Source organism: Amycolatopsis sp. VC5-11 (genome assembly GCF_037034185.1).
Classification (GTDB): domain Bacteria; phylum Actinomycetota; class Actinomycetes; order Mycobacteriales; family Pseudonocardiaceae; genus Amycolatopsis; species Amycolatopsis nivea.
The window spans coordinates 171822-228472 of sequence record NZ_JBAGKF010000010.1; the positions used below are offsets into that span (position 1 = coordinate 171822).

General features: G+C 68.4%; 55 protein-coding genes (1 of these 55 only partly in view). 37 read left to right on the forward strand and 18 right to left on the reverse strand.

Translation table 11 applies throughout. The features are described 5' to 3' along the window. The first annotated feature begins 10 nt into the window (after nt 1-10). On the forward strand, nt 11-430 hold the full coding sequence (locus tag WA670_RS27805; RefSeq protein ID WP_037817880.1) for a MarR family winged helix-turn-helix transcriptional regulator: 420 nt from the start codon (nt 11-13) through the stop codon (nt 428-430). Here the strand turns inward: WA670_RS27805 and WA670_RS27810 are convergent. Beyond that, nucleotides 373-1371 (reverse strand): helix-turn-helix transcriptional regulator, encoded by a 999-nt coding sequence (locus WA670_RS27810; RefSeq protein WP_336159296.1) that lies wholly within the window; start codon nt 1369-1371, stop codon nt 373-375. The genes WA670_RS27805 and WA670_RS27810 overlap by 58 nt on opposite strands. Before the next feature lie 84 nt (nt 1372-1455). Here WA670_RS27810 and WA670_RS27815 point away from each other — a divergent pair, with 84 nt between their 5' ends. Both WA670_RS27815 and WA670_RS27820 read left to right on the forward strand, forming a co-directional pair. After that, nucleotides 1456-1854 (forward strand): VOC family protein, encoded by a 399-nt coding sequence (locus WA670_RS27815; protein ID WP_037817883.1) that lies wholly within the window; start codon nt 1456-1458, stop codon nt 1852-1854. Between the two features lie 48 nt (nt 1855-1902). Further along, complete coding sequence (locus WA670_RS27820) at nt 1903-2424, forward strand: phosphoribosyltransferase family protein (RefSeq protein ID WP_037817885.1); 522 nt, start codon at nt 1903-1905, stop codon at nt 2422-2424. On the opposite strand, the gene WA670_RS27825 is transcribed toward WA670_RS27820, so the two are convergent. Both WA670_RS27825 and WA670_RS27830 read right to left on the reverse strand, forming a co-directional pair. After that, a complete protein-coding gene (locus tag WA670_RS27825) occupies nt 2425-4119 on the reverse strand; it encodes a bifunctional diguanylate cyclase/phosphodiesterase (protein WP_037817888.1) in 1695 nt (564 codons plus the stop codon). A 220-nt stretch (nt 4120-4339) separates the two neighbouring features. After that, nucleotides 4340-5248 carry an SAM-dependent methyltransferase gene (locus WA670_RS27830; protein ID WP_037817890.1) on the reverse strand — a complete coding sequence of 303 codons (909 nt, stop codon included), beginning with the start codon at nt 5246-5248 and terminating at the stop codon, nt 4340-4342. Between the two features lie 107 nt (nt 5249-5355). Here WA670_RS27830 and WA670_RS27835 point away from each other — a divergent pair, with 107 nt between their 5' ends. The 10 genes from WA670_RS27835 to WA670_RS27880 all read left to right on the forward strand — a co-directional run bounded on the left by WA670_RS27835 (nt 5356) and on the right by WA670_RS27880 (nt 16734). Continuing rightward, nucleotides 5356-6966: a thiamine pyrophosphate-binding protein gene (locus WA670_RS27835; protein WP_336159297.1), complete on the forward strand. Its 1611-nt coding sequence runs from the start codon at nt 5356-5358 to the stop codon at nt 6964-6966. Nucleotides 6967-7090: 124 nt separating this feature from the next. Continuing rightward, nucleotides 7091-8539, forward strand: a complete 1449-nt coding sequence (locus WA670_RS27840) for an aldehyde dehydrogenase family protein (protein ID WP_336159298.1) — start codon at nt 7091-7093, stop codon at nt 8537-8539. Nucleotides 8540-8690: 151 nt separating this feature from the next. Then, on the forward strand, nt 8691-10145 hold the full coding sequence (locus tag WA670_RS27845) for a 4-hydroxyphenylacetate 3-hydroxylase family protein (RefSeq protein ID WP_238604709.1): 1455 nt from the start codon (nt 8691-8693) through the stop codon (nt 10143-10145). A 17-nt stretch (nt 10146-10162) separates the two neighbouring features. Beyond that, a complete protein-coding gene (locus WA670_RS27850; protein ID WP_037817896.1) occupies nt 10163-11164 on the forward strand; it encodes an amidohydrolase family protein in 1002 nt (333 codons plus the stop codon). 10 nt (nt 11165-11174) lie between these two features. Beyond that, on the forward strand, nt 11175-12191 hold the full coding sequence (locus WA670_RS27855) for a hypothetical protein (protein WP_336159299.1): 1017 nt from the start codon (nt 11175-11177) through the stop codon (nt 12189-12191). 2 nt (nt 12192-12193) lie between these two features. Beyond that, a complete protein-coding gene (locus tag WA670_RS27860) occupies nt 12194-12862 on the forward strand; it encodes an RraA family protein (RefSeq protein ID WP_336159300.1) in 669 nt (222 codons plus the stop codon). Beyond that, the gene (locus WA670_RS27865) at nt 12862-13509 is read left to right on the forward strand and encodes an RraA family protein (RefSeq protein ID WP_336159301.1); all 648 of its coding nucleotides are present in this window, start codon (nt 12862-12864) and stop codon (nt 13507-13509) included. Before WA670_RS27860 ends, WA670_RS27865 begins: the two co-directional genes overlap by 1 nt. After that, nucleotides 13506-14144 carry a 4-carboxy-4-hydroxy-2-oxoadipate aldolase/oxaloacetate decarboxylase gene (locus WA670_RS27870; RefSeq protein ID WP_336159302.1) on the forward strand — a complete coding sequence of 213 codons (639 nt, stop codon included), beginning with the start codon at nt 13506-13508 and terminating at the stop codon, nt 14142-14144. Before WA670_RS27865 ends, WA670_RS27870 begins: the two co-directional genes overlap by 4 nt. Before the next feature lie 5 nt (nt 14145-14149). Further along, nucleotides 14150-15112 (forward strand): flavin reductase, encoded by a 963-nt coding sequence (locus WA670_RS27875; RefSeq protein WP_134664813.1) that lies wholly within the window; start codon nt 14150-14152, stop codon nt 15110-15112. A gap of 11 nt (nt 15113-15123) precedes the next feature. After that, complete coding sequence (locus tag WA670_RS27880; protein ID WP_336159303.1) at nt 15124-16734, forward strand: FAD-dependent monooxygenase; 1611 nt, start codon at nt 15124-15126, stop codon at nt 16732-16734. Between the two features lie 59 nt (nt 16735-16793). On the opposite strand, the gene WA670_RS27885 is transcribed toward WA670_RS27880, so the two are convergent. Next, complete coding sequence (locus WA670_RS27885) at nt 16794-18170, reverse strand: aldehyde dehydrogenase family protein (protein WP_336159304.1); 1377 nt, start codon at nt 18168-18170, stop codon at nt 16794-16796. Between the two features lie 55 nt (nt 18171-18225). Beyond that, nucleotides 18226-19377, reverse strand: coding sequence for a PucR family transcriptional regulator (locus WA670_RS27890; RefSeq protein WP_336159305.1), 1152 nt, complete (start codon nt 19375-19377; stop codon nt 18226-18228). Between the two features lie 74 nt (nt 19378-19451). On the opposite strand from WA670_RS27890, the gene WA670_RS27895 reads away from it, so the two are divergent. Next, nucleotides 19452-21062 (forward strand): thiamine pyrophosphate-binding protein, encoded by a 1611-nt coding sequence (locus tag WA670_RS27895; RefSeq protein WP_336159306.1) that lies wholly within the window; start codon nt 19452-19454, stop codon nt 21060-21062. A gap of 207 nt (nt 21063-21269) precedes the next feature. On the opposite strand, the gene WA670_RS27900 is transcribed toward WA670_RS27895, so the two are convergent. Then, nucleotides 21270-22442 carry a M20 metallopeptidase family protein gene (locus WA670_RS27900; protein ID WP_336159307.1) on the reverse strand — a complete coding sequence of 391 codons (1173 nt, stop codon included), beginning with the start codon at nt 22440-22442 and terminating at the stop codon, nt 21270-21272. A gap of 166 nt (nt 22443-22608) precedes the next feature. Here WA670_RS27900 and WA670_RS27905 point away from each other — a divergent pair, with 166 nt between their 5' ends. From WA670_RS27905 to WA670_RS27940, 8 genes are all read left to right on the forward strand, one after another. After that, complete coding sequence (locus WA670_RS27905) at nt 22609-23289, forward strand: FadR/GntR family transcriptional regulator (RefSeq protein ID WP_037817913.1); 681 nt, start codon at nt 22609-22611, stop codon at nt 23287-23289. Between the two features lie 88 nt (nt 23290-23377). After that, nucleotides 23378-24427: a pyridoxal phosphate-dependent aminotransferase gene (locus tag WA670_RS27910; RefSeq protein ID WP_336159308.1), complete on the forward strand. Its 1050-nt coding sequence runs from the start codon at nt 23378-23380 to the stop codon at nt 24425-24427. A gap of 161 nt (nt 24428-24588) precedes the next feature. Continuing rightward, entirely contained in the window at nt 24589-26355 is a 1767-nt protein-coding gene (locus WA670_RS27915) for an ABC transporter permease (protein WP_336159309.1), read from the forward strand. 16 nt (nt 26356-26371) lie between these two features. After that, nucleotides 26372-27487, forward strand: coding sequence for an ABC transporter substrate-binding protein (locus WA670_RS27920; protein ID WP_336159310.1), 1116 nt, complete (start codon nt 26372-26374; stop codon nt 27485-27487). Between the two features lie 38 nt (nt 27488-27525). Continuing rightward, on the forward strand, nt 27526-28686 hold the full coding sequence (locus tag WA670_RS27925) for an ABC transporter ATP-binding protein (protein ID WP_037817919.1): 1161 nt from the start codon (nt 27526-27528) through the stop codon (nt 28684-28686). A 22-nt stretch (nt 28687-28708) separates the two neighbouring features. Beyond that, entirely contained in the window at nt 28709-29974 is a 1266-nt protein-coding gene (locus tag WA670_RS27930) for an amidohydrolase family protein (protein ID WP_037817920.1), read from the forward strand. After that, a complete protein-coding gene (locus WA670_RS27935) occupies nt 29974-30258 on the forward strand; it encodes a hypothetical protein (RefSeq protein ID WP_167756421.1) in 285 nt (94 codons plus the stop codon). Before WA670_RS27930 ends, WA670_RS27935 begins: the two co-directional genes overlap by 1 nt. After that, on the forward strand, nt 30255-30632 hold the full coding sequence (locus tag WA670_RS27940) for a Rieske (2Fe-2S) protein (protein ID WP_078870676.1): 378 nt from the start codon (nt 30255-30257) through the stop codon (nt 30630-30632). Before WA670_RS27935 ends, WA670_RS27940 begins: the two co-directional genes overlap by 4 nt. Before the next feature lie 280 nt (nt 30633-30912). Here WA670_RS27940 and WA670_RS27945 read toward each other — a convergent pair whose 3' ends face one another. Beyond that, entirely contained in the window at nt 30913-31494 is a 582-nt protein-coding gene (locus tag WA670_RS27945) for a TetR/AcrR family transcriptional regulator (protein ID WP_336159311.1), read from the reverse strand. Between the two features lie 79 nt (nt 31495-31573). Between WA670_RS27945 and WA670_RS27950 the strand changes: the two genes are divergently transcribed. Next, nucleotides 31574-32971 (forward strand): cytochrome P450, encoded by a 1398-nt coding sequence (locus WA670_RS27950; protein WP_205673131.1) that lies wholly within the window; start codon nt 31574-31576, stop codon nt 32969-32971. Here the strand turns inward: WA670_RS27950 and WA670_RS27955 are convergent. Beyond that, a complete protein-coding gene (locus WA670_RS27955) occupies nt 32954-34438 on the reverse strand; it encodes a SulP family inorganic anion transporter (RefSeq protein ID WP_336159312.1) in 1485 nt (494 codons plus the stop codon). The genes WA670_RS27950 and WA670_RS27955 overlap by 18 nt on opposite strands. A gap of 210 nt (nt 34439-34648) precedes the next feature. Here WA670_RS27955 and WA670_RS27960 point away from each other — a divergent pair, with 210 nt between their 5' ends. From WA670_RS27960 to WA670_RS27975, 4 genes are read left to right on the forward strand one after another with little or no spacing between them, the layout of a single operon-like run. After that, nucleotides 34649-35233 (forward strand): TetR/AcrR family transcriptional regulator, encoded by a 585-nt coding sequence (locus WA670_RS27960; RefSeq protein WP_037817925.1) that lies wholly within the window; start codon nt 34649-34651, stop codon nt 35231-35233. Further along, the gene (locus tag WA670_RS27965) at nt 35230-36429 is read left to right on the forward strand and encodes an FAD-dependent monooxygenase (RefSeq protein ID WP_336159313.1); all 1200 of its coding nucleotides are present in this window, start codon (nt 35230-35232) and stop codon (nt 36427-36429) included. The genes WA670_RS27960 and WA670_RS27965 overlap by 4 nt, the downstream gene beginning before the upstream one ends. Next, nucleotides 36426-36923: a nitroreductase family deazaflavin-dependent oxidoreductase gene (locus tag WA670_RS27970; RefSeq protein ID WP_235146654.1), complete on the forward strand. Its 498-nt coding sequence runs from the start codon at nt 36426-36428 to the stop codon at nt 36921-36923. Before WA670_RS27965 ends, WA670_RS27970 begins: the two co-directional genes overlap by 4 nt. After that, on the forward strand, nt 36923-37378 hold the full coding sequence (locus tag WA670_RS27975; protein ID WP_037817932.1) for an NUDIX hydrolase: 456 nt from the start codon (nt 36923-36925) through the stop codon (nt 37376-37378). Before WA670_RS27970 ends, WA670_RS27975 begins: the two co-directional genes overlap by 1 nt. 112 nt (nt 37379-37490) lie before the next feature. Here WA670_RS27975 and WA670_RS27980 read toward each other — a convergent pair whose 3' ends face one another. After that, nucleotides 37491-38060, reverse strand: coding sequence for a GlcG/HbpS family heme-binding protein (locus WA670_RS27980; protein ID WP_336159314.1), 570 nt, complete (start codon nt 38058-38060; stop codon nt 37491-37493). A gap of 185 nt (nt 38061-38245) precedes the next feature. Here WA670_RS27980 and WA670_RS27985 point away from each other — a divergent pair, with 185 nt between their 5' ends. From WA670_RS27985 to WA670_RS27995, 3 genes are all read left to right on the forward strand, one after another. Then, a complete protein-coding gene (locus WA670_RS27985) occupies nt 38246-39364 on the forward strand; it encodes a sensor histidine kinase (RefSeq protein ID WP_336159315.1) in 1119 nt (372 codons plus the stop codon). Continuing rightward, entirely contained in the window at nt 39357-39992 is a 636-nt protein-coding gene (locus WA670_RS27990; protein WP_134728770.1) for a response regulator, read from the forward strand. The genes WA670_RS27985 and WA670_RS27990 overlap by 8 nt, the downstream gene beginning before the upstream one ends. Nucleotides 39993-40554: 562 nt before the next feature. Next, entirely contained in the window at nt 40555-42744 is a 2190-nt protein-coding gene (locus WA670_RS27995; RefSeq protein ID WP_336159316.1) for a hypothetical protein, read from the forward strand. Here the strand turns inward: WA670_RS27995 and WA670_RS28000 are convergent. The 4 genes from WA670_RS28000 to WA670_RS28015 all read right to left on the reverse strand — a co-directional run bounded on the left by WA670_RS28000 (nt 42719) and on the right by WA670_RS28015 (nt 46652). Then, a complete protein-coding gene (locus WA670_RS28000; RefSeq protein WP_238604732.1) occupies nt 42719-44299 on the reverse strand; it encodes a hypothetical protein in 1581 nt (526 codons plus the stop codon). The genes WA670_RS27995 and WA670_RS28000 overlap by 26 nt on opposite strands. A 153-nt stretch (nt 44300-44452) precedes the next feature. Next, nucleotides 44453-45331 (reverse strand): SAM-dependent methyltransferase, encoded by an 879-nt coding sequence (locus WA670_RS28005; RefSeq protein WP_336159317.1) that lies wholly within the window; start codon nt 45329-45331, stop codon nt 44453-44455. Nucleotides 45332-45361: 30 nt separating this feature from the next. Further along, on the reverse strand, nt 45362-46264 hold the full coding sequence (locus tag WA670_RS28010; RefSeq protein WP_037817938.1) for a helix-turn-helix domain-containing protein: 903 nt from the start codon (nt 46262-46264) through the stop codon (nt 45362-45364). 157 nt (nt 46265-46421) lie between these two features. Continuing rightward, a complete protein-coding gene (locus WA670_RS28015; protein ID WP_009081852.1) occupies nt 46422-46652 on the reverse strand; it encodes a DUF397 domain-containing protein in 231 nt (76 codons plus the stop codon). Between the two features lie 939 nt (nt 46653-47591). Here WA670_RS28015 and WA670_RS28020 point away from each other — a divergent pair. Further along, the gene (locus WA670_RS28020; RefSeq protein WP_134664774.1) at nt 47592-47990 is read left to right on the forward strand and encodes a hypothetical protein; all 399 of its coding nucleotides are present in this window, start codon (nt 47592-47594) and stop codon (nt 47988-47990) included. Here the strand turns inward: WA670_RS28020 and WA670_RS28025 are convergent. Beyond that, entirely contained in the window at nt 47978-48853 is an 876-nt protein-coding gene (locus tag WA670_RS28025) for a helix-turn-helix domain-containing protein (protein ID WP_134664772.1), read from the reverse strand. The genes WA670_RS28020 and WA670_RS28025 overlap by 13 nt on opposite strands. 103 nt (nt 48854-48956) lie before the next feature. Here WA670_RS28025 and WA670_RS28030 point away from each other — a divergent pair, with 103 nt between their 5' ends. Both WA670_RS28030 and WA670_RS28035 read left to right on the forward strand, forming a co-directional pair. Then, nucleotides 48957-49862, forward strand: a complete 906-nt coding sequence (locus tag WA670_RS28030; protein ID WP_134728763.1) for an MBL fold metallo-hydrolase — start codon at nt 48957-48959, stop codon at nt 49860-49862. 10 nt (nt 49863-49872) lie between these two features. Continuing rightward, nucleotides 49873-51177 (forward strand): carboxylesterase/lipase family protein, encoded by a 1305-nt coding sequence (locus tag WA670_RS28035; protein WP_134728761.1) that lies wholly within the window; start codon nt 49873-49875, stop codon nt 51175-51177. Nucleotides 51178-51180: 3 nt separating this feature from the next. Here the strand turns inward: WA670_RS28035 and WA670_RS28040 are convergent, their stop codons facing one another. Beyond that, the gene (locus tag WA670_RS28040) at nt 51181-51963 is read right to left on the reverse strand and encodes an AraC family transcriptional regulator (protein ID WP_336159318.1); all 783 of its coding nucleotides are present in this window, start codon (nt 51961-51963) and stop codon (nt 51181-51183) included. A gap of 148 nt (nt 51964-52111) precedes the next feature. Between WA670_RS28040 and WA670_RS28045 the strand changes: the two genes are divergently transcribed. After that, nucleotides 52112-52702 (forward strand): nuclear transport factor 2 family protein, encoded by a 591-nt coding sequence (locus WA670_RS28045; RefSeq protein ID WP_336159319.1) that lies wholly within the window; start codon nt 52112-52114, stop codon nt 52700-52702. A gap of 72 nt (nt 52703-52774) precedes the next feature. Here the strand turns inward: WA670_RS28045 and WA670_RS28050 are convergent, their stop codons facing one another. After that, the gene (locus WA670_RS28050) at nt 52775-53404 is read right to left on the reverse strand and encodes a hypothetical protein (RefSeq protein ID WP_336159320.1); all 630 of its coding nucleotides are present in this window, start codon (nt 53402-53404) and stop codon (nt 52775-52777) included. A gap of 100 nt (nt 53405-53504) precedes the next feature. On the opposite strand from WA670_RS28050, the gene WA670_RS28055 reads away from it, so the two are divergent. Together WA670_RS28055 and WA670_RS28060 are read left to right on the forward strand one after the other, a co-directional pair. Further along, entirely contained in the window at nt 53505-54710 is a 1206-nt protein-coding gene (locus WA670_RS28055; RefSeq protein ID WP_336159321.1) for an MFS transporter, read from the forward strand. 195 nt (nt 54711-54905) lie between these two features. Further along, a complete protein-coding gene (locus WA670_RS28060) occupies nt 54906-55544 on the forward strand; it encodes a hypothetical protein (RefSeq protein WP_336159322.1) in 639 nt (212 codons plus the stop codon). Between the two features lie 6 nt (nt 55545-55550). On the opposite strand, the gene WA670_RS28065 is transcribed toward WA670_RS28060, so the two are convergent. After that, nucleotides 55551-55946, reverse strand: a complete 396-nt coding sequence (locus WA670_RS28065; RefSeq protein WP_336159323.1) for a PaaI family thioesterase — start codon at nt 55944-55946, stop codon at nt 55551-55553. 31 nt (nt 55947-55977) lie between these two features. Between WA670_RS28065 and WA670_RS28070 the strand changes: the two genes are divergently transcribed. Then, nucleotides 55978-56559: a TetR/AcrR family transcriptional regulator gene (locus tag WA670_RS28070; RefSeq protein ID WP_134728755.1), complete on the forward strand. Its 582-nt coding sequence runs from the start codon at nt 55978-55980 to the stop codon at nt 56557-56559. A gap of 4 nt (nt 56560-56563) precedes the next feature. On the opposite strand, the gene WA670_RS28075 is transcribed toward WA670_RS28070, so the two are convergent. Continuing rightward, nucleotides 56564-56651 carry the final stretch of a TetR/AcrR family transcriptional regulator gene (locus WA670_RS28075; RefSeq protein ID WP_051729444.1) on the reverse strand. 494 nt of this gene lie beyond the right edge of the window, so only the last 88 of its 582 coding nucleotides appear in the window; the start codon falls outside the window, past its right edge; its stop codon occupies nt 56564-56566.

The following is a 56651-nucleotide window of genomic DNA, read 5'->3' on the forward strand; positions in this document are numbered from 1 at the left end:
CTCCCCGGCCATGAGGTACCGCCACGCCGACGTCGCACTGGCCGTCAAGCGACTGCAGCACCGCCATCACCGCGCGCTGAGCCACGCGTTGCAGCCGCTCGGGCTGTCGCTCGTGCAGTGGGACACCTTGCGGCACTTGGCGAATCACCCGGAGGCGTCGCTGCACGACCTTGCCGTGCTGACCTTCCAGACCGACCAGTCCTTCGGCACGCTGGCCGCGCGGATGGTCGAGCGCGGCCTGATCGAGCGGGTGCCGGGTCCGGGTCGCGCGGTGCGGCATCGGCTTACGGAGAAGGGCGCGGAGCTGCGGGCGGCGGGGCAGGAACTGGCGGACGTCGTGGTGAAGAAGTCGTTCAGCCGGCTTTCGGCGGCTCAGCTCAACGAGCTGGGTGCACTGCTGGATGTCGCGCTGGAGGAGGATCCGGCGTAACCGGTCAGCCGGTCGGCGAGGGCGCGCATCTGGTCGCGGAGCGCGTCCGGCCGCTCGATGACGAACGGCCGGTCGAGTGCGGCGAGGCGCGGCGGGATCCAGTCGAGGCGTTCGGCCCGGATGCGCGCGCGGACCCACGGGTCGTCGGCTTCCAGGATGGCGATGGACGGCGGGAACATCGCGCGGATTTCTTCTGGGGTCGCGCGGATCCGCACTGCTACCTCGTGCTGGTGCGGTGCTTCGGCGATGCCGGTCAGCACCTGGTGGGCGGGGTCGAAATCCGTTGGGGCGCTGAAGGTTCCGTCCTGCGGTTCGGCCCGCTCGATGCGGTCGACGCGGAACGTGCGCACCTGTCCGGCACTTGAGTCGAAGCCGGTGAGATACCAACGGCCGGAATGTGCCACGACACCGTACGGCTCGACGACGCGTTCGCTGCTTCGGCCGTGCGCCGCGGTGTAGGCGAGTTTGACCGGACGCTGGTCGCGCGCTGCCTCGGCGACCGCGAGGAGGACCTCTGCCTCGGCGGTGAGCGCGGGGCGAGCGGGCGTGGTGAAGTCGGCGACCTCCAGCAACGCGTCGAGCCGGCGGCCGAGCGCCTCGGGCAGCACCCGGCGGACCTTCGCGACCGCGCTTTCCGCCGCCGCGACCGACGTGGTGACCAGCCCGGCGCGCCGTCCCGCGACCAGCCCCAGCAGCACCGCGAGCGCCTCCTCGTCGGTGAGCATCAGCGGCGGCATCCGGTAACCGGGCGCGAGCCGGTACCCGCCGTAGCGGCCGCGCACGGAGCGGACCGGGATGTCCAGGTCGAGCAGGTGCTCGACGTACCGGCGGACGGTGCGTTCGTCCACGTCCAGCCGCCCGGCGAGTTCGGCGACGGTCCGGGTGCCGCCGCCCTGGAGGATTTCCAGCAGCGCCAGCACGCGGGCGATCGGCCGGGTCATGCGGAGAATTCTCGCAATACCGGGCGGATCCTGTCCACTATTGCTTCTAGCGTGGCCACTGAGCAACCAGAAAGGAATGTGGCCGTGCAGTTGACTTCTGTCCGCATCATCACCGGTGACGTCGACCGTTTGACGTCCTTCTACGAGCAGGTGACCGGTCTCGTGGCGAGCCGTCCGGCGAAGCAGTTCGCCGAGTTCGTCGGCGCGACGGCGACGCTGGCGATCGGAGCCGCCGAGACGATGGCGCTGTTCAGCGCGGGTGCGGCGGTGCCGGAGGAGAACCGGACCGTCATCCTGGAGTTCCTGGTCGAGGACGTCGACCGGGAGTTCGCGCGGCTGCGGCCGCTGCTCGCCGAGGTCGTGCAGGAGCCGACGACGATGCCGTGGGGCAACCGTTCGCTGCTGTTCCGCGACCCGGACGGCAACCTCGTCAACCTGTTCGCGCCGCAGACCGAGGAGGCCCGCGCCCGGCTCGCCAGGTGACGGGAAATCGGCTCGCCTGACCGCCCGGCGACCGGCCAGGATCGCCGCATGACACGTGCGCTTCTGCTGGACCGCTTCCGCTGGGTCGACGGACATGCCGACCTCTGGCCGGTTTTCCGGGACGGCGCGGCGTTCGCCGAGGTGGTCAAGGCGCTGGCCGAGCCGTTCCGGGACGCGGGGGTGACCGCGGTGTGCGGGATCGAATCGCGCGGCTTCCTGCTCGGCGGGGCCGTCGCGCTGGAACTGGGCGTCGGGTTCGCCGCGGTCCGGAAGGCCGCCGGGCTGTTTCCCGGCGAGAAGCTGACCCGCGAAACGGACCCGGACTACCGGGGCTTCCGGCATGTCCTGCGGATGCAGCGGTCGGCGCTGTCGCCGGGCGATCGGCTGGTGCTGGTGGACGACTGGATCGAGACGGGCAGCCAGGCGTCGGCGGTGCGCGACCTGGTGCGCGAGGCGGGCGCGGAGCTGGTCGGCTGCGCGGTGCTGGTCGATCAGCTCGACCCGGCGCTGCGTTCGCGCTTCGGGCGGGTGCATGCGTTGCTGGCCAAGGACGAACTGCCGGACGAGTGACTACCGCTGGGGCAGCAGTTCCGGTGGCAGGCCGTTCGTTTCCTTGCTGCCGCGGAGGATCTGCGCCCGTCCGGCGCCGGGCCAGCTGTTGACCCAGCTCGATCCGAGGATGCCCTTGGCCTCCTTCTTCAACGGTGCCAGCAGCCGCGCGCTTTCGCGGTACGTGCCCGTTGAGGAGCCGGTCTGGACGAGGCTCGCGAGGGAGAGCGTGACCGGCACCCCGTCGGCGGACCAGTCGTGGCCGAGGACGGCGTCGGCGAGGGCCGTGATGTCCTCGATGCCGCACACGACAAGGAAATCGTCGCCGCCGACGTGGCCGACGGTGACGTCGCCGAGCCGCCGGGCGTGGTCGGTCAGCGCTCGGCCGATGGCGCGGATGAGGTCGTCGCCCGCGGCGAACCCGGCGGTGTCGTTGAGCCGTTTGAAGTGGTCGATGTCCAGCCAGGCCACGACGAACGGCCGTCCGGCTCCGGCCCGGCGGGCGACGTCCTGGGCGATCGCGTCGCTGCCGGGCAGCCGGGTGAGCGGGTTGAGCGCGACCGCGGCCTCGACCTTCACCGCGGCCATCCGGCGCATCACCTCGTTCGGCCGCACCACGCCCTGGTACCGGCCGGACGCGTCGGTCACGACGAGGTCGTCGCCGCTGTTCTCGGCCCCGCCGTCGGCGATGAGCTCCAGCAGTTCGCGGGTGCAGGTGTCGATCCGGACCAGCCGCGGCGGTCCGGCCAGTTTCGCGGCGGGTTTCCCGGAGTACAGCGCGTGCCCGTACCGGCCGGTCACCGCGAGCAGGAACCGCATCCGGTCGATCGTCCACTGTGGACGCGCTTGCTGGTCGAGCCCGACGATGGCCTTCGGCGCGTGTTCGGCGGACAGGATCGCGTGGACGTCGTCGCACGTCGCGTCGTCCGGCAGGGTTTTGGCCTGGCGGAGGAATTCGGGGATCCGCAGTCCGGCGGCGGGCGACACGGCCGCGGTGCCCGGCTGATCGCCGCGTTCGGCGGCGGGCAGTACGCGTTCGGGGGCGGCGGTGGCGAACAGATTCCCTTGCACCAGCCGGATTCCCGAGCGCCGGGCGAGGTCGAGTTCCGCGTCGTTCTCGATTCCCGTCGCGACGAGCCGCAGGTCGGTCTGCGCGGCGAACTGCACCAGGGCCTCGACGAGCGCGACGGTCGCCGCGTTCGCCGGGAGCCGGCGCAGCGTCGCGCGGTCCAGTTTGATCATCTCGATCGGCGCTTCGGCGAGCAGGTTCATCGGCAGGCCCGCCGCGCCGAGCCGGTCGAAGGCCAGCCGGAAGCCCAGGTCGCGCAGCCGGTGCAGGCCCCGCAGCAGGGTGCCCGGATTCGGGAGGGCGAGCGGGGCGGTGACTTCCAAGACGACGTCGGCGGGTCGGCGGCCGGTGCGTTCCAGGGTCTGGAGCAGCGGGATGAACCGCTCGGCGGGCGCGCCGGCGGCGCTGGCGCTCAGGTTGAGGTGCAGCGACACCCCGGCCGCGTTCGGCGGGACCACCGCGGCCGCGCGGGCGACGAGGTCGAGGTCGGCGTCGATCAGCTGCGCCTGGTCGCCCGCCGCGTCGAGAAGGTCCGGGACCCAGCCGGTGCCCGGATGCCCGACCGCTTCGACTGCGACCGCCGAGCCGCTGTAGAGGCTGTACAGCGGCTCGAAAGCGAAACGAACCTGGTCGGCGGGGGCGAGCACACGCAGATCCTCGCCTGGAACGCACGGATCTCCATGAAACCGTTATCTTCCGGTGACCTTCCCAGTCGGCGGCCGAACTGGAAAACTCTTCGGGATCGACTGCTGTGCTCGGGATTCGTGCGCGCCGGAGGCAAACCCTCGGTATGGCCCGTGATCACCATCACAAATCGGCTACGAACCACGTGTGACCAGGCGTGATGGCTCGACCACGAGCGATGTGCTAGCCGCGGGTGCCGGTGATGTACCGAAGGTCGCCCATGCGGAGATCGTCGTCCTGAAGCGGCGGCAGGCCGTTGGCCGCGAGCAGTTCCCGGACCGTGCTTCCGCGCACCGTCCAGCCGAGCCCGCTCAGGTACGGAGCCGCTTCGTTGCGCTCGCCGAAGTAGCGCAGCCGCGTCATGTCGGTGTCGAAACCCTCGCCGCGCCACTGTTCGGAGATGCGGTCGAGGCGTTCCTTCGTCTTGTCCTCGTCGCCGGGACGCGGGTTGGGCCGGTTTTCGGTGGCGACCCGGCTTCCCGGCGCGCTGAGTTCGGTGATGGTGTCCAGCAAGCGATCCTGCGCTTCGGGCGGCAGGTATCCCAGCAGGCCTTCGGCGCTCCACGCGGTCGGCTGGGCCGGGTCGAAACCGGCGGCGCGCAGGGCAGCGGGCCAGTCGTCGCGCAGGTCGACGGCGACCGGCCGCCGGTCTGCGGTGGGCTCGGCGCCGAGGCGGGCCAGGGTGCGGGCTTTGAACTCGACCACCGGTTCCTGGTCGAGTTCGTACACCACGGTTCCGTCGGGCCAGGGCAGCCGGTAGGAACGGGAGTCCAAACCGGACGCCAGGATCACCGCCTGCGCGATGCCCGCGGCGGACGCGTCGAGGAAGAACTCGTCGTAGAACTTGCCGCGGATCTTGGCCGCGTCGATCCAGATCTGCCCGACCAGCGCGCCCGACTCCGCCTCGCCGGACGCCAGTTTGGCCAGCAGGTCGACGCCGACCGCCTGTACGAGCGGTTCGGCGAAGCGGTCCGAGAACAGTGTGCTGTCCTCGCGGGTCGCGATCGCCCGCGCCGCCGCGGCCATCGTCGCGGTCGCGCCGACGCTGGACGCCAGGTCCCAGGTGTCTCCGTCGTGCCGGGAAGAAGTCATTGGCCGCAACCTACTCCGATCCCCGACACCGTGTCGCACAGTCCGCCGGGTTTCTTCCGTCGCCGCGTCGGAGCGCCCGGCCCGGCGTGCTGCGTAACGTGCCGGGCATGACGGCTGCGGCGCGGTTGCTGGAAACCTTGGCGCAGTGGGGAGTCGAGCACGTCTTCTGCTGCCCCGGCACCAGCGAGATACCAGTGCTCGACGCTCTTGCCGCCCGGCGAGGCGGACCCGAGTTCGTGCTGACCACCCACGAAGCGATCTCGGTATCCATGGCCGACGGCTACGCGCGCGCCTCTGGTCGGATCGGCGTCGCCTACCTGCACACGAACGTCGGGGTCGCGAATGGCTTGGCGCATCTGTACGCGGCGCAGGTCGCGCGCAGCAGCGTCGCGGTTCTCGCGGGGATCAAGGGCACGGCGACGCTCCCGCACCGCGCGTTGACGACTTCGCCCCGGTTGCTCGAAACGGCCGCGCCGTACGTGGGCCATGCCTGGCAGAACCTCCGCGCCGAGGACCTGCTTGAAGATGTCAGCCGGACGCTGTGGCATACCACGGTCGTTCCGGAGCAACCGGCGATCCTCACCATCCCGCAAGACCATCTGGCCGCTGAACCCGGTGTCGCGCCTCCGGTCCGCCGGGGTGCGCGACAGGGCCCGGCCGCGGAGGCGGTCCGGCACGCGAGCGCGCTGCTCGACGCGGCGCGACGACCGGTGATCGTCGCGGGATCGGACGTCGCGCGGCGCAGGGCCGAGACGGACTTGGCGCGGTTGGCGGAGCGGCTCGGCGCGCCGGTGTTCGTGGAGTCCCGGCGCGACCTCGAGCGATGGTCCTTCCGCACGGATCATCCGCTGTACGCCGGATTGTTCGAGCCTCGCGCGCCGATGCTGGCGGAAGCGGACCTACTGGTGCTGGCGGGCATGCCGACCCCGCTGGAGTTCTCGGCCGAGGTCGCGGCGCTGCCGTCCGGCGTCCCGATCCTGCATCTCTCCGAGGACGCTGCTGAGCCTGGCCGTCGGTATGTCCCAGCCGGGGCGGTGGTCGGCGATACCGCGGCCGCGTTGCGCGGATTGGCCGACGGAGTCCGCGCGCCTTCGCGGAGCGAATGGCCTGCCCGGGTGCTCCAGGACAGCGAAAACCGGCGCGCTCGCTGGGCCGCGGAAGTGCCGTTGGATGGGGAATTCAGCGCCGCGGTGGCGATGCGCACCCTCGCCGACGTCATCGGCGGGGAACGTCTGCTGGTCCTCGACGCGGTCACCTCGACGCTGCCGTTGCTGCGGTTTCTGCAGCGCACGCGGGCGGATTCGCTGTTCGCCACCGCGAGCGGTTCGCTCGGCTGGGGAATGGGTGCCGCGGCAGGTGTGGCGATGGCGCGATGCGAGCGCGTGCTCGCGGTGGTCGGCGACGGCGTGGTCCAGTTCGGCGTGCCCGCGTTCTGGACCGTGGCACGCTACCGGCTGCCGGTGACATATCTCGTGGTGAACAACGGAAAGTACCAAGCCGTGGTCGCCGGGATGCGGAAAAGCAGCGGTGAGCGAGAGGAGTACCCGCTCACCGACATCAGCGGGGTGGAGATCGCCGCGCTGGCGACGGCGTTCGGCATCAAAGCGACGACGGTCGACGGAGCCGCCGGGCTGCGTGCCGCGCTCGCCGAGGACCCGGGGCCGGAGGACGGACCCCGGTTGATCGAGGTCCGCGTGAACGACCTGCTGTGGCAGTAGTTTCCGACACCGTGTCCAGTCGCGCGCGCGGGATTTGCGTCGCCGAGGCGATGAAGCGAGAGCTCGCGCCGACCTAGCATCGCGGCGATCTCCGCACCCGCACCAGGATTGGCAGGCGACGCACATGGCCCGGTGGGATCTCAGCGAGGCAGACGGGCATATCTACTCCGGCGGCTGGCGTACCGGAGGCGGCGGCACGCAACCGGTGGTCTCGCCGGGCGACGGCGGGAAAGTGGGTCTGGCCGGCATTGCCGACCAGCACGACGTCGAGCGGGCCGGAGCACGTGCCGCGCAAGCGCAGGCGGAGTGGAGCCGCGCGTCGTACCGCGAGCGGGCCGACGCCCTCACCCGGGCCGCGGACGCGTTGCGCGACCTCCGCGCCGACGTCGAGGACGTGCTCGTGCGCGAAAGCGGCTCGCTGCCCGCGAAAGCGAAGCACGAGGTCGACAAAGCGATCGACGAGCTGATCGCCGCGGCCGGACTGGTCACGATGTCGCAGGGCGATCTTCTCCCGGTGGAGGACCCGGCGACGCTGGGGCTGGCCCGGCGGATCCCGGTCGGCGTCGTCGGGGTGATCGCGCCCTGGAACGCGCCGTTGATGCTCGCCATGCGCTCGGTCGCGCCGGCGATCGCGCTGGGCAATGCGGTGCTGGTCAAGCCGGACGTGAAGACCGCGTTCTCCGGCGGTGCGGTGCTCGCGCGCATCTTCGAACAAGCCGGTCTGCCCGACGGCGTGCTGCACGTCCTGCCCGGCGGTGCGGCGACCGGCGAGGCTGTGGTGCGTTCGCCGCACACGAACGCGATCTCGTTCACCGGATCGTCCGCCGCCGGCCGCCGGGTCGGCGAGATCGCGGGCGGTCTGCTGAAACGGGTGGTGCTCGAACTCGGCGGCAACAACGCGTTCATTGTGCTGGCGGACGCGGATCTCGACCGCGCGGTGGCCGGTGGCACCGGCGGGACTTTCCGGCACCAAGGCCAGATCTGCATGGCGACCGGACGTCATCTGGTCCACGAAAGCGTCGCCGACGAATACGTCGCACGGCTCAAAGCGGCGGCCGAGAAACTGCGGCTCGGCGACCCGAAGGCGCCCGGGACGACGCTCGGCCCGCTGATCACGACCGCGCAGGCCCAGCGGGTGCACGGCATCGTCGAGGCCGCGGTCGCCGACGGCGCACGAGTCGTGCACGGGGCCACGCACGACGGCGCGTTCTACCAGCCGACCGTGCTCGACGGCGTGACAGTTGACAATGCAGCTTTCCGAAGTGAGATCTTTGGCCCGGTGGCACCGATAACCCGCTTCTCGACCGAGGAGGAAGCGCTCGAACTGGCCAACGCCACCGAATACGGCCTGTCCGCGGCGATCCACAGCCGCGACGTCGCGCGCGCCCTCGGTTTCGCCTCTCGCTTGCGCGCCGGGATGGTCGCCCTCAACGGCCAGACCATCTACGACGCCGCGCACATCCCGATGGGCGGCCTCGGCGCGTCCGGCAACGGCGGACGGCACGGCGGGCATTGGAATCTGGACGAGTTCACCTACTGGCAATGGGTGACGGTTCCGACGATCCAGTCTTGAGCGGTTCCGACACCGCGTCGGACTTTCCGACACGGTGTCGGACGCCCTCGGCGGAGATTCCCGCAGCGGACCGATTCTTCGGCGTCGCGATTTCCGTAGCTTCGAATCGTCGCCCGGTGCGGGCCCGTCACAGACAAAGGAGTCGGAGTACATGGACATTTCCGGTGCCACCGGGGCGCTCACCGGCGAGCAGTACACAAAGAGCCTGAACGACGGCCGCGAGGTCTGGCTGGACGGCAAGCGCATCGAGAACGTCGCGGAACACCCTGCGCTCAAGCCGACCGTCGACGAGTTCGCCCGGCTGCTCGACCTGCGGTTCGCCACTCCCGAGGGGCGGGCGGCGACCCTGTTCAAGTCCGAGGAGACCGGCAACGAGGTCAGCTACGCGTTTTCGCTGCCGAAGACGCCGGAGGAATTGCGCGCCAAATTCGCCGCGTCGGAATGGTGGATGCGGGAAAGCCTCGGGCAGCTCGGCCGTTCGCCCGACTTTATGTCGAATGTCGCCGCCGGTCTCGCCGATTACGCCGACGAACTCGACCAGAACCGCGAAGGGTTCGGCCAGAACGCCCGGGATTACCGCCGGTTCGCGATGGAGCACGACCTCGTCCTGACCCACGCGCTCGGCGACCCGCAGATCGACCGCAGCGCCAGCCCGCTCGACGACCCGGACCTCGCGCTGCGCGTGGTGGAGGAGCGCGAGGACGGCGTAATCCTGCGTGGTGCTAAGCAACTCGCCACCCTCGCACCGTTCTCCCACGAGGTACTGGTGTACCTCAACGGCGTCACCGCAGCGCGCGGAGCGGAAGACTTCGTCATCTGGTTCGCGCTGCCGATGAACACGCCGGGCCTCAAGATCCTGCTGCGCGAACCGCTCGGCGCGGCCGACAGCGGGCACTCGCATCCGCTCGGGAACCGGTACGACGAGCAGGACGCGATGCTGTTCTTCGACGACGTCTTCCTGCCGCGCGAACGCATCTTCCTGCTCGGCGACTCCCTGCGCGCGCTCAAGGGCCTCGGCCGGATCAACGTGTGGAGCCTGCAGAGCACGCACATCCGCTTCCTCGCCCGGATGAAGTTCTTCACGTCGGTCGCGAAGAAACTCGCGCACTCCATCGGCGTGGACACCTTCCGCGGCATCCAGGAACAGTTGGGCGAACTCATCTCCTACGTCCAGACGCTCGAACTGGCGATCAAGGGCGCCGAGGCGGACGCCGTCGTGACGCCGGGCGGGCACCTCGCCCCCAGCAATACCAACGGCGTCGGCTTCTGGTCGGCTGACATCTCAGCGCGGATGGTTCAGATCTTGCGCCAGGTCGCCGCGTCCGGGCTCATCATGCAGCCGACCGAAGCCGACCTGGCGAACCCGGAACTGCGCCCGTTCCTGGACCTCTACATGCGCGGCCACGACATCGGCGCGGCGGAGAAGGCGCGCCTGTTCCGGCTCGGCTGGGAACTCGCCGGCTCGAGTTTCGGGATGCGCCAGGAACTGTACGAGTACCTGCACCGCGGCGACCCCGGCGCGGGCCGCACCCGCCTGCTGCGCTTCTACGACACGTCGGCGACGGACGCGCGCGTCGACGAACTCATCAGCAAGCCGCTCGTCTGAGACGCAAGGAGCATCCCGTGATCATCGACGTCCACGGCCACATGTCCGCGCCGGACGCCTACTACGCCTGGAAAGCCTCGCTGCTCTCGCACCGCGGCGCGCACGGCGGCAAACCCCCGGCCATCAGCGACGACGCGCTCGCCGCCGCGTATCACCACCCGCACCCGAGCTTCGGCGACATCTCGCATCTCGCGCACCTCGACGGCGCCGGGATCGACCTGCAGATGATCTCGCCCCGCCCGTTCCAGATGATGCACAGCGAACGGCCGGCGAAGCTCGTGCAGTGGTTCACCGAGGAGACCAACAACCTCATCCATCGCGCGACCGAGCTGTTCCCCGGCCGGTTCAAGGGCGTCGCCGGGCTGCCGCAAAGCCCGGATCTGACGCCGCGGGACTGGACCGCCGAGCTGCGCCGCACGGTGACCGAACTCGGTTTCGTCGGCGCGATGCTCAACACCGACCCGTATGAGGGCACGGAAACCCCGCTCGCGCTCGGCGACCGGTACTGGTACCCGGTGTACGAGGTGCTGTGCGAACTCGACGTCCCGGTGCTGCTGCACGCGGCCGGATGCAAGCCGCCCGCGCGCGAGCCGTACAGCCTGCACTTCATCCAGGAAGAAACCATCGCGGTGTGGAGCCTCGTGAACTCCACCGTGCTGAAGGATTTCCCCGACCTCAAGGTGATCGTCTCGCACGGCGGCGGCGCGATCCCGTACCAGGTAGGCCGGTTCCTGCCGTCGGTGGTGCGCACCGGAGTGTCCTATCTGGACAAATTGCGCCGGCTGCACTTCGATTCGTGCCTCTACACCCAGGACAGCCTGGAACTGCTGATGAAGGTCGTCGGTACCGACCGGGTGCTGTTCGGCTCGGAGAAACCGGGCACCGGTTCGCAGATCGACCCCGAGACCGGGCGCTGGTTTGACGACATCCACCTGCTGATCGACGACATCGCCTGGCTCGGCGAAAAGGAGCGCGCCGACGTCCTCGAGAACAACGCCCGCGCGCTCTTCCAGCTCTGAGGGGGAGATCATGACCGAGATCGTCGCCGGGATCGGCACCTCGCACGGACCGCAGCTGAAGGCGCCACCGCCGCACGCCTGGGATACCAGAGGCACGGCAGACCGCGCCAGCAAAGGCTTGAAGTTCCGCGGCGAGACCTACCGCTACGAGGACCTGCGCGAGCTGCGGGAGGACTTCTCGCACGAGATCACTCCCGAGGTGATGGCGCGTCGCTGGGAAAGCTGCCAGCGGTCGATGGACCGGCTCGCGGAGTTCATCCGCACCCAGGACGTCGACGTCCTCGTCATCGTTTCCAGCGACCACAAGGAAACCTACGGCGACGAGTGGCTCGCCCCGTTCTCGGTGTTCTGGGGAGACGAGGTCGCGCACGTGCCGTTCACCCAGGCCCAACTCGACGCGATGGCCCCCGGCCTGGCCGAGGCGGCGACCGGCGACGTCCCGGACCGCACGATCATGCGGCCCACGCACCGCGCGCTCGGCAAGCACATCATCCAGTCCACCCAGGCCGAGAATTTCGACACCGGCGCGACCGAGGTCATCCCGGCCGGACGGTACGAGAACCACACCATCCCGCACGGCTTCGGGTTCATCTACCAGCGATTCCTCGGGCAGGAGTCGACGCTGCCGATGGTGCCGATCTTCATCAACACCTTCTGGGAGCCGAATCCGCCGGGCGCCAAACGCTGCTACGACTTCGGGCGCGCGGTCGGGCGGGCGATCCGGTCGTTCCCCGGCGGCCTGCGCGTCGGCGTCGTCGCTTCGGGCGGGCTCAGCCACTTCGTGATCGACGAGAAGCTGGACCAGGAGTTTCTCGAGGCGCTGCGGAACCACGATGCCGACTACCTTTCGTCCGTCCCGGCTGCCGAGATGCGGTCCGGCGCGTCGGAGCTGCGCAACTGGATCGCGGTCGCCGGGATCGCCGACGAGGCCGGTCTCGCCGTGACGAGCGTGGACTACGAGCCGTGCTACCGGACAGAAGCCGGTACCGGCAACGCGATGGGTTTCCTTACCTGGGAACGGAAGTGAGCATGTCTCCCGAAGAGATCATCTCCGCGCTGCGCGGGCTCGACAGCTGCGCGGTCTCCGACGCACTGGACACGCTCGGCCTGCCCGGCGCGGTCACCGCATTGAAACCGATGTGGCCCGTCGGCACCGTTCTGGCTGGCCGCGTGCGCACGGTCACCGCCGCGCCCAAAGCGACTGCGGGACCGGCGACGCACATCGCTACCCCGCTGGTCGCGATCACCGAGCCGGGCGACGTCGTGGTGATCGACAACCACGGCCGCACGGACGTGTCCTGCTGGGGCGGTCTGCTCGCCGAGGCCGCGGTCCGGCGCGGCGTGGCTGGCGTCATCGTGGACGGTGCCTGCCGCGACGTCCAGGAGAGCGAAGCGCTGAAGCTCCCGGTCTTCGCGCGCACGGCCGTTCCGGTCAGCGCGCGGGGCCGCATCGTGCAGGCCGCGATGGACGAGCGGATCCAGATCGCTGGTATCTCAGTTGCCCCGCAAGACTTTGTGCTCGCGGACGTGAACGGCGTCGTCTTCGTCGCCGCGGGAGACGCCGAGCGCGTTGTCGAACTCGCGCAGCGGATCGCTGATCGGGAAGCCCGCATGGCGGAGGCGGTCCGGTCCGGCCGTGACGTGCAGGAAGTCATGCACGATTCCCAATTCCCCTCAGTCACAGTGGAGCAGCGCTGATGTCTCTCCTCGACCGCTTCTCCGCGCTCGGCACCGCGACGGTGTCCGACGCCCTCGACAAGCTCAAGCGTCCGGGCAGCCTGCTCGGGCTCGCCCCGCTCGCGGACGGACAGCGCATGGTCGGCCGCGCGTTCACCGTGCGCTACGTCAGCGCGCAGGTCCCGGCGGGCACCGTCGGCGATTTCATCGACCAGGTCGAACCGGGGCAGGTGATCGTGCTCGACAACGACGGCCGGGTCGATTGCACGGTGTGGGGCGACATCCTGACCGCAGTAGCGCACCAGCGTGGTATCTCAGGCACGGTCATTGAAGGCGTCTGCCGCGACACGCACCGTGCGCTTTCCATCGGCTACCCGATCTACAGCCGCGGTCGCTTCATGCGCACCGGCAAGGACCGGGTCGAGGTGGCCGAGGAACGCGGGCCGGTGACGATCGGCGGCGTGACGGTGCGCCACGGCGACATCCTGCTCGGCGACTCGGACGGAGTCGTGGCGATCCCGCGGGATTGCGAGGACGACGTGCTGGAGGTCGCCGAGATGATCCATGCGCGCGAGGAAGCGATCCTCACCGCTGCGCTCGGCGGCGCGACGATCGCCGAAGCCCGCGCGAAGTACGGCTACCACGACCTGCAGCGGGCGGACGCATGACCACGTTGGCGGAAGACACCAAGGAACTGCTGACGCTCGGTACAGCCACGCTGTACGAGGCTTCCGGCCTCGACTGCTTCCTGGACCCCGCGTTCCGGCCAGCCTGGGACGGCGCGCAGCTGGTCGGCCGTGCGGTCCCGGTGTCGGCGCAGCTCGGCGACAACCTCGCACTGCACCACGGCATCGAAGCCGCCGGACCGGGTGACGTGCTCGTCGTCGACGCCGGTGGCGCGCCGTTCGGGTACTGGGGCGAGGTGATGGCGGTCGCGGCGCAGGCACGCGGCATCAACGGCCTGGTGATCGACGGCGGCGTCCGCGACACCCAGCAGCTCGCGTCGCTCGGGTTCCCGGCGTTCAGCACGGCGATCTCGATTCGCGGCACGATCAAGAACTGGCCGGGAACCGTCGGCCGCCCGATCACCTTGCGCGGCCGGGTGGTGCGCCGAGGCGACGTCGTCGTGGCCGACCGGGACGGGATCGTCGTGTTCCCGGCGGACGAGTACGACCGGGTTCTCGCCGCGTCCCGGGCCCGCGCTGAGAAGGAAGCGTCCTATCTGGACCGTCTTCGCGCCGGAGAGACCACTTTGGACGTCTACGACTTCCGCCAGCTCGGCGTTCCGGACGAGACGAGGTGAATCCCATGACCTCCGACCAGCAACGGATCGACAGTTTCCGCCAGGCCGCCGGACGGTTCGCTTCCGGGGTCACAGTGGTGACGACCGCGCTCGACGGGCACCTTTACGGGATCACCGCGACCTCGTTCGTTTCCCTTTCGCTGAACCCGCTTTTGGTGACGGTCTCGATCAATTCGCACAGCCCGATCCTTGACGAGATCCGCGCGAGCGGGGTGTTCGCGATCAATGTGCTCGGCCGTCATCAGCAGGACGTCTCCGCGTGTTTCGCGCGACGTGGACGCGGCCGGAGCAAGGAACGGTTCGACGAGGTCGAGACGCACACCGAGGCCACCGGCGCGCCAGTCGTCACTGGTGCGCTGAGCTGGTTCGACTGCACGGTGCACACGATGCTCGGCGGCGGCGACCACATCATCCTCGTCGGCGAGGTCGTTTCCGCGGGGGGTGGAACTGGGCAGCCGTTGCTGTATTGGTCCGGCGAATACCGTGAACTCAACACGGCGGAAGAGGCCGAGGCGGACATCGGCCGGATCGCGGATTCGCTGTCCATTCAACTGCATTTGCACGGGATGCGAACCGAACAGCTGCTGGAAGCGCAGCACGCGGTCGAACCCGCTGCCGCCGCACTCGCTGCGCGTGCCGCGGCTGACGACCAGGTCGCGCAATTGCGAGCGCTGGTCGAGGAATCGGAGAAACACGTCCACGACGCCAGCCGCTACAACCCCCTGTCGCTGGAATTCCATGCCCGGCTCGGTTTGCTCAGCGGGAATCCGGCGATCGCCGCGTCGGTCGGTGCGTTGAACCGTCCCAGGGAAAGCGTGTATGCCGTGCACACCAACGCTGAACGGGCTTCCCGCGCCGTCGACGCGCACCGCCGCATCCTTCAGGCCATTGAGGACCGTGACGAGGATGCGGCCCGCCGGTTGATGACTGAGCATCTTGGCGTGGTGGCACAAGGAATGCCGTGCTGAACGGAGAAACCATGGACGCAGACGTCCTCATCGTCGGTGCGGGTCCGGTCGGGCTGGTCGCCGCACTCGATCTGAGCAGTCGCGGCGTGTCGGTGATCGTCGTCGAGGAACGGGAGTTCCTGGAACCGCCGAACGTCAAATGCAACCACGTCGCCTCGCGCACCATGGAGAGTTTCCGGCGGCTAGGCATCGCGGCGGAGGTGCGCGCGGCCGGGTTGCCGCGCGACTACCCGCAGGACGTCGCGTTCCGGACCTCGCTGACCGGACGGGAACTGTCGCGCATCCCGATCCCAGCGAGCGGGGAGCGGTACACCTCCCGCGTCGGCCCCGACACGAGCTGGGCGACACCGGAACCGCCGCACCGGATCAACCAGACGTTCCTGGAGCCGATCCTCGCCCGGAACGCCGCTGCCGCCCCCGGCGTGACCCTGCTCAACCGCACCCGGTTCCACTCGGTGAGCCAGGACGAATCGTCCGTCTCGGCAGTCGTGTCCGACGGTTCGGGCGAACGCACCCTGCGCGCTCGGTACTTCATCGGCGCGGACGGCGGCCGTTCAGCGGTGCGCAAGCAGATCGGCGTGAAGCTCAGCGGTGATCCGGTGCTCCAGCACGTGCAGTCCACGTGCATCCGCGCGCCGAAGCTGTACTCGCTGATGTCCGCCGACGAACCGCGGGCGTGGGGCTACTACACGTTCAACTCACGCCGCGTCGGGCACGTGTATGCGATCGACGGCACGGAAACGTTCCTCGTGCACACCTACCTTGCCTCGGAGGGCGAGGTGGTCGACCGAGACGAAGCGATCCGCGCGATCCTCGGCGTGGACGAGTCTTTCGAGTACGACGTGGTGTCCAAAGAGGACTGGGTCGCCCGGCGGCTGCTCGCCGACCGGTTCCGCGACCGGCGGGTGTTCCTCGCCGGGGACGCTTCACACCTGTGGGTGCCGTTCGCCGGATTCGGGATGAACGCGGGCATCGCGGACGTGCTCAACCTGACCTGGCTGCTCGGCGCGCGTCTCGCCGGCTGGGCGGAGGAAGGGATCCTGGCCGCCTACGAGGCCGAGCGACGGCCGATCACCGAACAGGTGTCGCACTTCGCGATGAACCACCAGCGGAAGCTCGCCCGCCCGGGGCTCCCCGCCGAACTCGAAGACGACACCCCCGCCGGTGCGGTCGCGCGCTCGTCGTTCGGTGCCGCGGTACGGGCGTTGAACGAGCCGCAGTTCGCCGCCGCAGGGCTGAATTACGGCTACGCGTATCACGATTCCCCGATCATCGCCTACGACGGCGAGGAAGCGCCGGGTTACACGATGGGCAGCTACACACCGTCCACTGTGCCCGGTTGCCGTGCCCCGCACTTCACGCTGGCGGACGGATCCTCGCTGTACGACCATTTCTCGCCCGGCTACACGGTAATTGCTGGGCGAGGGGTTGATATCTCAGTGCTGACCGGTGAAGCGGCACGGCGAGGTATCCCAATCGCGGCCGTTGAAGTGGACACGCTCCCGGACGAATATGTCTGTCCCCTCACGGTGGTGCGTCAGGATCAAACTGTGGTGTGGCGAGGTGCTCCGCCTGATCGGGCGGCTGCGGCCGAGTTGTGGGAAAAGCTTCGCGGCGCTTGACCCCCGGCCCACAGTGAAGGCCTCCTCGAGGAAATCCCTCAAGGAGGCCTTCACTGGTTTCACCGGCGGATGATTTTGCTGGCTGCCATGGCTTTCAGGCCTTCTACGCCGAACTCCAGCCCGTAGCCGGACGACTTCGTGCCGCCGAAGGGGATCGCCGGATCGACGCCGCCGTGCTGGTTGATCCAGACGGTGCCCGCCTCCAGTCGCTGCGCCACCGCGTCGACCTCGTTCGCGTCCGCACCCCACACCGAAGCGCCCAGCCCCTGGTCGGTGCCGTTGGCGCGGCGCACCGCGTCGTCCACTTCGGAGTACCGGATCACCGGCAGCACCGGTCCGAACTGCTCCTCGTCGACGACCGCGGCACCGTCCTCGACGTCCGCGATGATCGTCGGCCGGTAGAACAGCGGCCCCAGTTCCGTCGCCGGGGTGCCACCGGTGACGACGCGGGCACCGCGTGCCCGGGCCTCCTCGACCAGTCGGGAGACGATCTCGAACTGCGCGGGATTCTGCACCGGCCCGAGCCGGTTCGCCTTGTCCTGCCCCGGTCCCATCGGTGCCTTCTCGGCGCGTTCGGCCAGCGCGGAGACGACGTCGTCATAGATCGATTCGTGCACGTAAAGCCGTTTGAGCGCGGCGCACACCTGGCCGGTGTTCATGAAAGCCGCCCAGAACAGCTTGTCCGCGACGGCGTCGACGTCCGTGCCGGGCAGCACGATCGCCGCGTCGTTCCCGCCCAGTTCCAGGGTGAGCCGGGCGAGGTTGCCTGCCGAGCTTTCGACGATCCGGCGGCCGGTCGCGGTCGAACCGGTGAACACGATCTTGGCGATCCTCGGATGCGCGGCCAGCGCGGCACCGACCTCGCGATCGCCGGAAACCGCGGTCAGCACGTCCGCGGGGAGGTGACGGCGGAAGATCTCCGCCAGCGCGAGCACGCTCAACGGCGTGTTCTCGGAAGGTTTCAGCACCACCGTGTTTCCCATGCGCAGCGCCGGCGCGACGTGCCACACCGCGATCATCACCGGGAAGTTCCACGGGCCGATCGACGCGACGACGCCGAGCGGGACGTAATGCTGTTCCGCGCCGCCGGGCAGCGACTGCGGTTCGAGCACCGTGTCCGCCGCGGACCGGAGCCAGTGCGCGGCGCCGTGCGCCTCGCCGGCACCACCGGCTTTTCCTTGCTCCGCAGTGATGATCTCGCCGAGTTCTTCGGCGTGCGCGTCGATGTCGTCCGCGATGACGTGCAGGATGCGCGACCGTTCAGCGTGTCCCAGCGCCGCCCAGGACGGTTGTGCCTCGGCCGCGGCGGCGATCGCGGCGTTGAGCTGGTCGACCGTGTGCACCGGTGCGTGGCCGACGACTTCCCGGGTCGCGGCGTCCAGGATCGGCCGTCCGCGGTCGTCGGAGACCGAGACGGTGGTCAGCAGTGCGTTCATGCGGGACCCTTCCGTAAAAGTTCACATTGAATATAGTCAATTGGCAGCGGGGCGGCTAGCGAAGACCGGCCAGCGTCGCGATCCGCAGCCCGGCGTGGAGTTCGCGGCGCACCTTCCCGTCGGCGAGATCGACGTCGGCGACCGCGCGTACGCGATCCAGTCGGTAGTAGAGGGTGCTGCGGTGGACGTGCAGGGTCTGCGCGGTGCGCTGGGCGTCGCAGCCGCAGTCGAGGTAGGTCTCCAGGGTCTGCGCGAGGTCTGGTCCGGACTGCGCGTCGAGCAGCCGTCGTACGGCATCGGGGAGGTCTGAGATATCAAGGTCCTCGAGGGGGAGTTGCAGCAGCAGCCGGTCCAATCCCAACTCCGACCAGTGCGCCACGCAGCCGGCGTCGCCGCCGCGCAAGGCGATCCGGGCTTCCCGCAGGGACCGGTGCACGCCGGACAGCGGCGCGTGCGCACCGCCGACCCCGGCGTGGAGGTCGGAGAAGGCGGGCTGCGCAAGGAGAGCTGACAGTCGTGCGGTGTCGATTTCGTAGGGCACCAGCAAGACAGCTTCGCTGCCGAGCACCGCGCCGACGGCTTTCAAGGTGGGGAAGACTGGGATGCTCGACAATGCCCGGTCCAGGACCAGTCGGAGGGTTGCCGAACTGGGCTCGGCGCGCGGCGGGGTCGCGATCGAGATGACCGTGTAGTGCGGGACGGGGGAGAGCAAACCGCTGGCGAGCAGTTCGTCGGCGGCTCGGACGCGCTGGTCGTCGGTGCCTTCGAGGAGCGCGGCGAGCAGGCGTCGCGCGCGGTCCTCGTCTTCCCGGTTGCCGAGTGCCATCGCGGCCAGCAGCAATCCGATCTGCGCCCGGCGTTCGCGCAGCTCGTCGTCGTCCTCGTAAGCGGACTCGTCGTCCTCGGGGATCGTGGAGGAGAGGTAGCCGACGAGCCGCCCCTCGTGGCGGACCGGCGCGACGAGCCGGGACTGGCCGCCGTCGAGCGGCGGGATCCGGACCGGGTCCTGCGCCTGGCCCACCCGGTAGTCCCGGATGGACTCCCGGGCGCGCGAAGATCCTTTGTGGGACAGGATGATCGCCAGCCGGGCGTGGTCGACGTCCTGGTCGTGCACGCTGAACGCGATCACCGTGAAGTCGACGTCGAACACGATGATCGGCCGCCCGAGCCGGTCGGCGTAGGCCTGCACCTGTCCTTCGAGAGTCATGCTCGCCTCTTCCGTTGCCAGCTGCCCGAGATTTGATCTATATTCATTATAGACATTTGACGAGAGGGATCCGCATGGCACAGATGACAGGCGGTGACGCGCTCGCCAGCGCGCTCATCAGCGAGGGCGTCGACACGGTCTTCGGCATTCCCGGGGTCCAGCTGGACGGGCTCACCGACGGCATGTACCGCAAGCGCGACGAGCTGGAACTGGTCGTTCCGCGGCACGAGCAGGCGACCAGCTACATGGCGGACGGCTACTACCGCACTTCCGGCCGTCCCGGGGTGGCGATGGTCGTGCCGGGCCCTGGAGTGCTGAACGCCGGCGCTGGGATGGCAACGGCGTACGCCTGTTCGTCGCAGGTGATGCTGCTGGCGGGGACGATTCCGTCGCCGCTCGTGGGGTCCGGGCTCGGGGCGCTGCACGAGATTCCCCGCCAGACGGACACGGTTCAGGGGCTGACCAAGTGGTCGGCGCGGCCCAAGCGGGTCGAGGAGATTCCGGATCTGGTGCACGAGGGGTTCCGGCAGATGCGGACTGGACGGCCTCGTCCGGTCGCGCTGGAACTCGGGCCGGACTTGCTGCACGCGGTCGCGGATCTCAAGCCGGGGGAACCGTTCGGGGTGCGGGAGCCGGAGGCACCCGAGCGGGACGTTGTCGAGCTCGTGCGGCTGCTGGCGGCGTCCGAGCGGCCGGTGATCCATGTCGGCGGGGGGATGCGGGATCCGCGGGCGTTCAAGTTGCTGGCTCGGCTTGCTGAGCTGCTGGACGCGCCGGTGGTGATGAGCGAGAACGGGCGGGGGGCGATTGATGCTCGGGATCCGCATGCGTTGCCTGCCTTTGCTTTGTGGGAGCTGCGGGCTACGGCGGATCTTGTGGTTTCGTTCGGTAGCCGGTTTCTGACGCCGTTTGGGCAGCAGTTGAATATTGGGGATGCTCGGCTGGCGTTGGTGAATATTGACGCGGCTGATCTTCGTGCGCCGCGACGGCCGGATCTTGCGGTCAATGCTGATGCTGTTGCGGTGTTGGAGGCGTTGGTTGGGCGGCTGTCGCCTCGGGCTGGTTGGGGGGCTGAGCTGGTTCGGTTGCGGGAGAACTGTGCTGCGCGGATTCGGGCGCAGGCTGGGCCGCAGATGGAGTTCGTGGACGCTATTCGGGCTGCGTTGCCGGAGGACGGGGTTTTTGTCAATGAGTTGACGCAGATCGGGTATGTGTCTACGTACGGGTTTCCGGCGCAGGCGCCTCGGTCTTATGTGTGGCCTGGGTATCAGGGGACTCTTGGGTATGCGATGCCTACTGCGCTCGGGGCCGCGGTGGGGGCTGGGGGGCGGCCGGTGGTCGCGGTCACCGGGGATGGCGGAATCGGGTGGTCTTTGCAGGAGTTCGCTACTGCTAAGAAGTATGGGATTCCGTTGGTTACTGTGTTGTTTGAGGATTCTCGGTTTGGGAATGTTTGGCGGATTCAGCGGGATACTTACGGTGGGCGGTTTATTGGGTCTGAGTTGACTAATCCTGATTTTGAGCTGCTGACTCGGGCGTTTGGGCTGGATTTTGCGCTGGCTGAGGATGCTGGGGCGGTGGAGAAGCATGTCGGGGCGGCTATTGCGGCGGGGCGGCCTGCGGTGGTTAAGGTGCCGGTGGGGGTGTTTCCTTCTCCTTGGCCGTTGATTCACGAGAAGCATTGAGGGATGGTTCGGGCCTCGTCGCCTGGCGGCGACATTGGCCTCTTGGTTGCGTGGGGCACCCCGAAGGTTGATTGTGCTGACGGTCTGGGGGTGCTTGTCAAGGCGGGAAAGATGCCTTGACAAGCACCCCAGACCGCAGGGAGGCTTCGTATCGGGGTGCGGGGGAGGGGCTGGGTGCCTCGATGGGTGGGTGCACCGGTGCGGTTTTTAGGGCCGTAGGTGGCTTAGGGCTAGTGCTGTTAGTGCTGTTGCTTGGTCGCCGAGCACGCTGTCGTCGAAGATTGCGCGCGGCGAGTGGTTCATTTCTGCGGTGTCTGGGGCGATTCCTTCTGGTGTGGTGCCTAGGAAGATGAAGGCGCCGGGGACCTCGTTGAGTACCGCGGAGAAGCTTTCCGATGCCATGATCGGGTGTTCCAGTGGTACGGCTCGTTCTGTTCCGAACTGGTCGGCTAGCACGGTTAGCGCGTGTGTTGCTGCTTTCGGGTCGTTCGCGGTTACTGGGTAGACCGAGCGGAACTCCGTCTCTGCTTGGCAGCCGAAGGCTGATGCGATTCCGGTTGCTAGTGAAGGTAGTTCGCGGGCCAGGATTTCTACGCTCTCTGCGGACAGTGCGCGGATCGTCGCGGCTAGTGTTGCCTCGTCGGGGATGGCGTTGATGATATCGCTTGCCTGCATTTTGGTCACTGACAGCACAACTGGGTCGAAGACCGGGAACCGGCGGGTGACGTAGGTGTGCAGGGCCGAGATGATCTGGGCTGCGGCTGGGACTGGGTCCACCGCTTGGTGCGGTCGGGAGCCGTGGCCGCTGCGGCCTCGTATTCGTACCGTCAGGCTGCTGGCTCCGGCCATGATCGAGCCGGGGCGGGTGGTGAATACGCCGGAGCGGCCTGGCAGGACGTGAATGCCGTATGCGGCCTCGACGCCTGCGAGGATTCCCTCGTCGATCAGGCGTTGTGCGCCGCCGCCGGCTTCTTCGCCTGGTTCGAACATGAAGACAACCGAGCCGGCGATCTCGTCTCGATGGGCGCTCAGGAGTTTTGCTGCGCCAACTAGTGCGGCTGTGTGCAGGTCGTGGCCGCAGGCGTGCATCAACCCGGGCGTCTGAGATGCGAACGGCAGGTCGGTTTCCTCCGTGACGCGCAGGGCGTCCATGTCTGCGCGCAAGAGGACCGAGGGGCCGGGGCGGGCACCGCGCAGTACTGCCACGATTGAGGTGAAGTCGGGTGGGCCTGGGGTTACTTCGAGGTCCAGTGTCGACAGTGCGGACAGTACGGTTCGCTGGGTGTGCGGGAGGGCGAACCCGGCTTCGGGGTGGGTGTGGAGGGTGCGGCGGAGTGCGACCAGTTCTGAGTGAAGGGCAGCGGGGGCGGAAACCGGCATGGGGGCTCCTTAGGCAACGGTGCGTGCCGCGCTGGTGACGCATGCGTCTAATGTCTACAATCAATATAGACGATGCCGGGTGTTCGGGGTTCCGGTGCGCCTCTAATCTGTCACTACGCGTGACCCGCGTCGGCGACGTCACCGGACCGAGTACTTCGGAGGACCCTTGCCGCAGATCACGAACACCGCCGCTGCCGTCCAGGTCGCTCGCGCGCTCGAGGACGAGATCGTCTCGGAGGGCTGGAGTGCCGGGCACTTCGTCGGGCGCCGTCAGGAGTTGATGGCGCGCTTCGGGGTCGCTCCGGCGACGTTGAGCGAGGCGATCCAGCTGCTGCGCGCCCGCGGCATCGTCGATGCCAAGCCGGGGCCGGGCGGCGGGATCTTCGTCGCGACGCGTTCGCCCTTCACGCATCTGAGCGATCAGCTGCTCCAGTTGCGCGAGGGTAAGGCGACCGTGGAGAACTGCCTGCGCGTGCTGGACGCGCTCGACGGTTCGGTGCTGCACGACGCGGTCGAGAACGCGAGCGACGAGGACATCGCTGATATCTCAGCGTGCGCCGACACGTTGAAGGCGGCCTGGGATTCCGCCGAGGCTCCGACGGCGATCTGGGCGCTGCACGCGCGGATCGCGCAGGTGTCGCCGAACGAGCTTTTGCGCAGCCTGTATACGAATCTCGTCGACTACATCATCGCCGCGAAGCTCGAGGGCGTCACCGCGCCGACCACGAAGGAGCGGTTGCGGACGCACCTCGACTTCGCCGAGGCGGTCATGAAGCGCGACCACGAACTGGCGGAGTCGGCGATTTCGCGGCACCGCCGGCCTGCCGTGGCAGCTCGGCCTTCCTGAGATCTTGATCCGGGCGAACTGATGGATGTACACGCGCTCAGAATTATGTATATTCATTACAGTTAATCGTCCGGCTTGAGGAGGATGCATGCTGCTGGAGCTCCGCAGTGTGGTCGACCGCGTGCTCGCCGCCCCCGATCGCTCGTCCCGCGGTGCGCAGCCGCCGATCCGCTTGTCCCAGAACGAAATGCCGTGGGCGCCCGCGGACGTCATCGTCGCCGCGATGACCGAAGCGGCCCGGAATGCCCACCGCTATCCCGATTACCACCGTGCCGCGGCACGCGCCGCGGTCGCCGGGGCGATGGGTCTGGACGCGGGGCGCATCGCGATCGACAACGGATCCGGCACGCTGCTGCACGCGCTCGCCCGCCTGGTCTGCGAACCCGGCGTGCACGGCGTGCGCCCGGCGCCGTCCTTCGAGGCGTACGCGGCGGCGCTCTCGCTCGCCGGCGCGGAGTCCACAGAGGTCGGTCTCGACGCGAACGGCGCGATGGATCTCGACGCGATGCTCGCCGCGGTCGGCCCGGAAACCCGCATTGTCTACCTCTGCAATCCCAACAACCCGACGGGCGGGCTGCGCGGGGTCGAGGATATCCGCGACTTCCTGAAAAGCGTCCCGTCGCGCGTGCTGGTTGTTGTCGACGAGGCGTACCGCGAGTTCGTGTCTGCCGAACCGGTGGACGCGACTGTCGGATTGCTCGACGAGTTCGAGAATCTCGTGCTGCTGCGGACACTGTCCAAAGCACACGGTTTGGCGGGCATCCGCGTCGGTTATGCCGCTGCCGCACCGCGGATCGCGGAGGCACTGCGCCGCACGTCTGTCGGGTTCGCGCTCAACAGCGTGGCCGAGGCGGCGGTCATCGCGGCGTTGAGCGCGGAAGGATTGGCTGTGGCGAAGGAAAGAACCGCCGTCATCGTCTCGGAACGCGCCCGGGTCGAGGCCGCGCTGACCGCGGCGAACGTCGCGTTCGTGCCGAGCCAGGCGAATTTCCTTTTCCTGCCGGGAAACGCGGCCGACCTGCTGTCCCGTTTGGAGGCTCGCGGCGTGCTCGCCCGGCCGTTCCCGAAAGCGGGCGGGGCGCGCGTGACGATCGGGCTGCCCGAGGAAAACGACGCGGTGCTCGCCGCCCTGATCTGATCAGCGGTTTCCTCCGACACCGTGTCGGAGGAAACCGGAAGGACTTCGGAGAGCCGCTCGATGAGCCGCCGCACCCGAGTTCTTACGCTAACCGGCAGGACGGACGGAGCGGTTCGTCCCCGCGGCGGGCAACCGGCCGCTCGCAGGAAGGAACGACTGCAGTGACGGAGCGCCTTTTCGAGCACGACCGGCGAGCGTCGATGCGCCGCTCGGTGACCGGCGGTGTGCTCAAAGCAACCCTGCTCGCCGGGCTCACGCTGATTTTCGTCTATCCGGTCGCGATGATCGTGCTCGGCGCCTTCCGCGACGGGCTGCCCTCGGACAACATGCCGTTCACCATGGGCGGCCTGCTCGCCGCGTTCGAGGCCCCGGAAACGTGGCACACGCTGTGGAACTCGATCGTGCTGGTCGTCGTGTGCGGCACCATCTCGGTGGCCGGCGGCGGGCTGTTCGCCTGGATCGCGGCCAACACGAACGTGCCCGGCCGCAAGCTGCTCACGCCGATCATGGTGATCAACCTGTTCGTCCCGCCGCTGTTTCACACCCTCGGCTGGATCATGCTCGGCAACGCGCAGAACGGCCTGCTCAACCAGTTCGGCCGGGAACTCGGCACGCACGGTCCGCTGATCAACATCCAGGGCTGGGGCGGGCTGATCCTGCTGACGTCGCTCGGCTACATGCCGTTCGCGTACCTGCTGCTGCTGGGCGCGTTCAAGAACCGGGACCAGTCGCTCGACGAGGCCGCGGCGATCAGCGGCGCGGGCACGGTGCGGACCTTCTTCACCATCACGATCCCGTCGGTCGGCCCGGCGATCACCGGCGCGGCCCTGCTGATCGCGGTGCTGGTGTTCCAGTCGTTCGACGGACCGCAGCTGATCGGCCGCCAGGCGGGCATCTACGTCTTCTCGACGCAGATATATCACTACGTCCGGGATGAGGCGCCAGCCGAGTACACCAAGGCGTTCGCGCTGTCGCTCGTGCTGATCCTGCTGGTGCTGCTCTTGTTCCTGGCGCAGCGCTGGATGCTGCGCGGCCGCAGCTTCACCACGCTCACCGGCAAGACGTCGCGGCGCGATCCGCAGGAGCTGGGCCCGATCCGCTGGGTGCTGTCCGCGCTGATCGTCGTGGTGGTGCTGCTGAACTTCCTGCTGCCGCTGTTCGCGATGGTGCTCGGCAGCCTCCAGCCGATCTTCGGGGTGATGAGCACCGGGCTGACCCTGGACAACTACGTCACGATGCTCACTGACCCGCAGTTCAGCTCGAGCCTCGCGCTCACCGCGTGGCTCGCGATCATCGGCGGCTTCGGCTCGATCTCGATCGCGCTGCTCACGACGTACGTCACCGCGCGGCGCCGGGGATTCCTGCGCAGCTACACCTCGTTCGCCGTCTGGATTCCGTGGGCGCTGCCCGGCGTCGTGCTCGGCCTCGCCTACATGTTCGCCGTGCTCTACCTCCCGGCGTTCCGCGGGCTCTACGGTTCGGCGTTCCTGATGACGCTCGTGCTGGTCGTCGCCACGATCCCGGTGTCCAGCCGGATCGCCGAGGGCGCGCTCGCCCAGCTGTCGCCCGAACTGGAGGAGGCGGGCCGGATGTCCGGCGCGAGCGCGGGCCGGGTGCTGGTGACCATCGTGCTGCGCCTGGTCATCCCGAGCTTCCTGGCCGGCTGGTTCCTCTCCGCGCTGTTCATCTCGGGCAACCTCGCCGTGCCGATGCTGCTGGCTCCGCCCGGGCTGGAACCCGTTTCATTGACCGCCTTCCAGCAGTTCCTCACCGGCGAGATGTCCCGCGGCGCGGCGCTGTTCATGATCATTCTGCTCGCCGCGTTCGCCGTCCTCGCGCTCGCCGCGGTGTCCGTCAAGCTCGGCGGCCGGATCCTCGGCCGCCGCACCGACCAGTTGTCCGGCTCGTTCTCCCGCATCACCCACTGACCCGAGAGGAAGAACAATGAAGTTCTCCCGCACGAAACTGCGCGCGCCAGCGCTGGCGCTCACCGCCGGGCTGCTCGTCTCGCTCACCGCCTGCGCGTCGGCGGGCGCGACCAAGTCGAGCACCCCGGTCGAGGTCCCCGGCGCGTCCGCGGCGGCCAACAAGTACATGAACGAGCTGTACGACAAGGCGTTCGCGGCCAACCACACCCAGCTCGTGCTGTACGGGCCTGGGGTGACCGCGAACCAGGCGATGAACGACGTGTTCACCAAGCGCTTCCCCGGGATCAAGCTGCTCCCGCAGGACCAGGCGGACGCGCAGATCCTCACCAAGCTCGACACCGAGGCGCAGAGCGGGAACCGGATCGCGGACATCTACGTCGGCGGCGAATCCCCGCAGGCGGCGGCGAAACCGAACATCTGCACCACCGCGGACGTGCGCACCGCCGACCCCGGGTTCAAGATCCCGACCGACAACGACGGCCGGCTCACCTACTTCGCCCTGCGCTACTTCGGTTTCGTCTACAACACCGACCAGGTGCAGAAGCAGGACGCGCCGAAGAACTGGCACGACCTGCTCGACCCGAAGTGGAAGGGCAAGATCGCGGTCGGCGACATGACCGTGCCCGGCGGCATCCGGTACATCCTCGAATCGCTGATGCTGCCGGAGAACGAGAAGAAGTGGGGCCGCTCCTACCTGGAGAAGCTGGCCGCGCAGGACCTGCAGGTATCTCAATCCGAGCCGATGGTGCCCACAGACGTCGCCAGCGGCCGGTTCCCGGTCGGCATCGCCGTATACCAGGGCTACTTCGAGGCGCAGAAGAAGAAGGGCGCGCCGATCGACATGGTGTTCCCGCTGGAGGACGGCGGAAACTACATGGCCCGCTCGGCACTGTGCCTGATCAAGAACGCGCCGCACGCCGAGGCCGCGCAGCTGTATGTCAACTGGCTGTACTCGCCGGAAGGCCAGAAAGCGCTGGCGGAGAAGGACAATTCCTACGGCCGCACGCCGACCGCGCCCGGCCCGCCCGGACTGCCGTCGCTCGACAAGCTGCCGCGGCTGCCGTTCTCGAACCCCGACCCCGCGTTCAACAAGCCGTACTTCGACTTCATCACCCAGGCGTTCAAGAAGTAGCACCTCGCCTCCCGGCCGAAGAGAAAGCGCAGGTCACGATGACCGAGGTCCAGGTATCCGGACTCACCAAGAAGTACGGCGCGAAGGCGGCGCTGCACGAACTGGATCTGACGATCGAGTCGGGGCAGTTCGTGACGCTGCTCGGCCCCTCGGGCTGCGGCAAGACCACGACGTTGCGCTGCCTGGCCGGGCTGGAACGGCCGACCTCGGGCCGGATCGTCATGGGCGACCGGGTCGTGGTCGACACCGCGCGGCGCACGTTCGTGCCCGCGGACAAACGCCAGGTCGGCATGGTGTTCCAGAGCTATGCGCTGTGGCCGCACCTGAGCGTCACGGACAACGTCGCGTACCCGCTGAAGGTCGCGCGGATGCCCGGCCGGGAGCGGGCGCAACGGGTGCAGGAAATGCTCGACGCGGTCGGTCTGTCCGACCTCGGGAAGCGTTCGGTCACCGCTCTGTCGGGCGGTCAGCAGCAGCGCGTGGCCCTCGCCCGTGCGCTGGCCGCCCGGCCGGGGATCATCTTCTACGACGAGCCGCTGTCCAATTTGGACAGCAAACTGCGGTACCAGATGGGCCAGCAGGTGCGCTCGCTGCACAACCGGTTCGAGACGACATCGGTCTACGTGACGCACGACCAGGAGGAAGCGATCACGCTGTCCGACCGGATCATCGTGATGAGCGAGGGCGTGATCGTCCAGTCCGGTACGCCGAGCGACCTGTACGACCGCCCGAATTCCGCGTATGTCGCGGATTTCATGGGCTTTCAGAACATCCTGCCCGGGACGGTCACCGGCGTGCACGGGAAGACCGCCGACGTGCGGGTCGACGACACTTCGCTGGTCTTCTCCGGGATCGCGACCGGCGAGGTTTCGATCGGGGACCGGGCCGACATCGCGTTCCGCGCGGCGCATGCCCGGCTGTCTCCGCAGGGTTCCGGGCCCGGTGCGTTCGGCGGAACTGTCGAGCGCACCACCTATCTCGGCAGTGCCGTCAACCTTCTCGTCCGCGCGGACGGGCTCCCCATGCGCGTGCGCACCGAAACGGCCGAACTGTCCGCGGAATCGGTCCCGACCGCCGGCGAAGAACACACTTTCGCGGTCAGCCCCGACCGCGCCGTCGTCATCCCGCACGAGAACGCGGCCCCCGCCGACGACGATTACCTGACCACGATGACCGATGCCGCCGTCGCGCCCCGCTGACGCCGGACGAAGGGAAGAATCCGTGCCCGATTTCTCCAGTCCTCGCTCCGACGGGCCGCGGATCCGGGAACTCGCCGAGATCGGCGGGCGCACCGACACCCGCGACGTCCTCGCCCACGCGACCAAACAGGCCGAGCGGGAGTACGACGACTACTTCATCGTCGATATCGACGCGCACGTCTCGGAAGACCATTTCTGGGGCGAGGTGCTGGAACTCATCGACAACGACGTGTGGCGCCAGATCGGCATGGACCAGTTCGGCAAGTTCGCGGGCAATAACGCGCTGCTGAACATTCAGCCGGGGATGTCGCACCAGAGTGTCGGCGGGCGGATCGGGCATCAGGGCCGCAAGGAGCCGCTTGGCGGGGTGTCCGGGCATCCGTTCGTCGCCGCCGCCCGGCGCGGGATGGACGCGATGGGGCTGGACTACCAGGTGGTGTTCCCCAGCGCGATGTTGCTGCTGGGCATGCATCCGCAGGACGAGATCGAGGTCGTGCTCGGGCGGGCGTTCAACCGATGGCTGACCGAAGTCGTTCTGCCGCAGGACGATCGGCTCAAGGGGATGTTGTACCTGCCGTACAATACGCCGGAGGTCTGCGAGGAACTGGTTGAGAAGTATGCCGGTGATGACGGGATCATCGGGTACACGGTGTGTTCTACACGCAACAATCCGGTGCATTCGGATGTTTACACGCGGTTGTACAAGCTTATCGAGGACAGCGGGAAGCCGCTCGCGTTCCACTCCGGGTATCACTGGGGGGATCCGTCATTTGCCCAGCTGAACCGGTTCCTGTCGATGCATGCGTTGTCGTTCACGCATTACAACCAGATTCATGTGACCAACTGGATCATCAACGCGATGCCGGAGCGGTTTCCTCGGCTGAAGATGGTGTGGGTGGAGAGCGGGCTGGCCTGGATTCCGTTCCTCATGCAGCGGCTCGATCACGAGGTGCTGATGCGGCCCAGCGAGGCTCCAGGGTTAACTCGGTTGCCCAGTGAGTACATGAAGGAGATGTGGTATACGAGTCAGCCGATGGAGCGTACCAGTATGGAGTTGCTGGAGGCTGGGATGAAGGCGTTCAACGCGGAGACTCAGTTGTTGTATTCTTCGGACTGGCCGCATTGGGATTGGGACGCGCCGTCTACGATTACGCGATTGCCGTTTTTGTCTGAGCAGGCTAAGCGGAATATTCTGGGGTTGAATGCCGCTCGGGTGTTCAATCTTCCTACTGATCGGCGGAAGCCTGCTGCGAAGAGCGTGCTTCATGAGCGGCCTGGGGTTTCGTGATGACATCTGAACTTGCTTCGCTGGTATCTCGGCTGGGCTCGCTGACATCTGAGATCGCCTCGAGCGGCCAGGCCGCGGCGGTCGCCGATGAAGAGATCGCTGAGTTGTTGTACGCGGCGGCTCGGTTGTTCTCTGCCAAGACGGATCGGGTGGGGAAGATTTCCTGGCCGGTTCGTGAGGACGCGTTGACGGCTACCGAGACCGTGGTTTTGGTTACTGCGTTGCTGGATGCCGCGGATGTGAATCTTTTCGATATGGCGATCTGGTATCGGAGGGCCGAATGAGCTCGGTGCGGCGGGACGTTGTTGTTGCTGGGTTGGCGGATCTTCAGGTTCGGGGGCGGGTCGTGGTGGACGTCGACGGTCTGGAGGTGGGGGTTTACTTTCATGCTGGGGAGGTGCGGGCTTGGCATAATGTGTGTCCGCATCAGGGCGGGCCGGTTTGCCAGGGGAAGATGATGCCGCGGACTGTTCAGCCGGTTCGGGAGGATCGGAAGAGTGCGGGGCCTGCGTTTCATCCGGCTGATCGGAATATTGTTTGTCCTTGGCATGGGTTTGAGTTCGACGTTCTTACCGGGCGGCATCCGGCGGATGGTTCGGTGCGGTTGAGGGCGGTTCCGGTTCGGGTGGTGGGGGATGAGGTTGTGGTTCGTATTTGATGTCTGCTTGGTGGGCGGCTCGTCGCCTGGCGGCGACATTGCGCCCGCCGGGTGAGGCTTGGCACCCCGATTTTTTAGTGTGACTACGGCGCGGGGGTGCTTGTCAAGGCGGGAAAGATGCCTTGACAAGCACCCCCGCGCCGTGTTTTTGGCTTCGTATCGGGGGTGGGGGAGGTGTGGGTGCCTTGCTTTGGGTGCATCGGCTGCGGGGGCGAGGGGGCGTGAGGGGGGCCTGAGGGAATCTGGGGTCGTGAGGGTGCCCCTCACGCGCGTGCGTGCGTTAGATCGTGGTGGGGTCTACGTCTACTGCGGCGAAAAGGGTTCGCGCGCAAAGGTCTCGCAGCTCTTCGGTGCTGATCTTCGGTTCGTCCAGCCAGTCCAGGATTAGTGTTGCCACGAAAGAAAGCCATCCCCGCACCGCGAGTTGTGTCGTGGGGGTGACTGGGTGCAGTTGGCTCACGGCGGACAGGATGCGGTCTGCGTTCGCTGCCATTCCTGCTTCGCAGATTTCCCGGATTTCGCGGTCCGCGTCGCCTGCGCTGCGGTGCACGATGCGGTAGCCGTCTGGGTGGGTGCGGGCGAATTCCAGGTATACCTCCAGCCCGGCGCGCAACTGCTCGGCTACCGGCAGCGCTGGGTCGGGTTCGCTCATGGCCAGGAGCTGGTCTCGCTGGCCGCGCACGATTGCGGCGAAGAAGTCCTTTTTGGTGGGGAAGTAGTGGTACAGCAAACCGCGGGAGACGCCCGCGATTTCGGCTACCTCTTCGATCCACACCTCGTCGTACGGGCGGCCCGCGAACAGGCCTGCTCCGATGGTCAGCAGCTGTTCGCGGCGCTGTTCGGTGCTCAGGCGCGTCCGCATCTCCCCAGCTTACTTGACACCGGTTCAGTAGCGGGGGATGGTGACCCTATTGGATGTGGGTTCAGTAGGGAGCGAAACTGTGGACACCACCGCGATTCCGCATCGGCCGGGCCGGTTGCCGGTGCTCGGGGACCTGCTCGGGACCAATGTGCGCACGCCGTTGCAGAGCACCATGCGGGCCGGTGCGGGGCTCGGGCCGATTTTCACCCGGAAGTTCTTCGGTCTCGAGATCGTGTTCGCCTGCGGGATCGACCTGGTCACCGAGCTGAACGACGAGACAAGGTTCGGCAAGCACGTCGGGCTGGGCGTCGAACGGTTGCGCGGGGTCGTCGGCGACGGGCTGTTCACCGCGCACACGCGCGAGCCCAACTGGCGGCTGGCGCACGACATCCTGCAGCCCGCGTTCTCCGCCGAGGCGATGCGCCGCTACCACGCGATGATGCTCGACGTCGCCCGCGAGCTGACCGCGGCGTGGGACCGCGCGGACGGTCCGGTCGACGTCGCTGCCGACATGACCCGGCTGACGCTCGAGACGATCGGGCTCGCTGGGTTCGGTTACCGGTTCGGGTCGTTCGAGCGGGCCGAACCGCATCCGTTCGTCACCGCGATGATCCGTGCGTTGCGGTTCGCGCAGCTGGACAACGTCAAGCTTCCGTTCGTGCGGCGGGCGCTGGCCGGGTCGGCCGCGCAGAACCAGGCTGACATCGCGACCATGACGAACCTGGTCGACGAGGTCATCGAGAGCCGCCGCAGGGAAGGCGGCGAAGCACGTGACCTGCTCGGTCTGATGCTCACCGACGGGCACCCGATGACCGGGGAGCGGCTCGACCCGGTGAACATTCGCAACCAGGCCATCACTTTCGTCGTCGCGGGGCACGAGACGACGTCGGGCGCGCTGTCGTTCGCGCTCTACTACCTGACGCGCCATCCGGAACTGCTGGCGAAGGCGCGCGCTGAAGTCGACGCGGTGTGGGGTGGTCGCGAACCGGCCTTCGGGGACGTCGCGAAGCTTCGGTACGTCCGCCGCGTGCTCGACGAGGCGATGCGGCTGTGGCCGACCGCGCCCGGCTATACCCGGGAAGCCCGCGAAGATCTGGTGCTGGGCGGAAAATACCCGATGCGCAAGGGTGATTCAGTCATCGTGCCGCTGCCGATGCTCCACCGCGACCCGGCCGTGTGGGGGCCGGATCCGGAGAAGTTCGATCCGGACCGCTTCGAGCCGGCGGCGGTGCGGAAGCGTCCGGCTCAGGCGTACAAACCGTTCGGCACCGGGGAACGCGCGTGCATCGGCCGCCAGTTCGCGCTGCACGAAGCGGTGCTGGCGCTGGGGGTCATGCTGCAGCGCTACGACTTCGAGGCAGACCCGGCGTACGAGCTGAAGATCGTGGAATCGCTGACGCTGAAGCCGAGCGGATTCACCCTCCGGCCGCGGATCCGGGAGCGAGCGGTCGGGCTGACCTCAGCTGCTGCCCGCTAGTTCTCCGGACAGGGTCTCGTGCATCGCCGCGCTGTGTTTGTTCAGGCCGACGATCTCGACGGTTTTCCCGCGGGCCTCGTACTTCGTCGTGATGGCGTCGAGCGCGGCGACGGTCGAGGCGTCCCAGATGTGCGCGGCCGATAGGTCGACGACCACGCGTTCCGGGTCGTCGGCGTAGTCGAACTGGTAGACCAAGTCGTTGCTGGACGCGAAGAACAGCGCCCCGGTGACGGTGTACCGGACGCTGCCGGGCTCGCGCACCGCGGTCACCTCGACCAGGTGCGCGACCCGGCGCGCGAAGATCACCATCGCGGTGATCGACCCGACGACGACCCCGATCGCGAGGTTGCTGGTCGCCACCACGATGCCCACGGTCACCGCCATCACCGCGACCTCGCCGACCGGCATCCGCTTCAGCGTCTTGGGCGCGATCGAATGCCAGTCGAAGGTGCCGAACGCGACCAGCACCATCACCGCGACCAGCGCGGCCATCGGGATCCGCGACACGACCGGCCCGAACACCAGGCACAGCACCATCAGGAACGTCCCGGCGAGGAACGTCGACAGCCGGGTCCGACTGCCCGCGACCTTGACGTTGATCATGGTCTGGCCGATCATCGCGCAGCCGCCCATGCCGCCGAAAATCCCGGTGACGACGTTGGCGACGCCCTGACCGACCGCCTCGCGGGTCTTGTTCGAATGCGAGTCCGTGATGTCGTCGACCAGTTTGGCGGTCATCAGCGATTCCATCAGCCCGACCAGCGCGAACGCCAGCGCGTACGGCGCGATCAGGCCGAGCGTGCCGAAGGTGAACGGCACGTCCGGGATCCCCGGCACCGGCAGCGCCGAGGGCAGCGCACCCTTGTCGCCGACGGTCGGCACCGCGATTCCGGCCGCGATCGTCAGCGCGGTGAGCACCGCGATCGACACCAGCGGCGCGGGCACGGCCTTGGTGAGCCGCGGGAAGAACACCATGACCGCGAGACCGCCGGCGAACAGCGGATACACCGGCCACGGCACGTCGATCAGCTCCGGCACCTGCGCCAGGAAGATGAGGATCGCCAGCGCGTTCACGAAGCCGACCATCACGCTGCGCGGCACGAACCGCATCAGCCGCGCGACGCCGAGCGAGCCGAGCACGATCTGGAACAGCCCGCCCAGCACCACCGTCGCGACGAGGTAGCCGAACCCGTGTTCCCTCGCCAGCGGCGCGACCACCAGGGCGATCGCCCCGGTCGCCGCGGAGATCATCGCCGGACGGCCGCCGACGAACGAGATCACCACCGCCATGGTGAACGACGCGCACAGGCCCACGCGCGGATCGACCCCGGCGATCACCGAGAACGAGATCGCCTCCGGGATCAGCGCGAGCGCGACGACCAGCCCGCCGAGGATTTCGGTGCGCGCGACCCGCGGCGACAGCCATGCCGGACGTCGAATGGACACAGTGGACAGTGACGAGGGCACGGTGGATTACCTGTCGGTTTCGGGGGGCGGGCAGAAAGAGCCGTTTCCGACGGTAGCGGACCGATCGGACAGCGCCGCCGTCTCCCGCCTTCAGGTGAGTTGTGGGTCACCTCGCTTTCCCGTCGCGGGAGGCCGCGCTACGATCAGGGCAGTCGTACAGGACGATCGCCCTGAACGACTGCCCAGGACGATCGACCAGGAGAAATGCGGATGACTTCACCGGCAGCGGCACGGGGGCGTGACGTGCGGCAGCGGTTGCTGGCGGCGGCGACGGAGCTGGTGCCCGAACGCGGCTGGGCAGCGGTGAGCACCCGCGTGCTGGCGGACCGGGCGGGGGTGACGCCGAGCGTGGTGCATTACCACTTCCCGTCGCTGCAGGCGTTGCTCCGCGAGGCGGTCCTGGACGCGATGCGCGAGGTGCTGGAGAGCGTCGGACCGGCGCTGGCCGCGACGCAGAACCCGGCTGACCTGGTGTCCGCGCTGTTCGGGTCGGTCGAGCCGTACAGCGGGGTGGACCCGCTGTCGGTGCTGTTCATCGAGGCGTATCTGGCGGCGCGGCGCGACGACGAACTGCGGGACCAGATCGGGGGACTGCTCCTGGCGTTCCGCGCGCAGGTCAGCAGCTGGCTGGCCGAACGCGGCGTCCCCGATCCGGAGGCGACCACGGAGGTGCTGGTGGCGACCGTCGACGGCTTGCTGCTGCACCGCGGGCTCGCCCCCGGCGGGGATCCGGCGGCGGTCACCGCCGTCCTGCGCGGGCTGGTCACGCAACCTCAGGGAGGGGAAATGCGATGAGAATCCTGGTCTGCGGCGCCGGTATCACCGGGCTGGCCGCGGCGAACCGGCTGTCGGAGCTGGGCAACGAGGTCACGCTGGTGGAGCGGGCGCCCGGGCCGCGTCCGCAGGGCTACATGATCGACTTCTTCGGTCCCGGCTACGACGCGGCCGAAGCGATGGGAGCGTTGCCCGCCATCAAGGAGGCGGCGTATCCGATTTCCGAAGCGATTCTCCTTGACGCACACGGAAAGCGCCGGTCCGATATTCAATTCGGCCAGTTCGCGCGCACCGTCGGCGGCCGGTTGCTGAGCGTCCTGCGGCCGGACCTGGAACAGGCTTTGCGCACGTCGCTGCCCGCGGCGGTCGAGCTTCGGTACGACAGCGGGGTGGTCGCTGTCGAGGACGACGGCGACCGGGTCGCAGCGACGCTCTCGGACGGTTCCGTGCTCGAAGCCGACCTGCTGGTGGGTGCCGACGGGATCCATTCGACGGTCCGGCGGCTGGTGTTCGGCGAAGAATCGCGATTCCTGCGCTACCTCGGCTTTCACACCGCGGCGTTCCTGTTCAAGTCCCCCGAGATCCACACCGTGGCAAACGGGCGGTTCTGCCTCACCGACACGGTCGGCAGGCAGATGGGTTTCTACGGCTTGCGCGCGGGAACGGTCGCCGCCTTCGCGGTCCACCGCACGTCCGATCCCGCCCTGCCCGGCGACGTCCGGGAGTCGCTGCTGGACACCTATGGCTCGCTGGGCTGGATGGTGCCGGAAGCGTTGCGGCACTGCCCGCCGTCCGGGGAAATCTATTACGACCAGGTCGCCCAGATTGAGATGCCAACGTGGCGCAAGGGCCGCGTCACGCTGGTGGGAGATGCGGCGTACGCGGTGTCGCTGCTGGCCGGACAGGGTGCGTCGCTCGGGATCGCGGGCGCGTACGTGCTGGCCGATCAGCTGCACCGGGCGTCGTCGATCGCCGAAGCGCTGGCGGAATACGAGCGGCTGTGGCGTCCCGTCGCGGCCGACAAACAGCACTTGGCCCGCAACGGCGCACGATGGTTCCTCCCGGACAGCAAACCGCAGCTCTACCTGCGTCGGCTCGCGCTCAAACTGGCCCGGTTGCCGGGAATTGACCGAGTCGTGGCCGGGAGTTTGACCGGGAAGTCCACCGCGCTCATCACGAACCTGCACCATTCGGCAAGGGAAGGAGTCCGACCGTGAAACCGATCGCGCGCACGGTCTTCAAGGCGCCGGCGAAGCTGTACGACCGCGACCTGGGATGGTTGCTGGGCAAGCGGTTCCTGTGCCTGACCCACGTCGGCCGCAAGTCCGGCCGCGAGTACCGGACAGTCCTGGAGGTGATCGGCCTCCGTCCCCGATCCGACGAGGTGCTGGCCATCGCGGGATTGGGCCCGTCCTCGGACTGGTACCGCAACATCCAGGCGGCTCCCGCGGCGGAGGTCGCGATCGGCCGCCGGAAGTTCGTCCCCGCGTACCGCGTCCTCGACGAAGCCGAAGCGGCCGACGCGATCGCCGACTACGAGCGCCGAAACCTGCTGCTGCGCCCGGTTTTGCACCCCGTGCTGAGCAAACTGCTGGGCTGGCGCTACGACGGCTCCGACGCGGCGCGGCACCGGATGGTCCGGCAATTGCCGATCGTCGCCTTCCGTCCCCGCGACGGCGCCGAACCCGACCGAGAAGGTACTGACCGCTGATGAACTACATCGCCGAACTGCGCGAACTAGTCGGCACGCGCCCGCTGATCCTGCCCGGCACGTCCGTGCTGATCGCCGACGAGCGCGGCAGGCTGCTGCTGGTGTTCCGCGAGGAAAGCCAGGACTGGGGCCTGCCCGGCGGATTCCTCGACCCCGGCGAGTCCTACGAGGACGCGGGCCGCCGCGAGGTGCGCGAGGAAATCGGCCTGGCGGTGCGGGACCTCGAACTGTTCGGCGTCTACTCCGGACCGGAGTACTTCTACCGGTACCCGCACGGCGACGAGGTCCACAACGTCACCGCCGCGTTCACCGCGACCGTCGAGAACACCGAGGTCACCGTGGACGGCACGGAGATCACCGGCTACGAGTTCTTCGAGCTGGACCGGCTTCCGGACGACATCATCGCGCCGGAGAGGCCGATCGTCGAGGATTACGTGAAGCGGTTCGGCGGCTGACCCGGCTTGCTCGGTGGGGGCGCATCGTGCTCAGCGGACCCGGTTGACCGCCGGGCCCGGTGGGCCTCGCCGCAGCCGACGAGGCGCACCGGATCAGCGCCGGGCTCGCCGCTTACTTGCCGAGCGCGTCCACCCCGGCCTGGGCGAAGGTCTCGTCCTGCGCACCCGACGGCGCGCCCGCCACGCCGACCGCCGCGATCGGGGCGTTGTTCGCGTCCACCGGGACCGCTCCGGCGAGGAACAGGGTGCCCTTGATGTCCTTCAGCGTCGGGGCCTGCTGCAGCCGGCCGGTCAGTTCCGAGGTCTTGGCGTTCCACGCGACCGCGGTGAACGCCTTCTCCTCCGCCGACGAGTACGACTGCGGGCCGGCGCCGTCGCCGCGCAGGGTCACAATGGTGTTGCCGTCGCGGTCGACCACCGCGACCGACACCTTCTGGCCTGCCTTCTCGGCGGCGTCGAGCGCGGCCTGCGCGGCCTTCTGCGCGGCGGCGATCGACAGGCGCGTGGTCTGGACCAGCCCCTTCGGCGCGGCCTGGGCGGGAGCGGCGGCGGCCGCGGCGTTGGCGGCGGGGGCGGCCGGGGTGGCGGCGTTGGCGGCCAGCGCGCCGGTCGTGGCGGCTCCGATCACGGCGAGCCCGCCGACGACGGTGGCGACGCGGGTCTTGGCGGTGAAGTTCTTCATCGGGTGCTCCTTGGCTTGTCCGGCTTGATGGATTCATCGTGCGTCCGGGACCGCCTTCACCGGATCGGAGTCTCGGCTCGCCTCGCGGCGCGGAACGGCCGACACTCGGGTCATCCGATCGGCTGATGCCGACCGGGTTCGCACAGGTCAGGCTCGATGTGGGACCGGAAAAACGGAGGGCGGCGATGACCGATCGGGACGCGCGGTGGCTCGCCGCGACCATGCACACGGCGTTCTTCCTGCTGCTGGTCGCGTCGATCGTGCGCTTCCTCGACCACCACCACGGCGAACCGGCCGCACCCTGGGTGATCGCGCTGACCGGCTGCCTGGCGGCGGTCTACGCGGTCGGCCTGGTGCTGCGGGTCACCGGGCCCGAGCAGGTCACCGTGCCGTATCTGGGCTGGCTGACCGTCGTGACCGTGCTGTGGGTGGTGCTGGTGCTGCTCGCGCCGAGCTTCGCGTGGTGCGCGGTCCCGCTGTTCGTCACCGGCCTGCGCACGCTGCCGACCGGACCGGCGTTAGTGCTGGTCACGCTGGTAACGGCGCTCGTGGTGATCTCGCAGAACCGGCTCTCGACCGGCTTCGACCCGAACCTGACGATCGTGCCGGTGGCCGTCGCCGCGGTGACTGCCGCGGTGATCACGTACCTGCGGCGGCAGGCGGTGCGGTTGCGGGAAACCGAGCGCCGCGCGGGGATGCTGGACGAACGCCAACGGCTGTCGCGCGAGATCCACGACGCGCTCGCGCAAGGTCTGTCCAGTCAGGCGATGCTGCTCCAGGCGGCCGACCGCGCGTGGGCTGATCCCGACCTGGCCCGCGAGCATTTGCATGCGGCACAACAGATCGGCACGCGAAACCTGGCTGAAGCCCGCAGTCTCGTCCAGGATCTCGCTCCCGCCGACCTCGATGGGCACTCGGTCGAGGAAGCCCTCCGGAACGTCGCCGAACGCGAACCGCAGCCGGTGCGCGTCCAGTTCGACGGGCCCGCCCGGCCGCTGCCCAGCCGGGTGCAGTCCACTTTGGTGCGGATCGCGCAGGGCGCGCTGGCCAACGCCCGCGAACACGCCGACGCGTCGGGAGTGGCGCTCACTCTCACCTACCTAGACGATGAGGTCGTGCTGGACATCACCGACGACGGCCGCGGTTTCGACCCGTCCGCCCCGAGCGCCGAGGGCCGCGGCCACGGCCTGCCCGCCATGCGCGCGCGGGCAACGCAGCTCGGCGGCCGGTTGACCGTCGAATCCGCGCCCGGGCAGGGCACCGCCATCTCGGCCGCGATTCCGTTGGGACCAAGCCATGTCTGACGACCAGCTCATCCGCGTCGTGCTGTGCGACGACCACGCCATGGTCCGCGCCGGCCTGCGTGCGTTGCTGGCCGGCGCGGGCGGGATCGAGGTCATCGGCGAGGCCGCGACCGGGCAGGAGGCGATCAATCTCGCTGCCGCGTTGCGGCCGGATGTCGTGTTGATGGATTTGCAGCTGGGTGACGGAATGGACGGAGTGGAGGCTATTCGGCGTATTCGTGCTGTTGCTGAGCCGCCTCGGGTTTTGGTGTTGACTACTTATGACACTGACGCTGATATCACTCGGTCTATTGCGGCTGGGGCTACGGGGTATTTGCTGAAGGCTGAGTCCGCGGATGAGCTGTATGCGGCTATTCGGGCGGCTGCGGCTGGGCGGACGGCGTTGTCGGCACCGGTGGCGGACCGGATGATGGCGCAGTTGCGCGCGCCTCGGCCTGCGTTGACTGATCGGGAGCGGGATATTCTCGAACAGTTGGCGCAGGGGGTGGGGAATCGGGAGATCGCTCGGCGGTTGTTTATCAGCGAGGCTACGGTTAAGACGCATTTGGGGCGGATTTATGAGAAGTTGGGGGTGGATACTCGGGCTGGGGCTGTTGCTGTGGCTAAGGAGCAGCGGTTGTTGCCGTGATCGCCGTTGGCTTGCGTGCCGTGGTTGCGTGGGGCACCCCGAAGCCCGATTGTGCTGACGGGCGGCGGGTGCTTGTCAAGGCGGGAAAGATGCCTTGACAAGCACCCGCCGCCCGCAGGGAGGCTTCGTATCGGGGTGCGGGGGAGGGGCTGGGTGCCTCGATGGTTGGGTGCATTGGCTGCGGGGACGGGCTGGGTGCCTCTATCGCGGGTGCATCGGCTGCGGTTTGGGTGGTGGCTAGCGCCCCAATGTGGCATTGAGTGCGTCGGATGCACCCAATGTGGCGTTCGGTGCGTGGGATGCACCCAATGCCGCATTGGGGCGGCAATCCCGATGGCGAGCCGGGCGGGGGTGGTCCGTGAAGGGCTCCTTGGAGGAATCTAAGTCCGTGAAGGAGCCCTTCACGGCGCGCGGGGAGGTGCGTGAGGGGAACCCTGAGGGAATCAGAGTCAATGAGGGTGGCCCTCACGTACTGGCTGGCTCGGGGAGTGTGACGTGGGGTGACGTGCACACCGCGCGCTGCTAGCGTGGTTTCGCGCGTACCAGGAACTAGGGGTGGGGCTTGATCGACGCGGTTGCGGTGTTTTCCAGTGAGGCGGCAAAACTGCTGGCCACCGCCTTGGTCGGGCGGGTCGACAAAGGGCTGGGGCAGCTGGCGGGCATCGCCAGGGCCAAGTTCGGGGCGAAGTTCGGGTCCGGGCCGGTTTCTGTGGCGGAGCTTCGCGGGCAGGTGCTGGCTGCTTGTCAGGACGATCCTGGGTTTTGCGCTGAGCTGATGGAAGCCGTCGCGGTGTTGAACGCCGCGGGGCAGCGGCCGCCCGTCGTTGAGGGTGTTGAGCGGTTTTTCAATCATGCCGAGCATCTTCGGGAGCCGCGCGAATCCGGGGTTTGTCTTATTTACGGGGCGGTCGGGTCCGGGAAGACCGAGCTCGCCCGGCAGATCGCGGGGCTCGTGCGGGATCGGTTCCCTGGCGGCTGGATCGAGATCGACGTCGCGGAATCGCGTACTGGCGCGGTCGTCGATCTGGCGCTCGTCAAACGGCAGGCGCTGCTGAAGCTGGGCATTCCCAGCGGCGAGATCGCGGCCGACGACGCTGGTCTGGACCAGCAGTTCGGCTCGGTGCTGGCGACCCGGTTGTTCACCGTCATTCTCGACAACGTCGGTTCGGCGCGCGAGGTCGAGCTGTTCCGTCCGTTCCGGATGAATCTCGTGCTCGCGACCTCCTCCGCTCGCACCCGCGACCTCGACGCGCTCGATCCGGCGCCGATTCTGTTGGGCGGCCTCGAGAACGAGGGTGCGCGGGAAATGCTTGCCTACTATTGCGGCGCGGTCCGGCTTGATGCGGAACCCGGCGCGACCGATGCGCTGCTGGAGATGTCCGGTCGGATGCCGTCCGCGATTCGTGAAGTGGGCTTGAGTCTCGCGCGGCACAGTGGCGAGCCGTATCCGGTCAGCGGGCTGCTCGCGCGCTACCAGGCGAATGGGATCGTGGACGCTGAGGGCGTCATCAACGACTCGCTGGAACAGGCTTTCGCGAGGCTCGCGCCGGAAACGGCCGAGGCGGTCGCGTTGCTGTCTGGGTTCCCCGGGCACTGGTTTACCCGGGAAACCGCGGTCGCTTACCTCGGGATGCCGGACGAAGTCTTCGAGGATGTCCGCAGTGCGATGCTGACTGAGCAGGTCGGCGGCTGGCATCGGCTCACCGCGCTGGTATCTCAGTACGCGGCGAAGCTTCCCGCGGATCGCGACGCGGCGTTTCTCCGGCTGTTGAGCCATGTCCGGGATCGAACGGTCGCCGCGGATCTCGCGGGGGATGCCGGGCGGTTGCGCGAATACGTCGTTCCGCCCGGTCTGTCCTGGACGCTCCCCGAGGACCGGCTCGACTGGCTGCACCGGCATCTGGGGCTCATCACCGAGGTGGTGCGCGCCGCGGCCCGGCGGGGGAAGCACGTGGAGGTGTGCCAGCTCGCCGGTGCGCTGGAAGTGCTGATCACCCGGCGCTGGCTGTGGCGCGAGTACGCCGAGATCAGCGACCTCGCGGTCCGCGCGGCGGCGGCCTTGGCCGGTGGCGAGCCACAGGCGCTTTACGCGCGGACCTTGTCCATGCGGGCCAAAACCTGTTTCCTGGCAAGGGCTTTCGACACCGCAGACGCCGATCTCCGTCTGGCGTGGGAGTTGGCTGAGGCCGTCAACATCCGTCCGGCGCGGCGGGAGCGGCTGCAATCATCGGTGGCTGAGTTCCGGGCGCGGTTCTTCGAGGAACAGGCCGACGCGCGTCCGGCGGAGCGCGCCAGTTTGCTCGCTGAAGCCGAGGTCTGGCTCCGGAAGGCCATCGCGCTCGACCAGCATCTCGAACACGGCTACGCGCTCGGCATTCACCATCGGATGCTCGCTTCGGTCCTGGTCAAGGCCGGACGCCCGGCGGAAGCGATGGCCGAGATCGAGAGCGGCCGTCAGCACGCGACCGGTGCCAACCTCAGCCGGCTGGACATGGTGGCTGCGCGGGCGTTCCTCGCGCTGGGCGACCTGGTGCGCGCCCGGGAGTGCTGGAGCCGTGCCCGCGCGGAGCTGAAATCCACTGGTGCGGACCAATACCAGTGGGAAGTCCGGGAAATCGAGGCGCGCATCCTTGCCGCGGAAGGCCGGCCGGAGGCTGCGCGGACGGCGTGGGGACAGTTGATCGGCGACGCCTGGAAGCTCGGTCATCCCCGGACGAACGAGTACATCACCGAATTCGAATCGCTACGTTGACCCGGTTCCGGCCGAAGTCGAGTTCGGTCCGTCCTAAGTAGAGCATCGACACTGCCGCCAGCGGGTCGACCTGCCGGGAGTCCGGGACCAGTTCGTAACGGCGGCCGCTGCGATCCGCGGCGAGGCAACGGTCTTCGAGTCGGGCGGCAGCGAATTGTGCGTCCGGCCACTGCTTGAGGACGGCGGCAGCCCAGTCGGGGAAGTCGACTTCGGCGTCGTCGGTGAACACGATGGCGGCTGCCGACAGTTCGCGCAGCGACGCGCGGGTGTGGTGCGCGATCACGTGCAGATGGTGCAGTTGCTGCGGCACTTCGGTCGCGGGCAGCCGGACCAGCACATCTGTCGACCCGTGCTCGCGGATGCCGGCGATGAACGCGACCGGTTCCGTTCGGGTCGGTGAGGTGACCGGGTAGCTGGTGAATTCCGCGGGGCCGCTCGGCTCCGGCAGCTTCATCAAGCGGTAGCACGCGGCACGCAACAGCTCAGCCGACCGTCCGGGGACCGCGACCGCTTGCTTGGCAACAGGTTCGTAGCTGCCCGGGACATGCCGGTCGATCGCGTCGTCGATCTGCGCGGCCAGCGGACCGTCGGCGGCAAGCGGGTCCGTGCGCGCGGCCAGCATCGCGGCGGGAGAACCGGGAACTGTTGCCGGAGAAGGACTTCCGGCCATCAGCATCGGCCGATCCAGCGCGGCGGCGTAGAGCGACACAGAACTTTCGTCCCCGATCACGCACGAGGACGCGGTCACCGCGGCCTGCCAGCCGGTTTCGGACGGGATCACCAGCAGCCCAGCCTGTTTCGCCTCGGCGAGCCACGCGTCAAGCTGCCACGAGCTGTGCGCCGCCGCGATGCCGGGATGCAGGATCGCGCACACCGTGGTGGTGTCGACCGGCAGTTCGGCGACGAGCCGGAGCGGAAGGTCGGGACGCTGTCCGAGAACCGACGACGGACCCCAGGTGGACGCGATCGTCACGAGCCGCTTGCCCCGTCCGGCCAGCGCCGCGCGGTACTCGGCCGCCCGGTGCGCCCCGGCCACGAGCCGGTCGAGACACGGATCGCCGACGACCTCCGCGCGCTCGGCCGCCTCCGGGCTCGCCGCGCGGAGCTGGTCGCGCTGCTCGGCGTGCGCGACGGCGATCAGCGCCGGGACGACCCTGCCGTCGTGCACGAGCCGTTCCGGGTTGAGCCCGGCGACGACCGAACTGCCGGGGTAGTACTTCTGGTGGCCGATCCCGTGCGGCAGCAGGACGACCGGGGCGCGCAGCAGGTGAAGATCGTCGTTTTCGCTGGCCGCGATCGCGAGGTCGAACTCGGTCGTGATCGCCTGCTGCCACGGGACCACCGCGGCGCCCAGCTGTTCCAGCAGCCGGGGCACGCCTGCCCCGAGGATGGCCGGACGCTCGCGGTCGAAGGTGAAAACGGTCTGGACGCGGTGGTCGCCGCTGAAGAGCGTGAGCACGTCGAGCAACCGGTTGAGCGTCGTCACGGTCCGCACCACCACCAGGACCCGGCGCTCGAAACCGACGGTCAACCAGTGGTCAAACCCAGGATCCACGGGCACTCTCCGTGAAAAAAGTCCGGGGGGGGGGTAGGTATTTGCCATCAGACCGCGCACATCACCTGGCGAAACACTGGTGAAGCCTACCTGCCGCGCCCGGCCGCTCGCGGGAGTGCCCGCGACCACCGGCCGTGGTCGCGGGCGCCGCGCTCACTCCTTGCGGGCCACCCCGGCGAGCAGCAGCGACTCGTTCGCCGCGTCGAGCGGGATGGTCCGGTCGTCCGGGCCGGCTTCCTCCGGATGCCACAGCGGGGTCCAGGTGACGCCGGGCTCGAGCAGGGTGAAGTCCCCGAACAGCGCGGTGATCTCGGCGCGGTCGCGGTAGATGAGGTCGGTGCCCGCGGCGGCGTAACGCTGTTTGGCGTCGGCCAGCAGTTGCTCGCAGTGCGGCGGGACGCCCTCGTCGGTGACGTGCGACAGCGCCAGATACGACCCCGGGACGAGGAGTTCGCGGTACTCGGCGGCGACGCTGGGGCCGAGGTCCGCGGTGCTTTCGCTGCCGGGCACGGGTGGCTGCTCGATGTGCAGGACGCAGATGAGCAGCAGAGCGATCGGCTGGTCGAGGTCGATGACGCCCGATCCGGCGAGCAGGGACCACAGCCGTCGCGGGTCGCGCAGGTCCGCGTGCAGGGCGACGTGCCGGGCCGGGTCGCCCTTTTCGCGCAGCAGGCTGGTGGAATGCGCGACGGCGACCGGTTCGCAGTCGACGTACGCGACCTTCACCTCGCCCGGCGCGATCTGCTCGGCGATTTCGTGCGCGTGCCCCATCGTGGGGACGCCGGATCCGAGGTCGACGATCTGCCGGATTCCGGCGCGCACCAGATGCCGGACCACGCGGTGCAGAAATCGGCGGTTGGCCTGGGCGATCGGGCGCACCGTCGGATAATCGCGCAGCATCCGCCCGGCGAACTGCCGGTCGATTTCCCAATTCGCGGTTCCGCCGAGGTAATAGTCGTAGACCCGCGCCACGCTGGGACGGCTGAGATCGATCCCCGGCGGCGGAAAGGACTCGTGCTCCAGGCCAGTCACCAGTTTCTCCTCGTGGTCGACGGCGCGGGATCAGCGTAGCGTCTCTCCGGCCCGGCGGGGAGAGGGCGGCCGGACGCTGAGCAGATCCGCCTCGGCTTCTTCGAGCAGAATTGCCGATTCCTCCGCCGAAAGGGCGACACTCGAAAGGGATTCCCATGATTGCAGATCGGTGTCGTACGTTTCGGTGTCGTTGAGGAAAGACTGGACGCCGTTCGACGTTTCGGCGAAAGAACGGTCGAGTTTGCTGTTGACGAACTGCAAAATGGTGAAATCGGGGCCGACGTGCAACGGGCCTTTGTCGAACGGCACGAACCGGATGGTCGCCCAGGGGCGGGTGCGGGCGAGGGCGAGCAGATGCCGGACCTGGCCGAGCGCGACGTACGGATTGTCCGTGCGCGCCCGGGTCAGCCGGTGGACCGCGCTTTCGCTGAGGAGGAACTTGTACGTCCGGTCCGGGTGGTCGTCGAGCAGCTTGGCCCGCAGTTTGCGCTCGTGCACGGCGTCGGTGACGTCCGTGCGGCCGTAGGCCTGGAACTGCTCCATCATGTAGTCCTCGGTCTGCAGCATCCCGCTGATGCGCTCGCCGGTCCACTTCAGGATGATCGCGGCCTCCTGCTCGGCCTCGAACACCGGATGGAACCAGGCCGGGCTGGCCGCGAGGCGCCGCGCGTTCCACACCCGGTCGGCGCGGGCGGCCAGGTTGTAGTGCCGCATCCGCTCCGCCTCGGCGGAATCGATCTCCAGGACGTCGATCCATTTGTCGAGCAAATGCGGATGGATCCGCGTCTTGCCGCGCTCCATCTTGCTGATGTTCGGCTGCGTGTAGCCGAGGGCGTCGCCGAGTTCGCCCTGGGTCAGCCCGCGTTCGACGCGGGCGGCGACGAGAATTTTGCCCAGTTCGACAAGCTGGGCCTCGACGGAAAGCCGGCTCACGAGGCGCGAGCCGTCCGATCGGGGGAGAAAACCACACCTTTTCCGGGCACGAAATCATGATAGTCCCTCGCATTACCGACGGCCAGGACGGACGGGTTCGCCCGGTTGTCCGGAGGCGGCGCCGAATGGGGGACCGGGGCGGGCGATCTGTGCGCGATCAGCGGTCGAACTGCCCCTCGCGCAGCGCGCCGGCGAATGCGGCCCATTCCCGATTGTCGAAAACCAGGGCGGGAGAACGGCCGATCTTGGAATCCCGCACCGCGACGACGTCGGGATCGCTGAGATTGATCTCGACGCAGTCGCCGCCGTTGCCGCCGCACGCCGACGGCCGCTGCCAGGCCGCGTCGTCGAGCGAAGAACTCACGGTGTTCGGATCGTAGGAACTCATGGTTTCGTCCTTGTCAAGCCGATGACCTTCTTCGGAATATTCGAACCTCAGGATCGAGGAGGGAATAGGGCGAAGCAAGGCGCGGACTTGCACCGTGCCGAAATGGCCCGATAGGTTCACCTGTTTGGCGTCGGGACAGTTTTCTCGCGGTGATCGCAGTGATGGGCGATGTCCTTTTCCTGGCTGGGATCTGTCCGATGCCGCGGTGTTAGCGGCCGGTCGGGAGCTTTCCGGCGGACCGTCGCCGGGGCGCCGGAAGTCGGTGGGCAAGGCATGTCAGAATATTCTGCCTAGGCGGGGCAGGTATGCATATTCCAGTCGGCAGATGCCGTGCGGTCTGCGATAAACGGAGAACGCGGCGACGGGTTGGCTGAATGCCAATATTCTTGGCCGGTCCGGATTTTTTCGGGAAAATCACTGGTCAGAGCTCCCTGTGGCATCCGGTGGCGCTGCGGTCGCAGTTCTCGGTGATCGGTTCCCGTCGAGCACAGGTTACCACTCTTGTGAGTGATGAAAAATTGTTCTCGCTGCGCTAGGAATCGCCGCCGTCTTCCGGTCCGACGAGGGTTTCGCTCGCTGCCGGGGCTTCGCGTGCAGTGCTGTGCCGTGCCTGTTAACGCAGGTCGGACCCGGTTGGGACGGTTGCGAGCCGGAGTTCGGCCGGGGAGTTCGTTGTCGCCGAAGTTACCGGCGCCGTCCGGCAGAACCGGCGGACGATATTGCGCACGGTAGTTCGTCGTGTCTCTTTGCCGTTAACCGACAGCTGGATGCCGCTGGGCGAGACGACCGTCAGTGGGTATCGAGTTCTGTGTGCGCTCGTGGTCAAGATGAGAAGTATCGAACCGGGCCGCGCGCCCGGAGAGATGGATGTGGCCCCCTGCTGGAACAGGGGGCCACGGAGTTGTCTGAAACCAGCTTCTAGGCAAAGGAACAGACGCGATGACTGTACCGCCGGAGAACACCGATCCGCTAGACGACGACCACGCCGGAAGGGTGGAACGCGTCGAATTCGGGGCTGCCGTCGCCCCGGCCCGCGGCGGGAAACGGATCGCCACCCGCGACGAGATGCTCGCCGCCGCCACGAAAGTCTTCGCCCGCCGCGGCCCGGGGCGGCACCGCAAGCCGGTCGCCAGGGGCCGGTGGGTGTGCGCGGCGTCGGAAACGCTGTCGTGGCTGGCACCGGTGTTGTGGGGGTGCCTGCAACTGTCCTTCGCCGCGAGCGTGATCAGCGCGGTGGCGCTGCTGATCAGCCCGGTGGTCGGGGTCGCGGTCGCCGGGCTGGTGCTGATCTGCAGCGTCGTGCTGTTCAACCCGGCCCGGCCGAGTCATCGCCGGTAGGTGTCGTATTCGGCCGTTTCCGGAAGGCCCGCCGGGGCGCTGACCTGCCGAAGCAACGTCAACGCCTCCTCCGAGGCCGACCCCTGCGGAGTGGTGCACACGATCAGCACCTGCTCCGGCGACCGCGCCACCGACAGCGTCTGCTGGGTCACCGTCACCCGGCCGACCACCGGGTGTCGCAGTTCGTACGAATCGGCGTCACAGGGTCCGACCCGGTGGTCCTGCCACAGCGAGACGAACTCCGGGCTCTTCATCGTCAGCTCGCCGATCAGCTCGGCCAGCAGCGGGTCGTCCGGGTGTTTCCCGACGGTGATGCGCAGGTTGCCGACCACCGCGCGGGCCTTGCGTTTCCAATCCGCGTACAGCTCGCGGCAGTGCGGGTCCAGGAACAGCATCCGGCTCAGGTTGGGGCGTTGGCCTAGGTCCAAGTGCCCGGCCAGCAGGGCGTGCCCGAGCAGGTTCCACGCCAGGACGTCCGTCCGGCGGCCGAGCACCAGCGCCGGGACGCCGTCGAGCGCGCGGAGGAGGTCGCGGGTTTCGTCGGCCAGCTTCTCCGGGCGGGGACGGCGCGGCTGGGGCGTGCGGCGCGCCGCCTCGGCGAGGCGGTCCAGGTGGGCTCGCTCGTGGGTGTCGAGTTGCAGGGCGCGCGCGATCGCGTCGAGCACCTCGGCGGACGCGCCGCGCGAGAGGCCCTGCTCCAGCCGCGTGTAGTACGAGACGCTGACGCCGGCCAGGTGCGCCAGCTCTTCCCGGCGCAGTCCGGCGACCCGGCGGCGGGGTCCGACGTCCTGCAGTCCGACGTCGGAGGGGCGCAGCCGGGCGCGTCGTGCGTGCAGGAAGTCTCCGAGCGGGCCAGCGGTCATGGGTTCCACTATCCGCCGCGGTGAGATATCACTGCCACCCCCTGCGCGGGGTAGGAAAACGCGGGAGTGGTCCGGGCGCACCGGTCCGCGCAGGCTCGGTCGCATGGACGAGATCATGCTGGGCGACGTCACGGTCACCCGCGTCAAAGAGTTCTCCGGGTCGGTCGAGATGACCCCGGACCAGTTCTTCCCGGACAGTCCGGCGGGCTCGTGGGACGAGCATCGCGGCTGGCTGGCCCCCGATTTCTGGGATCCGGAGACCGGCGAATGCCAGTCGGCGATCCAGTCGTGGCTGCTGCGCAGCGAGGGCCGCACGATCCTCGTCGACACCGGCGTCGGCAACCACAAGGACCGGCCGTACGCGCCGGTGTGGAACCGCCTCGACACCAGCTACCTCGATCACCTCGCCGCCGCCGGTGTGTCGCCCGAGGACGTCGATGTCGTGATCAACACCCACCTGCATATCGACCACGTCGGCTGGAACACCCGGCTCGACGGCCGCGCCTGGGTGCCGACCTTCCCGAACGCCACGTACCTGATGCCGTTGCGGGACTTCGATTTCTGGGATCCGGCCAACGAAAACGAGACCGTCCTCGGGCGCGGGAACCAGAACGTCTTCGAGGACAGCGTCGCCCCGGTGCGGCAGGCGGGGCAGGTCCAGCTGTGGGACGGAACGCACCGGATCGACCGGAATCTGCGGCTCGACCTCGCGCCCGGGCACACTCCCGGCTCCTCCGTGCTGACGCTGGACTCCGGCGGCGACCGGGCGCTGTTCGTCGGCGATCTGGTGCACACCCCGCTGCAGATCGCGGAGCCGGAGACCAACTCCTGCTTCTGCGAGGACCCGGCGGAGGCGCGGGCGACCCGGCGCACCCTGCTCGGCCGCGCCGCGGACGACAACGCGCTGCTGTTCCCGGCGCACTTTGCCGGTTCCGGCGCGGCGGAGGTCGAGCGGGACGGGGCGAAGTTCGCGATCAAGAAGTGGGCCGGGTTCTCCCGGATCTCCTGAAGGGATTCTCGTGTCTCAGCAAGAACATCCGGTCGTCGAGACCGCGGCGGGCGCGGTGCGCGGCCTTCGCGACGCGGCGGGCGAGCTGTACCGGTCCATTCCCTACGCCGCGGCCCCGATCGGGCCGAGCAGGTTCGCTTCGACGGAACCGCATCCGGGCTGGTCCGGAGTCCGCGACGGTACCCAGCCGTCGCCGACCGCTCCGCAACCCACGCGCGACTTCGGGCTACTCGACATGACCCCGTACTTCGGCCCGGGCTGGGTTCCCGGCGAGGAATATCTGACGGTCGACGTGCGTACCCCAGCGGCGGACGCTGGTAACCGTCCAGTCATGGTCTTCGTGCACGGCGGCGGGTTTGTCACCGGTTCGACCCGCGCCGCACTCTACGACGGCAGCGCCTTCGCCCGCGACGGGATCGTCCTCGTGACGGTCAACTACCGGCTCGGCATCCCCGGTTTCCTTGCGCTGGAAGGAGCTCCGGACAATCGCGGGCTGCTCGACGTCCTCGCCGCACTCCGGTGGGTGCGCGATTCGATCGCCGCGTTCGGCGGGGATCCGGGGAACGTCACGGTGTTCGGGCAATCGGCGGGGGCGACGCTCACTTGCGCGCTGCTCGCTACCCCGGAGGCGGTCGGACTGTTCCGGCGCGCGATTGTCCAAAGTGGAAGCGGCACGGGTGCGTTCACTCCGGAGCAGGCGCAACGGGTTACCACGGCTGCGGCTGCCGCATTGGGCGTCGAACCGACCGCGGCGGCGTTCGGGGAGATTCCCGACGAACGGTTCCTGGAGATGTTGCCCGCGCTCGCCGGGCTGGACCTGCACACCGCGACCGCTGCGGATCCGCTCGCCGGGCTCAGTCCGTTCAGCCTGGTTCTGCCGGTGCAGCCCGCCGACAGCCTGGTCGGCGATGTCGATCTGCTGATCGGCACGAACACCGAGGAGGGACGGCTTTACCTGGTGCCGCAAGGAAAGCCGGACGCCACCGCCGACCAGCTGGGCGAGTTGCTGTTCGGGGCTGGCACCGCTCGGATGGCACAGGCGCACGCTGAGACCTCAACCGGCGGCCGCACGTATGTCTACTCGTTCGGCTACCGTTCCACAGCGCTGGATGGACGGCTCGGCGCGGCGCATACCGTCGAGCTGCCGTTTGTCTTCGATCTCGCGGATGAACCGTGGCTGCACGGCGATACCGGGCTGCTGGGCCCATCCGCTGCTCCGGCTGGTTTGGCGGCGGAGGTGCACGCGGCGTGGGTCGCGTTCGCGCGGACCGGGGAGCCGGGCTGGGCGGAGGGTGAACTGCGTCGGTTCGGCTGATTCTCACCGAGTCATGGCGGTCTGGCGTCGGAGTTCGGTTTGGTAGCTGCCTGGTGTCTGGCCGACGATGGCGGAGAAGGTCTCGATGAAGCTGGTCGGGTTGGCCCATCCGCAGCGCAACGCGGTGTAGGTCACCGAACGGCCCTGTCCGAGGTACACCAGCGCGTGCTGGATCCGCAGCTGTGCGCGCCACTGCGAGAAGCTCATCCCGAGTTCCGTGCGGAACAGCCGGCTGAGTGTCCGCTCGCTGGCCCCGACCGCCCGGCCGAGTTCGCCGAGCGTGGCGGTTTCGGCCGGGTTCCCGCGCAGGCGATCGGTGACCGCGCGGAGCCGGTCGTCGGCGGGTTCGGGCAGGTAGACCGCCTGCTCCGGGAGTGCGGTCAGCTCGTCGACCAGCACTCGGAGCAGCCGGTCGCCGACGTCCGGCCGCAGGGGCGCGCCGCCGGTCAGCTTCAGGACCGCGGCGCGCAGCAGCGCCGAGACGGTGAAGACGGTCGGCGTGGCGGGGAGTGCGGAACACAGTTCGGCGGGCACTTCGAGAATGCTGATCTCGGTCTCGCCGTACGCGCGGTGGCCGTGCTCGAAGGAGGGCGGCGTCCACGAGATGCGATCCGCGGGCGCGACCCACGTGCCCCGCTCGGTGGTGGTGGCCAGCAGCCCGCTCGCCGCGTACAGCAGCTGCCCCTGCGCGTGCTGATGCGCGGCGACCCCTTCCCCGTGGGCCAGCGACCAGCGGCCCTGGATGGGATCGTCGCCCGACCAGCAGAGGTGGCGGCGTTTCGGCATCGGCTCCCAGGATACCGCCGAACGGCCTGCCGGTGATCTTGGCGGGATCCCGGTATCGGCTGTCCGACGGGCGGTGGTGGCGGGTTTTCCGCCGGGTGAAGCTGGTGAGGCAGGGGTGTGGATTCCGTTCGAGACTAGGAGAATCGCTATGCCGGAAGAATTGCCGGCCGCCGACCGGCAGGCGATCGCCGACTTGACGACCGGCTGGATCCATCGCGACCGGGAGGACTGGGACGCACTGGCGAAGCTCTTCCACGACGACGCGACCCTGACGATCCTGTGGTTTTCCGGGCCGGCCAGGGACTTTGTCGAGGGATCACGGCGGACGAGCGGCGGACCGTTGCGCAGCAAGCACTTCATCGGCACTCCGGTCATCGAGGCCGCCGGCGACCGTGCCTTCGTGGAGACCAATGCGCTGCTCGTCGCCGATCACCTCGAACTGGGAATCGGCGTGACCGTCCACAACAGATTCCTCGACCGGATCGACCGCCGGGACGGCGTCTGGCGCATCGCGCGCCGCGATTCCGTCTACGACATGGGCGGCTTCACCTATCCCTACGGGCTCCGGCCTACTGACGATCTTGATCCGCTTCGGCATCCGCGCGAGTACGCCGCGTTGGCGTATCTGCTGGAGCACAGTGGACATCAAGTGCCCGATACCTGTCCGACTCGCTTCAGCAAGCGGGAACAAGAAATCATCGAAGAAGGCCGCACCTGGTTGCGGGGAGTCCGCGCATGACTGGCAGCCGGACCGCGCTCGGCCGCATCGGCGAGCGCGAAGCTCGACGTGCCCGGTGTCGGCCGGTAGCGGTCACGAGTCCGCGGGGCTGATCTCCAACGGGGCGGCCGACCCGCCGCCGAGTTGCTGCCGCCGGGTGACCGCGTGGTCGAGCTGCCGCGCCAGATGCGGGACGTTCGCCGAGGTCAGGTAGGTCTCCGCGCCGGCGTCGAGCAGCCGCCGGACCGGTCCGTGGTAGCTGACGCCCAGTTCCGGGTCGTCGACCTCGGCGAGGACGACCCGCGCCTTCGGGAACTGCGCCCGCAGGCCGCCGATCAACTGCGGGCTCACCGGCGGCACGAGCAGCACGTCGGCGGTCGCCGGTGCCGAGTGCAGGTCCAGCACGAGGTAGTCGGAGCCGAGTTCGGCGGACAGCGACATCCGGGCCGAGGCCGACAGCTTCATCGCGGTGGCGACCACTGTCACGTCGTCGTAGTCCGTCCGCGGCGGTTCGGGCCGGGCACTGGCGCTGGAGACCGTCGCGACTGGGTTGCCGTCCCTGGTGAGGACCAGGGTTTCGCCCGGTCTGAGCGACTCGATGAGGTCTGCGACGTCCTCGGGCAGACGGCCGACGTCGATCTGCCGCGCCCGCTCGCCGGTCATGATCGGACCGGTCGGCTCGGCAACTTTTCCGGAGCGCGGCGACCGCGGTGGTGTCGTCATGGAACTCGATCATCCCACAAACCGCGATGCCGTGTCCGGTCCTTCGGATGATGGCGGATTTTCGCCAGCGTTCGCGTGCGGTCCTTTCTACGCTCGGCCCGTGCATTCGGAGAACATTCGCGGTCCTGTCGTCTGGTTCATTTCACTCGCCGCCGCACTGGGCACCGCGGCCGTCTACCCGCTGCAGCCCGCGATCGCCGAGGTCGGCGGAGCACTCGGCACGTCGCTCGGCTCGGTCGGCGTCGCGCTCGCCTGCGGACCGGTCGGCTACCTGTGCGGGCTCGCGCTGCTGGTGCCGCTCGTCGACCAGTTTCCGCCGCGCTACGTGCTGTCGGCGCAGTTCGGCGCGCTTGCCGTCGCGTTGGGACTGAACGCGATCGTCGGCCAGGTGTGGCTGCTCGGCCTGGTGCTCGGCGTGCTCGGCGCGTGCTCGTCGGTAGGGGCCGGGCTGAGTTCGGTGACGGCCCGCTTGGCGAGTCCGGACCGGCGCGCTACCGCACTGGGAATCGTCACCGCCGGAATCTCAGCGGGTATTCTCGCGGGCCGCATCGTCGGCGGCTGGCTGTCCGACCTGACCGGCTGGCGCGCGATGCTGGGCGTTTTCGCCGCCGGATGCGTGGTGGTCGCGGTGGCGGTGCTGCTCGTGCTTCCTTCGGTGGCCGGTACGAACAATCGCGGCTACCTTGCCACGTTGCGCTCGATTCCGGGACTATACCGGCGATATCCGGTGCTTCGGCTCGCGGCGGTACGGGGAACGCTCTGGTTCTTCGCGTTCTGTGCGGTGTGGTCCGGGATCGCGGTTGCCCTGTCGAAGCCGCCCTTTTCGTACTCCGCCGAGCGGATTGGGCTGTACGCTTTCGCTGGCATATTAGGAATTCTCGCTACCCGAATCGCGGGAGCGTGGACCGATCGCGTGGGCGCGCGCCGAGTGATCCTTTGTGGACTGAGTCTCGCCGGAGGGGCCAGTGCGGTGCTTGCTCTCGCGTTGCCGAGCACTGTTTCAACGCTACTGTGCTTGGCGTTGTTTGACGCGGGGCTTTTCGCGGCGCAGGTGGCGAATCAGAGCACTGTGCTGGCGATTGAGCCAAGTGCGCCCGCGCGGTTCAACAGTGCCTATATGGTGGTGTATTTCGCTGGGGGAAGCCTCGGCACGGCGTTCGGCGCGACTGCGGCGGAGCGGCTCGGCTGGCCGTTGACCGCGTTGGTTACCGCTGCGGTGATCGTGGCCGCGGGTGCCATCACGCTGCTCGCTCAGGGCGCGGAACATCCGGCGGCGGGCGTGGAATCGGTCGCGGCGCGGAACTAGGAACGCGCGCGGCACGTCGGAGAGCCGTATCCGCAGCGCCCTTCGAGAGGACCCCATCGGTGAACGACGACTGGCCGGAGCAGCCTGACGGCTGGGGAACTCGCCCGGCACGACCGGGTCGAGGCCTATCGCAAACGCCTCGCCAACAACGTCACGGTCACCGCGACCTGGGACGACAGTCTCGGCACCGGCCGGGTGGAGGCTTACGTCGAACCGGCCGGGATCGGGCGGACGTTGAGCCGGAGCCGCAAGGATTTCCGCGACAAAGAAGCGTTCTGGACCGCCGCGCACTCCGTCCTCGAAATGGCCGCGAACCTGCCGTCGCTGGGCCAAGGACAGGAAAGCCCGGCTGAGCTGGTGCTGTTCGGAGACGTCGCGGGGACCGTCGAGGTCGAACCGGGCAGCGCCGGAATCCCCGAGGCGGAGCTGACGTTCACGCTGACCGACGGCCGCAGCGTCGCCCTGCGCCTGTCCGACGAGCAGGCGTTCGACCTGTGCCGGCGCATCGACCGGCTTGACGACCACGTGTGGTCTGCGGAACGCGAGGAATCGGCGGACTCCTTCGCGGAAACCGATGCCGAAGTCCCGGATGCGCGCGGGATCCAGTCGAGCCCGGACACCGGCCACGATGTGGTCGCTCTCCTGCGCACGCAGTTCGAGGTCGGCGAGGACCATCTCCTGGCGCACGTCGACTGGTCGGCGGTGATCGTGGTCGGCGAACCCGCAGTCAGCTCGCTGATCGCGCGGGGTGACGAACTGGCCGCGGCGGTCGGTCCGCGTTGGCAGCCCGCCGTCGTCGACCGGCCGGGGGAGCGATGGGTCGTGCTGAGCTGACGTCTTTCAGCTTGGGCGCAGGTATGTCAGCGTGTGGTGGGAGACCTGCCGACCGGCGTCGTCGGTGACCGTCGCGGTGCCGTAGATCGTGCGGCGGCCGGTCCGGGTCAGGGACGACTCGCAGGTCAGATCGGACCGCGCGGCACCGAGGAACGCGGTCGTCATGTTCACCGTGACGGCCGGTTCCTCGGGACCGAGCGCGGAGAGGATCGCGATCCAGCAGGTGACGTCGGCGAGCATCATGGCGCAGCCGCCCTGCAGGACGTTGCCGGGGCGGAAAAACTCCGGACGGGCGGGCAGGGAAAGAGTCGTGGCGCCCGGTTCGACCGACTTCACCACCAAACCCCACCACGGCCCGAACGGGCTGCTGTCGATGATCTCCTGAGCCCGCACCGTGTCCACGCTCAGAAACATAACATGATTAGGTAGATGGATGCGGCGAACGAACGAGGAACGGTCCCGGACCACCCGCCACGACCTGGTCGAGGCCGCGCGGCTGCGCTTCGCCGAGCAGGGCTACGCGGGCACTTCGCTGGCCCAGATCGCCGCCGCGGCCGGGATCACCACCGGCGCGGTCTACCACCACTGGGAGAACAAGCAGGAGCTGTTCCACGCCGTGGTCGAGCAGGTGCACGCCGACCTGCACCGGGTGCTGCGGTCCCGCTCCGGTGGCACGGCGACGCCGTCCGACCGGCTCAAGGCATCCGGTTCGCTCTTCCTGCGCCGGTGCGCGGACCCGGCGGTCGGGCGGATCCTGCTGGTCGACGGCCCGTCCGTGCTGGGCCAGGAACGGTGGCGAAACCTGGACGAACAGTGGTGGCGGGAGCCGACTGTCGCGTTGCTGCGCGAAGCGGGCGGTTCTGGCAGCGGTCTCGAAGAACTTGCCATCGCGTTGCTGGGATCGCTTACCGCGCTGGGGCAAGAGATCGCGCACGATCCGCGTCCGGTGCGGATTCGGCGGTGTCAGCAGGTGTATCGGACGCTGGTGGATGCGGTCTCAGTTCAGGTGAACTGAGATATTACGAAGCGGCAAGAAGAATCGCGGCCTGCACCGCTTCCTCGGTGCGCACCGCATCACCATGCCGCAGTGCGTCCTCGGCTAGTTTT

What these genes read in the sequence shown, in the direction of transcription:
- WA670_RS27975 (WP_037817932.1), top strand. Translation starts at nt 36,923, where the DNA reads ATGAACTACATCGCCGAACTGCGCGAACTAGTCGGCACGCGCCCGCTG.
- WA670_RS27985 (WP_336159315.1), top strand. Translation starts at nt 38,246, where the DNA reads ATGACCGATCGGGACGCGCGGTGGCTCGCCGCGACCATGCACACGGCG.
- WA670_RS27890 (WP_336159305.1), bottom strand. Translation starts at nt 19,377, where the DNA reads ATGACTCTCGAAGGACAGGTGCAGGCCTACGCCGACCGGCTCGGGCGG.
- WA670_RS28045 (WP_336159319.1), top strand. Translation starts at nt 52,112, where the DNA reads ATGCCGGAAGAATTGCCGGCCGCCGACCGGCAGGCGATCGCCGACTTG.
- WA670_RS27895 (WP_336159306.1), top strand. Translation starts at nt 19,452, where the DNA reads ATGGCACAGATGACAGGCGGTGACGCGCTCGCCAGCGCGCTCATCAGC.
- WA670_RS27835 (WP_336159297.1), top strand. Translation starts at nt 5,356, where the DNA reads ATGACGGCTGCGGCGCGGTTGCTGGAAACCTTGGCGCAGTGGGGAGTC.
- WA670_RS28040 (WP_336159318.1), bottom strand. Translation starts at nt 51,963, where the DNA reads ATGCCGAAACGCCGCCACCTCTGCTGGTCGGGCGACGATCCCATCCAG.
- WA670_RS28015 (WP_009081852.1), bottom strand. Translation starts at nt 46,652, where the DNA reads ATGAGTTCCTACGATCCGAACACCGTGAGTTCTTCGCTCGACGACGCG.
- WA670_RS27940 (WP_078870676.1), top strand. Translation starts at nt 30,255, where the DNA reads ATGAGCTCGGTGCGGCGGGACGTTGTTGTTGCTGGGTTGGCGGATCTT.
- WA670_RS27990 (WP_134728770.1), top strand. Translation starts at nt 39,357, where the DNA reads ATGTCTGACGACCAGCTCATCCGCGTCGTGCTGTGCGACGACCACGCC.
- WA670_RS27880 (WP_336159303.1), top strand. Translation starts at nt 15,124, where the DNA reads ATGGACGCAGACGTCCTCATCGTCGGTGCGGGTCCGGTCGGGCTGGTC.
- WA670_RS27945 (WP_336159311.1), bottom strand. Translation starts at nt 31,494, where the DNA reads ATGCGGACGCGCCTGAGCACCGAACAGCGCCGCGAACAGCTGCTGACC.
- WA670_RS27925 (WP_037817919.1), top strand. Translation starts at nt 27,526, where the DNA reads ATGACCGAGGTCCAGGTATCCGGACTCACCAAGAAGTACGGCGCGAAG.
- WA670_RS27810 (WP_336159296.1), bottom strand. Translation starts at nt 1,371, where the DNA reads ATGACCCGGCCGATCGCCCGCGTGCTGGCGCTGCTGGAAATCCTCCAG.
- WA670_RS27900 (WP_336159307.1), bottom strand. Translation starts at nt 22,442, where the DNA reads ATGCCGGTTTCCGCCCCCGCTGCCCTTCACTCAGAACTGGTCGCACTC.
- WA670_RS27830 (WP_037817890.1), bottom strand. Translation starts at nt 5,248, where the DNA reads ATGACTTCTTCCCGGCACGACGGAGACACCTGGGACCTGGCGTCCAGC.
- WA670_RS28070 (WP_134728755.1), top strand. Translation starts at nt 55,978, where the DNA reads ATGCGGCGAACGAACGAGGAACGGTCCCGGACCACCCGCCACGACCTG.
- WA670_RS27960 (WP_037817925.1), top strand. Translation starts at nt 34,649, where the DNA reads ATGACTTCACCGGCAGCGGCACGGGGGCGTGACGTGCGGCAGCGGTTG.
- WA670_RS27885 (WP_336159304.1), bottom strand. Translation starts at nt 18,170, where the DNA reads ATGAACGCACTGCTGACCACCGTCTCGGTCTCCGACGACCGCGGACGG.
- WA670_RS27910 (WP_336159308.1), top strand. Translation starts at nt 23,378, where the DNA reads ATGCTGCTGGAGCTCCGCAGTGTGGTCGACCGCGTGCTCGCCGCCCCC.
- WA670_RS27865 (WP_336159301.1), top strand. Translation starts at nt 12,862, where the DNA reads ATGTCTCTCCTCGACCGCTTCTCCGCGCTCGGCACCGCGACGGTGTCC.
- WA670_RS27980 (WP_336159314.1), bottom strand. Translation starts at nt 38,060, where the DNA reads ATGAAGAACTTCACCGCCAAGACCCGCGTCGCCACCGTCGTCGGCGGG.
- WA670_RS28050 (WP_336159320.1), bottom strand. Translation starts at nt 53,404, where the DNA reads ATGACGACACCACCGCGGTCGCCGCGCTCCGGAAAAGTTGCCGAGCCG.
- WA670_RS27870 (WP_336159302.1), top strand. Translation starts at nt 13,506, where the DNA reads ATGACCACGTTGGCGGAAGACACCAAGGAACTGCTGACGCTCGGTACA.
- WA670_RS27855 (WP_336159299.1), top strand. Translation starts at nt 11,175, where the DNA reads ATGACCGAGATCGTCGCCGGGATCGGCACCTCGCACGGACCGCAGCTG.
- WA670_RS27860 (WP_336159300.1), top strand. Translation starts at nt 12,194, where the DNA reads ATGTCTCCCGAAGAGATCATCTCCGCGCTGCGCGGGCTCGACAGCTGC.
- WA670_RS28025 (WP_134664772.1), bottom strand. Translation starts at nt 48,853, where the DNA reads ATGACCGCTGGCCCGCTCGGAGACTTCCTGCACGCACGACGCGCCCGG.
- WA670_RS27845 (WP_238604709.1), top strand. Translation starts at nt 8,691, where the DNA reads ATGGACATTTCCGGTGCCACCGGGGCGCTCACCGGCGAGCAGTACACA.
- WA670_RS28020 (WP_134664774.1), top strand. Translation starts at nt 47,592, where the DNA reads ATGACTGTACCGCCGGAGAACACCGATCCGCTAGACGACGACCACGCC.
- WA670_RS27965 (WP_336159313.1), top strand. Translation starts at nt 35,230, where the DNA reads ATGAGAATCCTGGTCTGCGGCGCCGGTATCACCGGGCTGGCCGCGGCG.
- WA670_RS27920 (WP_336159310.1), top strand. Translation starts at nt 26,372, where the DNA reads ATGAAGTTCTCCCGCACGAAACTGCGCGCGCCAGCGCTGGCGCTCACC.
- WA670_RS27805 (WP_037817880.1), top strand. Translation starts at nt 11, where the DNA reads ATGAGGTACCGCCACGCCGACGTCGCACTGGCCGTCAAGCGACTGCAG.
- WA670_RS28030 (WP_134728763.1), top strand. Translation starts at nt 48,957, where the DNA reads ATGGACGAGATCATGCTGGGCGACGTCACGGTCACCCGCGTCAAAGAG.
- WA670_RS27935 (WP_167756421.1), top strand. Translation starts at nt 29,974, where the DNA reads ATGACATCTGAACTTGCTTCGCTGGTATCTCGGCTGGGCTCGCTGACA.
- WA670_RS27840 (WP_336159298.1), top strand. Translation starts at nt 7,091, where the DNA reads ATGGCCCGGTGGGATCTCAGCGAGGCAGACGGGCATATCTACTCCGGC.
- WA670_RS27875 (WP_134664813.1), top strand. Translation starts at nt 14,150, where the DNA reads ATGACCTCCGACCAGCAACGGATCGACAGTTTCCGCCAGGCCGCCGGA.
- WA670_RS27820 (WP_037817885.1), top strand. Translation starts at nt 1,903, where the DNA reads ATGACACGTGCGCTTCTGCTGGACCGCTTCCGCTGGGTCGACGGACAT.